The following is a 50,309-nucleotide window of genomic DNA, read 5'->3' on the forward strand; positions in this document are numbered from 1 at the left end:
GGGGGATGGCCTTGATGATCTCGCCGCCGGCGCTGGGCCGGACGGAGGCGATGTTGCCGATCTGCAGGATCTGCGCGCGGGAGACCTCGTCGCCGGTCTCGGCGGCGATGACCTGTTCGACGGGGTGGTCGAGGTAGGTCTCCAGCAGGACCTCGCCGCCTTCGGGGAAGGTCAGGCCGGCGCAGGCGAGGGCGTCCTCGGTGCCGTCGCCGTTGTCCTCGAAGTAGGCCAGGAAGGCGTCGGGGTCGGGCCGTACGCTGGCCCGGTACTTCTGGGCGAACACGGTCTGGACGAGGTCCGCGCAGACCGTCCAGTCCGGGGTGCCGCGCTCGGACAGTGTGATTCTCATGGTGGTACACACCCCCTGGGTGGACGGGGGAACTCAGCCGGCGGTCACGGCGGTGCGGCGCGCCACGGGCAGGGCTCGCACGGCGAGTTCCGCGGCCTTCAGGCCGCTGAGGATCGAGGTCTCGGCGAGGATGCCGGGGGCGGCGACGCTGTCCCCGATCAGGTAGACGCCGTCGCCGCGGTCGACGGCCGGCCGGTCCCGCCAGGTCGTGCCGGGCAGGTCGAGGGCGCCGGTGCGGCCGCGGGAGATGCCCTCGCGGCGCCACAGCAGCCGGTCGCGCCAGCCCGGTGTCGTCAGGTCGTAGAGCTTCTCCAGCCGTTCGATGGCGCCGGCCTTGTTCTCGCCGGGCCGCAGGGGCATGGCGCCCTGGAAGAGGGCCTCGCCCTGGGGGGCGAGGGAGGGGTCGTGGTCGGAGTACTGGGAGGTGAAGCCGCCCTCGTCCATGTCGAAGGAGACGTTGCCGTCCTTGCCGGAGCGGGTGACGGCCAGGTCGAGCAGGGCGGCGGTGCCGCTGGGCCAGTCCAGGGCGGGCTCGCCGAGCAGGCCGCGGGCGGCGGCCAGTGAGGTCGCCACGATCACCGGCCCGTCGGTGGGCAGTTCGGTCAGGCGTGAGCCCGTCTCGATGGTGACGCCGTGGCGGCGCGCGACGCGGGCCATGCGGTCGACCAGGGTGCCCCAGCCGCCGATGAAGTAGCGGCTGGGCAGGGGGAACTTGGGGGTTCCCACGCGCAGCAGCCGTTCCCACACGAAGGCCGCCGACAGCCGGCCCGGGTCGCCGTCGAAGAGGATGGGGCCGAGGAAGCCGAGGGCCTCGCCGACGGTCTCCTGGGGGAAGTGCTCGCTCGCCCAGTCCTGGAAGGAGCGGTCGACGGGCACCGGCCGGTCGCGGTTCAGCAGCGTCATGCGCATGTAGCCGGGCGGCAGGGTCATCCGCAGCCGGCCCCGGTGACGAAAGCGCATCCGGGTCCACTCGTGGAAGGACAGCCGCACGTAGTGGCCGGCCACGCCGCGCTGGATGAGCCACTGCCAGGCGTCGCCGTTGTTCATGATGGTGTGCGGGCCGTCGTTGGTGACGTACGGCCCGTCCGAGGAGCGGGCGCGGCCTCCCAGGTGGGAGTGGGCCTCGTGGAGGCTGACGCGGGCGCCCTGCTCGGCGGCGGCGATCGCCGCGGTCAGCCCGGCCAGCCCGCCGCCGATGATGGTGATGTGGGTGGGCATTGTGCTCTTCACTCGCCTTCGCGTGCGCGGGCGTTCAGCGGTTGAGGGTGGCCATGGCGCCGGCCGGGTAGCGGTCGCCGGCGGCGACGCCGTGGGGGGCGATCTCGTCGAGGGCCGCGAGGTCGTCGGCGCTCAGGCTCACGCCGGAGGCGGCGGTGTTCTCCTCGAGGTAGGCCACGCGCTTGGTGCCGGGGATGGCGACAACGTCGTCGCCCTGGGCGAGGACCCAGGCCAGGGCGAGCTGGCCGGTGGTGATGCCCTTGGCCCCGGCCAGGGCGTCGAGGCGCTCGACGACGGTGAGGTTGGCCTTGAGGTTGTCCGCCTGGAAGCGGGGCACGATCCGGCGGAAGTCGTTCTCGGCCAGGTGGTCGAGGCTGCGGATGCGGCCGGTGAGCAGGCCGCGGCCGAGCGGGCTGTAGGCGACGAAGCCGATGCCCAGGTCGCGGCAGGCGGCCAGCACGCCGTTGGTCTCCACGTCGCGGGTGGCCAGCGAGTACTCGGTCTGCACGGCGGTCAGGGGGTGCACGGCGTGGGCGCGGCGGATGGTGGCGGCGGAGGCCTCGCTGATGCCGAGGTGGCGTACCTTGCCGGCGGTGACCAGGTCGGCGAGGGCGCCGAAGGTCTCCTCGACGGGGATGTCGGGGTCGACGCGGTGGAGGTAGTACAGGTCGATCCGGTCGGTGCCCAGCCGGCGCAGGCTGCCTTCGATGCAGGCCCTGATGTAGTCGGGGCGGCCGTTGATGCGGCCGGTGATGGCTCCTTCGGGGCTGACCTCGTTGCCGGCCTTGGAGGAGACGGTCACCTCGTCGCGTCGTCCGGCGATGACCCGGGCGACGAATTCCTCGTTGGTGTGCGGGCCGTAGAAGTCGGCGGTGTCGAGCAGGGTGATGCCGAGGTCGAGGGCCCGGTGGGCGGTGCGCAGGGCCTCGGCGTCGTCGGCCTGGCCGTAGGCGAAGGTCATGCCCATGCATCCGAGGCCCTGCTCGGACACCATCAGCCCCTGGCTTCCGAGTTTTCGTTGCCGCATCGATCGGTTCCTTCCCCGGACAGTTGCTCTAGCAGTGATATGGAAATTAGCAGTGGCAGATCCAGTGGGGGTCCAGTGGTGCCGGAGGCCCGGTGGAGTGCCGGCGGTGCACGGCTCAGAGGGGGGCGGGTGCGCGGGTCAGGAGCGCACGATCTCGCCGGTGACGGAGGTCCACACGTGTCCTGGGCCGGCGCTGGGGTCGTCGGCGAGGGCCGTCCACGGGTCGGTGCCGAACACCGCGGCCGCCTCGGCGCGCAGCCAGGCGTCGAAGGCGTCCGGGCAGTCGCGCAGCCGGCGGGCGGCCGCCGCCGGGTCGCGGGACTCGATCTGGACCACGACGACCTGCTGCCCGTCGAGTTCCTGGACGGTGAAGGACTCGCGCTGGACGCCGGCGCGGGCGCGGGAGGCCTCGTAGGCGCGCAGCCGGGGGCCGGCGAGTTCGGCCTGTACGCCGGCCCACCGCTGGGCCTGCGGGCCGGGCAGGGGCAGCAGCGTCGTGGCGGTGCGGGCGGACCTGCGTGCCGAGGCGCGGGCGGAGGAGCGGGCGGCCGGGGCCAGCCGGCGCATGCCGAGGACCTCCAGCATGTTGGACTCCACGCCGATGCCCCAGCGTTCGGCGATCAGGCCGTTGTCCAGCAGGCGCCACACCACGACGCCCTTGAACTCGATGTAGCGGCCGGTCGGTGCGATGCCGAGGAAGTCGCCGAGGTGGGTGCCGCGCCAGGTGTTGTGGATGACCACGTGGTCGGCGTGGGCGCTGATGTCCTCGATGGTCACGTGCAGGTCGGGGAAGCCCTCGCGCAGGCCGGCGATGGTGTACTTCACGCCCTCCGGGCCTTCCGGGGCGCCGGGCAGCGGCTGGTGGTCGATCATGTCCGGGCTGTAGATCTCGTCGACGAGGGAGAAGTCGCCCTTGTTGACGAACTCGTCGAAGACCGAGCGGATCGTCCTCTTGTTCCGCTCCTCCACGCTCTCGCCGGTGAGCACCGTCGTTCGAGTCGGCACGTTGCGTCCTTCGGGTCGGCGCCCGGGCGGGCGCGGTTTCGGGCAGGGCTACGGGGGGGTGTGCGGGTGGTGTGCGCTCACTTGCCGGGGAAGGGGGCTTCCCAGGTCAGGGTGAGGCCCGCGTAGAGGTAGCGGCTGGCCTCGATGGCGAGGAGCAGCACGGTGTGGCCGGGCCGGATGCGTCCCTCGGTCCAGCCGGCGTCCAGGGCCAGCGGCACCGCGGCGGAGCCGGTGGCGCCGACGTCGGTGAGGTTCTCCACGATGGTCTTGCCGAGCAGCGCCTGGTCCTGGTCGGACAGTCCGGCGGTGCCGTACTCACTGGCGAAGTACTCGGCGTTGCCCTCGGGCAGCACGCAGGCGTCGATGCCGTCCAGGGTCAGGCCGGAGCGCCGGAGCATGTCGTGGATGCCCTCGACGAAGACGCGGGGGCCGAAGGAGGCGGTGCCGGGGATGTCGAGGCGGATGTCCATCAGGCGCTTGCGGCGCTGCTGTTCGGCCAGGGGGGCGTCGGTGCCGCCGCCGGTGATGAGCATGCCGGGCTTGCGGGTGCCGCCCATGGAGCGGGTGGCGAACACCTGCCGGCTGCCCTCGTGCGCGGAGCCGGCCTCGCCCGCGCGCAGCACCATGGCGCCCGCGCCGTCGCCGAAGGTGTAGACGGTCAGCCGGTCCCGCATGCGCACGCTGTGCGGGTCCTTGCCGAGGAAGACCGGCGCGAGCAGCGGGGAGACGGCCTCGGCGCCGATCACCAGGGCGGTGCGGTAGGTGCCGTCGGCCAGCTGGCGGCGGGCGATGTCCAGGGCCTGGACGGCGCCGACGCAGCCGGCCCGCACCTCGATCACCGCGCAGCTGTCCAGGCCGAGCTGTTCCTGGACGTAGGTGGCGGCGACGGGCAGGAGGTAGTCGGGGCTCGCGGTGGACATCACGATCAGGTCGATCTCGGACGCCTCGACGCCGGCCCGCTGGAGGGCCTGGCGGGCCGCGGCGGTGGCCATCTGTGAGGTGCTGACGCGGTGTTCGCCGGTGGCCGGGTCGATCATCCAGTGCCGGCGGCGGACCTGGATGCCTTCCAGCACGTCGTCGGGCAGCGGGCCGCACAGCGCGGCGAGGGCGTCGTTGTCCAGCGGGTCGCCCGGCAGGTGACCGCCCGTGGCGAGGATCGACACGTGGCGGTCGGCGGGAGAGGGGGCTGAGGAAGGCATGGTCAGTTCTCCGTTGCGGGGCGCGTGGTCGGATCTCCGTGGCGGGGCGGGGCCGCCGCCGCCTCCCGGCGGCGGGGGCGGGGGCGGGGGGTGGGGGGTGGGGGTCAGTTGTCGGGGGGGGGGCGGAGGAGGAGGCTGATGTGGGTGCCGCCGAGGGAGGAGCTGTTGACGAGGACGGGTCCGGGGTCCAGGCCGCGGGTCCATCCGGTCACCGCGAGCACGGCGGACAGCTGGGCGCCGGCGCCGACGGGTTCGCCGACGATGTGCTTGGGGGTGTGGACGGGCAGGTCGCGCGGTCCGGCCAGCCGGTCGGTGGCCAGGGCCTCGGGGGCGTCCGCCCGCTTGAGGCCGGCCGCGTTGGCCCACACGCCGGCCAGTTCGCCGGGGCGTGTCCGGGCGAGGTCGAGGGCCTGGCGCATGGCGCGTTCCAGGCCCTCGCCCTGCGGGTCCCAGCGGCCGATGCCCTGGGCGTCGCAGGCGGTGCCGTGTCCGGCGATCTCTCCCCACACCCGGGCGCCGCGTGCCCGTGCGGTCGATTCCCGTTCGAGGACGAGGGTGATGCCCGCCTCGGCGAGGGTGTATCCGGGGTCGTCGAACAGGGGCAGGCGCCGGTAGGCGTCGAGGACGCCGGGTGAGAGGTCCTCCACCGCGGGGCACAGCACCGCCTCCGCCCGGTGCTGGAGCAGCAGGTCGTGGGCGACGGTCAGGGCGGAGGCGCCGGCCGCGTGGCCGGTGGTCACCGTGGAGGTGGGGCCCTTGGCGCCGACGTGCATGGCCACCTGGCCGGCGGCGGCGTTGAAGACGGTGTTGGGGAAGATCGCCGGGCTGCCGTGGGCGGGGCAGCCGGCGAGGACGGGCAGCAGGAACTCCTCGATGCTGCGCATGGGGCCGAGGCCGGTGCCCAGCACCACGCCGACGCGTTCGTCGGCGGTGCGCCCGGCGTGTTCCAGGGCGGCGCGGCTGGTGGCGACGGCGAGCTGGCCGAGGCGGTCCATGCGGCGCCGGTCGCGGGGGCTGATGTGGGTGTCGGGGTCGAAGCGGGCGCGTGCGACGCGCAGTCCGTCCTCCTCCTCGCCCAGGGCGCGGCCCTCGCCGTAGGCCTGCCACAGTGCCTCGGTGCCTTCGCCCGCCGCTGTGATCGCGGCGAACCCGGTGATCACGACCTTGTCGGGGGCGGGGTGCCCGGTGGTGGGGCGCCGGTGGGCGGGGGCGCCGAAGGCGACGCAGGCGTTGGCGCCGGCGAAGGCGAAGTTGTTGGTCAGGGCGGTGGCGAGGTCCATGGGGCGTGCGGTGTTGGGCACGGCGTCCAGGCCGCATTTGGGGTCGGCGCCGGTGAAGTTGGCGGTGGGCGGGGCGGTCTGCTCCACCAGGGCCTGCACGGTGACGATGGCCTCGACCGCGCCGGCCGCCCCGAGCAGGTGGCCGACCATCGACTTGGAGCTGCTGAGGGCGGTCTTGCCGGCGGCGTCGCCGAGCGCGGCCCGGACGGCGTTGGACTCCGCCGAGTCGTTCTTGGGGGTGCCGGTGCCGTGGCCGTTGATGTAGCCGACGTCCTCGGGTGTGATGCCGGCGTCCTGGAGGGCGGAGCGGATGGCGCGGGCCGCGCCCTCGCCGCCGGGGTGGGGGGCGGTGGCGTGGTAGCCGTCGGCGGACAGGCCGTAGCCGAGGACCTCGGCGAGGACGGGGGCGCCGGCGGCGCGGGCCACCTGTTCCTCGGCCAGCACCAGCATGCCGGCGCCTTCGCCCAGGGAGAGGCCGTCGCGGTCCTTGGAGTAGGGCGCGGCCGGTTTGGTGGACAGCGACTGCAGGCTGGTGAAGCCGGCGAAGGCGGTCTCGGTGAAGGCGTCGCTGCCGCCGACCAGCATCGCGTCGGCGCGTCCGGCGGCTATCGACTCCAGGGCGTGGGCGATGGCGTGGGCGCCGGAGGCGCAGGCGGTGTTGACCGACAGGGAGGGTCCCTTGAGGCCGAAGGCGCCGCTGAGGGCTTCGGCGATGGCCTGCGGCGGGACGAGCAGGTAGTGCCGGCCGTCGGCTGGGCCGGAGTGGCCCTCGCGGGTGCGGCGTGCGAGTTTCTCGGCGCTGCGCAGGCCGCCGTTGCAGGAGCCGAAGGCCACCCCCCAGCGTTCGGCGGGCACCTGGGTGAGGCCGGCCTGGCGCAGGGCCTCCTCGGCGGCGACGAGGGCGAAGTCCACGGCGGGTTCGCGTGTCTGTCCGTCGAAGGCGGCGAGGTAGTCGTAGGCGGGCAGGCGGCTGTCGCGGACCTCGCCGCCGATCGTGGTGCCGTAGCCGTCCATCGGCAGGTGCTGGACGGGGGTGATGGCCGCCTTGCCCGCCTTCACGCCCTCCCACAGGGCGGTGACCGTGTCGCCGTGGGCGGTCACGGCGCCCACGCCGCAGACCACGACCCTGCGCCGAGCGCTGTGATCGCTCATGTCCGCGCTCCTTTCGGGTGTTTCCGTCATGACGTGCGCTCCAGGGCGATGGCCACGGCTTGTCCTTCCAGGCCGCGGGCGAGGGCCAGCGCGTTGTGGGGCCGGGTCTCGCGCGGGGTGAGCGGGACGTAGTCCAGGTCGCAGTCGGCCGCGGGGTGGTACAGGTTCTGGGTGGCCGGGACGATGCCGGAGTCCAGGGTGAGGGCCGCCACCGCCGCGTTGAGGGCGCCGGCGCCGCCGACCAGGTGTCCGGTCTGCGGTTTGACGCTGCTGATCTGCGCCGACTTGGCGGTGGTGCCGAGCGCGTCGTGCAGGGCGACGGTCTCGCTGGCGTCGCCCTGGACGGTGGCGCAGCCGTGGGCGGCGATGTAGCTGCCGTCGGGGAAGGTGCCGCCGGCGTCGGTCAGGGCGCGGCCGATGGCTCGGGCCAGGCCGCGGGCGCGGGGCTGGGGGCTGGGCGGGCGTACGCAGTCGTTGCCGGAGCCGAAGCCGGTGATCTCGGCGTAGCAGTGGGCGCCGCGGGCGAGGGCGTGTTCGCGTTCCTCCAGGACGAGCAGGGCCGCGCCCTCGCCGAAGACGGAGCCGCTGCGGTCGCGGTCGAAGGGGCGGAAGGCCTCGGCGCCGCGGTCGGTGTGGGGGCTGAGGACGCCCAGTCCGTCCATCTTGGACATCGCCCACCAGCCGGTGGCGTCGTCGTAGCCGCCGGCCACGGCCACGTCGGCCTCGCCGCGGCGCACGGTGCGCATGGCGCGGCCGACGGCCATGGCGCCGGAGTCGGCGGTGCCGGCGAAGTAGGCGTTGGCGCCGCGGATGCCGAACTTCTCGGAGATGTGGAAGGCGGCGGCGGGCTGGAGTCCTTCGACGAAGAACAGCGGGGCGACGACCGAGCGTGCGCTCTGGCCGAGCTTGCGCAGGTCGGGGGTGCCGTCGGGGGCGCGCACGGCCTGGAGCTGGTCGATCAGCTCGTCCATGCGGGGCATTTCCTTGTTGCTGCCCAGGAACAGGCCGGTGCGGTGGCCGTGGTCGCTCGCGTGGTCGAGTCCGGCGTCGCGCAGGGCGAGGGTGGCGCCGGCGAGGGCGAGCTGGTCGCCGCGGCACAGCATGCGCAGGGTGCGCCGGCCGGCCCACTGGGCGGGGTCGAAGTCGTGGATCTCGGCGCCGATGCGGGTGCGCAGGGGCGAGGGGTCGTAGGAGCGCAGGGGGCCGATGCCGGTGCGGCCGGCGAGCAGGTTCTGCCAGGTGGGGGCGGCGCCCTGTCCGATGGCGGTCATCAGGCCGATGCCGGTGACCATCACGCGTCGCCTGTCGTCGCTCATGAGGTGCCCTCCCGGGGCTCGTCGTCGCGGGCGAGGACCAGGGCGCGCGCGGTGGCGACCACCCGGTCCGCGACGCGGGCGGCGGCCCGTACCTCGGTGGTGTCCTTGCTCGTCGCGGTCACCTCGACGCTGATGCGGACCTGGTCGCCGGGGGCGACGAAGTGTTTGAAGCGCACGCCCCTGACCGACACCAGGCGCCGGTGCGTGCCGTGGGCGGTGGTGCGGGCGAGGGCGGCCATGCTCTCCAGCAGCAGCACGCCCGGCAGGACGGGGTGGCGCGGGAAGTGGTGGTCGAAGACGGGCCAGGTGGCGGGCACGTTGCGCACGGCCACCGCCCGGCGGCCCGGCTCCCATTCCAGCAGCCGGTCCAGGCCGGCCGGCAGGACGGGGGGGCGGGTGGTGTGGACGGCCTGGGTGGTCATGCGTCCTCCCGTACGGCGCCCACGACGATGCTGGTGTTGCTGCCGCCGAAGGCGAACGCGTTGATCAGGGCCGCGCCGACGGGCATGGGGCGCGCGGTGTGCGGCACGTAGTCCAGGTCGAGACCGCGGTCGGGGCGGTCGAGGTTGGTGGTGGGCGGGACCAGCGAGTGGCGCATCGCGCCGATCGCGGCGAGCACTCCCAGGCCCAGGCTGGCGGAGGTCAGGTGCCCGGCCATCGACTTGGGGGCGCTGACGACGAGGCGTTCGGCGTCGGCGCCGAAGACCTTCTTGATGGCGACGGTCTCGGAGCGGTCGTTGCCGTGGGTGCTGGTGCCGTGGGCGACGACGTAGTCGATGTCGCCGGTGGCCAGGCCGGCGTCGGCGAGGGCGCCCTCCATGGCCTGGATCGCGCCGGAGCCGTCGGGCGGCGAGTCGGTGATGCGCCAGGCGTTGAGGGTGGAGCCGTAGCCGAGGACTTCGGCCAGGACGGTGGCGCCGCGGGCGCGGGCGGTGTCCATGTTCTCCAGGACGACGGCGACGGCGCCCTCGCCGACCACGAAGCCGGAGCGGTCCGCGTCGAAGGGCCGCGAGGCGTGTCCGGGATCATCGTTGTGACGGTCCGTCAGGGCGCCCAGGAGGCTGAAGCCGAGGACGTCCAGCCAGGTGGTCAGCGAGTCGTAGCCGCCGGCGACCATGACCTGGGCGTCGCCTTCCTGGATGGCGCGGAAGGCCTCGCCGATGGCGTGTCCGGAGCCGGAGCAGGCGGTGCTGATGCCCATCATCGGGCCGGTGGCGCCGATCATGCGGCTCATGGCGGCCAGCGGGACGTTCTGGTCGTCGGTCAGGGTGACGCCCGGCGGCCGGCACACGAACGCCTCGGGGTTGCCGGTGGTGGCGCGCAGCCGGCCGATGTCCAGCAGGACCTGCAGGTCGGGCCGGCCGACGCTGGCGCCCATGGCGACGCCGCGGTCGCCGGGGCCGTACACGTCCTCGGGCAGGGTGTCGAGGCCGGCCTTGCGGACCGCTTCCCAGGCGGCGGCGACGCCGAACTGGCCGACGCGGGAGAGGTGTTTGCGGCCGACCCTGGCGGGGATGGCGGTGGCCGGGTCGAAGTCCTCGACCATGGCGGCGATGCGGACGGGGAAGCCGTCGGTGTCGAAGGTGGTCAGCCGGCCCACGCCGTTGCGTCCGGTGGCCAGGCCCTCCCAGGTGGTGTCGGCGTCGTTGCCCAGCGGGGTGACCGCGCCCACCGCGGTGATCGCTACGCGTGTCATCCCACCGGCCCTCCGCCCTGCAACTGGTGTGCCATGCGCCGGGTGGCGGCCGGGTCGTCGAGGCGTTCGGCGTCGATGAGGGCGCACAGGATGCCCTGGGCCGTCAGGACCCGCTCGCCGCCTGCGCGCACGGTGCCGTCCAGGATGGCGGCCTCCTCGGTCATGGACTCGATCGTGGCTTCCATGTGCAGTACTTCGCCGGGTGCCACGGCCCGGTGCTGGGTGGCCTCGCCGACCGCGAGGAGCGCGGCGCGCAGCCGGTGGTCGGTGCTGATCATGATCAGCCAGGTCGCCGCCTGGCACAGGGCCTCCAGGGCCAGCCCGAAGGGCAGGGCGGGGCCGTGTGCGGTGGTCTGCCAGTACGTCTCGTCGGCGGCGGTGACCTTGCGGGCGGTGATGTGCTCGCCCGGTGTCAGCGTCTCGATCCGGTCGATCAGATGGAATCGCATCGTCGTGTTCGCCCTCGTCTGCTTGGCGGCGGTCAGGGACGGCCAACGCCGAGCTGGGCGGTGAAGCCGCCGTCGACGGTGAGCAGTTCGCCGGTGATGTAGCCGGAGTCGGGGCCGGCCAGGAAGACGGCGGCGGCGGCGACCTGGTCGGTCGTGGCGAACCGGCGCAGCGGGATCTGCCGCTTGATGCTCTTGCCGCCGTCGCGCTGGAAGACCTCCTCGACCAGTTCGGTCGGGGTGAACCCGGCCAGCACCGCGTTGACCCGGACGCCGAAGCGGGCGAGTTCGACGGCGGCGCAGCGGGTGAAGGAGTTGAGCGCGCCCTTGGAGGCGGAGTAGTTGGACTGGCCGATCCAGCCGCGTTCGCCCATGGCGGAGGAGATGTTGACGACCGTCGCCTCGCCCTGGGTCATGAACTGTTCCATCACGGCGTGCGTGCAGTGGTAGGCGCCGCCGAAGTTGACCTTCATGACGTCGAGCCAGGCGTCGGCGGGCGAGTCGTAGATCAGTCCGTCGTCGCTGACGCCGGCGTTGTTGACGAGGATGTTCAGCGGGCCGAGGCGGTCGGTGGCCTCGGCGGCCAGGCGCTGCGCCTGCCCGGGTTCGGCGACGTCGGCGCCGATCGCGACGGCCCGGCCGCCCGCCGCCTCGATCTCCTTGACCACCGCGAGCGCGTCGTCCTGGCGGGAGCGGTAGTTGACGGCGACGGCCGCCCCCTGCTCGGCCAGGGCCAGGGCGATGGCCCGGCCGATGCCGCGTGAGGCACCGGTGACCAGGGCGGTGCGGTCCTTCAGCTTCATCTGTCTCTTCCCGTTTCTGCTCCGAGAGGGGCGGCCTGTCGTGTGCGGGGCGGGCCGGGCCGGCCGGTGCCCGGGGCGTCGTCGGCCCGGGCACCGGCCGTGGCCGGGGGGTGGCCGCTCAGGCGTCCTGGGAGGCGTGCGCCCGCTCGGTCAGCAGGTCGGTGAGGTTCTGGACGGTGAACAGGCCCAGGACGCCCTCGGCGGTCAGGGGCTCGGCGAGCCGGCTGCGGTCGAACTGGGGCAGCACGCTCTCCAGGTGGGTCAGGCCCCGGTCGTTGACGACCTCGTTCTCGTCGCCGAACTCCTCGTCGGGGATGCCGCCCTGGAGCAGGTCGGCGATGTCGGAGATGGTGATCTTGACCTTGGTGGCGCGTTCCAGGCGGAACAGGATGTCGAGCAGGTCGATCGACTCGGCTCCGAGCTCGCCGAGCAGGGTGGCCTCGGGGACGGCCTCGGACTCGTCGATGCCCAGGGCGTCGGCGACGGCCGCCTGCACCGCGGACAGGTAGTCGGTCGTGGTGGGGATCAGGGTTTCGGACACCGTTGTTGCCTTTCGGGTGGGTTTTCGCTGGTCGCCCCGGGGCCCCTGGGGCCCGGGGGTCGTCGCTGGCCGCTCGTCCGGGCGCCTTGCCGGGCTAGGCGGCCACCGCCGCGCCGGCGGACTCCTCGGCGAGGTCGCGCAGGAGGGTGGTGATGCGGCGGGCGTCGTTGGTGCTGCGGACCGGCGCGTCGGGGGCGGTGCGCTTGGCGAAGCCGCTCAGCACCCGGCCCGGGCCGACCTCCAGGTAGCCGTCCACGCCGAGCGCGGCGGCCGTGGCCAGCACCTCCACCCAGCGCACGGGGCCCGCCAGCTGGCGGCGCAGCAGGTCGCGGGCCTGGGCGCCGCCGGTGACCGGGGTGCCGGTCACCGAGCTGATCACCGGCAGGCGGGGGGTGCGGAAGTCGACGCGTTCGAGTTCGGCGGCGAACTCGTCCTCGATGACCCGCATCAGGGAGCAGTGGAAGGGCGCGGACACCTTCAGCGCGACGGTGCGTTCGGCGCCGGCGGCGCCGGCCAGCCGGAGCGCTTCGGCGACCGCGGCGCTGTGCCCGGAGATCACCGTCTGGCCCGCCTCGTTGTAGTTGGCGACCTCGACCACGCCGTGGCCGGCGGCGTCCGCGCAGATCTCCTCGATGCGGGCGGGAGCCAGGCCCATGACCGCGGCCATCGCGCCGCCGGCCCGCTCGGAGACGGCGGCCATCAGCTCGCCGCGGCGCGCGACCAGGCGCAGCGCGTCACCGGCGTCCAGGACGCCGGCCGCCACCAGGGCGGTGTACTCCCCCAGGCTGTGGCCGGCCACGACGCCGGGTACGAAGCCGGCCTCGACGCGCAGGATCTCGTGGACGGCGAGGCTGGTGGCCACGATGGCCGGCTGGGCGATCTCGGTCGGCTCCAGGGCGGACTCGGGTGCGGTGGTGCACAGTTCGCTCAGCGCCAGGCCGGTGGCCTCCTCGGCGCGGGCCAGGACGCGTCCCGCCGTGCGGGGGTGCTCGCGCAGCAGGTGCCCGGCCATGCCCGCACGCTGCGATCCCTGTCCGGGAAACATGGTGAATCGGTTCTCGCTCATCCCCGCTCCTGCCTCACTCATCGTGATCCGGGTCGCCGAGCCGTCGGCGAGGGTCCTCGACCCGGTGAATCTCGCACCCCGCTCTGGCGCATTCCTTGAATGTGTCTCGACTGCCGCTGTGCCGGGCCGGCCCCGGCGCCCGGGCACGGCCCGGCGGCTCCGGGCCGGCCGGCGGCTTCAGGCCGCGTGGGTGCGGCGCGGGCCGGCCCAGCGGGTGCCGTAGGCGACCTGGTCCTTCTCGGCGGCCTGGAACGCCTTGGTGTTCCAGTTCTTGCGCATGAACGCCTCCCGCGCCCTGATCAGCAGCGGGTTCTCGACCGCGCCCATCTTGCCGATCCACCAGGCCACGCGCTGCAGTCCCGCGGTGCGCCGGCGGCGCTCGTCCTCGTAGCGGCGCAGGGCGGCGACCGGGTCGCTGCCGCCGCGCTCGAGGTGCTCGGCCAGCACCAGGGCGTCCTCCAGTGCCTGGCAGGCGCCCTGGCCGATGTTGAAGGTGATGGGGTGCGCGGCGTCGCCGAGCAGGGTGACGCGGCCCTTGCCCCAGGCCCGTTCGGGTTTGCGGCCCTCGACGTCGCCGCGCAGGATCCACTCCTCGGGGGTGGCGCGCAGGATGTCGGCCACCGGCCCGGCCCATCCCCGGTGGCGGCCCAGCAGCATCTCCCGCACACCGGCCCCGTCGCGCCCGCCCGGTGCGCCGTTGGCCACGCTCATCCAGTGCACCAGGCCGGGGGCGACGTCGTAGTACGTGAAGCGGGTGCCGGGGCCGAAGACGGCGTTGAAGGTGCCCGGCGGGATGTCGGCGTGCTCCATCGGGGCCCGGCCGCGCCAGGCGATGTAGCCGCTGAAGATGTTGCGGGCGGGCCCGAACAGGTGGTCGCGGACGGCGCCGTGGATGCCGTCGGCGCCGATCAGCAGGTCACCGCGCTCGGACCCGCCGTCGGCGAAGCGGACGGTGACACCGTCGCTGTCCTGGTCGAAGGAGACGACCTCGGCGCCGGTGCGCAGCGGTGAGCCCTCGAGGGCGTCGCGCAGCACGCCGTGCAGGACGGACCGTTCCACGGCGATGGTCGGCGCGCCGTAGCGCTCGACGAAGTCGCCGACGGGCCAGGCGCCCAGGACGTCGCCGCGCCAGGTGGTGAAGTGGGCGGTCTGCTGGACGGGGGCGACCTCGAGGACCTTGTCGGCCAGGCCCAGGTGGGCCAGGGCCAGGACGCCGTTGGTCCAGATGTGCAGTCCCGCGCCGCCGTCGCGCAGGGAGTCGGCGCGTTCGAGGACGACGGGCTCGAAGCCCTTGTGCTGCAGGGCGAGGGCCGCGGCCAGGCCGCCGATCCCTCCGCCGGCGATGAGTATGCGACGGGCTCGTCCAAAGGCCATGTGTCTCGGTCCCCTCGTGCAGTCCTGGCGCAGAAGTGCCGCGTGAAGTCCCGGACGGGACCGCGGAGTTGTCGACGCTAGCATTTCGAGCGACGACATCTATAGTGTCGAAAAGATACCTAGCATCGCTATATCCCGGATCGGACCGACGAAGGTGGTTGAGTTGGAAGCGCTTCTGACAACGCTGGCCGTGGTGGCCACCATGGCCAATGCGGTGGTCTACGGAACGGATGTCTTCTCCGCGGTGGTGCAGCGGCCCGCCATGGCCCACGTCGACGACGTGGTGCTGACCAGTGCGATGGGCCAGACCCACCGCTTCGGGGACCGCAGGATGCCGGTGCCGGGCGTGTTCGGCCTGGTGGCGACCGTGGCCACGGCCGCCGTCGCCGGCTTCGGCGGCAAGGCCGCCCCGGCCCTGGCCGCCGGGGTGGCGGCCCTGGCGCTGGTGGTGTGGCTGGCGGTCTACAACAAGGTCAGCGCGCCGGTGAACAAGCAGCTCACGGGCGCGGCGCTGGACTGCCGCACCGCCCCGGACGCGCGGGCGCTGCAGCGCACCTGGGACAGCGTCATCAACGCCCGCGTACTGCTTCAGGCGGTGGCACTGGGCGGGATGTGCGTGGCGCTGGTGACCAGCTGAGCCCCGGCTCGGCCCGCCCGGCGCGGCGGGGTCCGGCACACGGCGCCGGACCCCGCCGCGCCGTGTGCCGCCCCTGGCGGAATCGTCCGCCGGTCCACCGGGGCACGAGGCGCGGCCGGGGGCCGAGGCGGGCTGCGGCAGGAATCCGCCGCGATTCCGGCCGCGTTCCGGAATTCTTCCGGCCGTCTCCCAGCCGCATTCCTGGCGCGCTCGAGCGGAACTGTCCTTTTCCGCGGAGGGCGCCTTTTTCCGGCAGCGGCGCGGCCGAATCGGGGCGTGCCCCCGCGACCGCGCTCCGGGGGTGCGGGGCGGGCGCGGTGCGGGGGTGCGGGGCGGGCGTGGTGCGGGGTGCAGGGCGGGCGCGGTCCGGGGGTGCAGGGCGGGCGTGGTGCGGGGTGCAGGGCGGGCGCGCTCCGGGGGTGCCGGGCGGGCGTGGTGCGGGGGCGTGCTCCGGCCGTGGTTCGGAGGCGCGGGGCGGGCGGTGGGTGCTTCCCGGCCGCGTCGTGGGGTTGTGCGCCGCTGGTGCGGTGCCGGTGGGGTGCCTCGTGTGCGGGGGCGGGGTGGTGCGGCGGGCGGGTCACGCCGTACCGGCGGGGGCGCGGGGCGGGCGTGCTGCGGGGGCGCGGGCGGGCGGTGGGTGCCTCCCGGCCGCGCCGTGGGGCTGTGCACCGCCGGTGTGCCGGTGGGGTGCCTCGTGTGCGGGGGCGGGGTGGGTCACGCCGCGTCGGCGGCCGGGCGGGCGGTGTGCCGGGCGAGGCGGCGGCGGGCCGGACGGCCGTCGGTGGTGCGGGGGACGCGGTCCAGGGCGTGCAGGTGGCGGATCTGCTCGGCGGGGCCCAGCAGGGTGTTGGCGCGTGCGGTGATGTCGTCGAGCACCGCCGGGGTGTCCGGTGCGCCGTCCGGGGTGGGGTGCAGGACGACGCCCGCCCAGACCACCGCGCCGTGCGCCGCGTCGGGCCACTCGGTCACCACGCAGTCCGCCACCCGCGGGTCGGAGCGCAGCACCCGTTCCACCATGCCGGGCACGACGACGGCGTCTCCGCTGCGGAAGACGGCGGCGGGCCGGGCGACCAGGTGGAGCCGGTCGTCGAGGTCGAGGTAGCCGACGTCGCCCGTGGCCAGCCATCCGCCGGCCGGCCGGGACGGCACCTGCGGCCCCCTGATCTCCACCTCGCCGCCCGACCAGGCCCGCACCGGCTCCCGGCTGACGGGGTGGACCACGCGGCACTCCGTCCCCGGCAGCGAGGCCCCCACCGCGCCCAGCACCGGCTGCGTGGCGGGCCCCTGGACGTGGGAGAGGACGGACAGCCCGCCCACCCCGTAGCCCTGGAGCACCGGAACGCGCAGGGCGTGCCGCAGCCGGCGGGCCGTCTCCGCCTTCAGGGCGCCGTCCGCGCACAGCACCGCCCGCAGGTGGCCGCCGGGCAGCGGGGCGCGGTGCCCGGCGAAGGACTCGTCCTCGGCCAGCCGTGTGAGCCGCGCCGAGGGCCCGAAGTAGTGCGTGGCCCGCCGGCTGCGGCACTGGACCATGCCGGCGCACGGATCGGGGTCGGCCACCAGCACCTGCTCGGCCCCGGCGTGCACGGCGGCGCCCAGCAGCGACGGGTGGCGGGCGGGCAGGTGGTCCACCACGACACTGCCGGCGTCCAGCGCGCAGGCGACGCTGATCTGCGCCGCGTTCGCCAGCAGGTTGCGGTGGGTCAGGGCCAGCACCCGCGCGCCCGTGGCCGGATGCGGCACCAGCTGCACGCACGCCACGGTGCCGGCGTCGGTCACCGGGCTGCGGAACGGGGTGGCGGGCGCCTCTCCCACGGCGGCCGCCCACGGCACCGCCACCACACCGGCGGGCAGGGCCGGGAGCGCGGCGTCCGGTGTGCCGGCCGGTTCCAGCACGACGACGGTGTGCAGGCGCCCGCCCGCCGCCCGGAACAGGCCGGCCAGGTCCGCGGGGACGAAGGCGATCTCGGCGTTCACCGCCGCGCACAGCTCCCGTACGGCCGCGGCGCCCGCCGCCGGGTCGAGCAGGGCGAGCGGGCGGCCGCTGCGCACCGCGCCGAAGTACACGGCGGCGACGTCGGGATGGGGCGCGCAGACGACGACGGCCCCGCCGCCCGGCCGGCGCACGGCGCGGGCGACGGTGTGCGCGACGCGGTCGGCGGTGCGGTCGAGCCCGGCGTAGGTGCACGTGCCGGCCGCGGTGGTGACGGCCGGCCGGTCACCCCCGCGCGAAGCGGCCCGTCGCAACAGCCCGTCCAAAGGAGTGTCCAGATACGTCACCACCGCCATGTCGTCCTCCTGACAGCGCGTCGGCCGGGATGATCCCCCGACTGTCGTGCGCCGGGCTCGAGAGGCCGTCGACGGGCGCTGGACGGGCGGCGGGCCGCCTATCCGGCGGTGCCCGCCGGGGCGGCTGCCAGGGGGGCGGGCAGCGCGATGCGCCGCGGCGCCGAACGGCTCCAGGGGAAGCCCTGGTTGAGGTGGAGGACCTGCTCGGCCTCCTCGCCCTCCTCGGCCGGCACGGCGACCCCGACCAGCACGCCCGGCACCGGCTCCAGTTCGACGAACCGCCACGCCCGTGCGGTGTCGTCGGGCGGCGGGGTGAAGGCGCGTACGCCCCGCTCGTCGTCCATGGTGAAGACGAAACTGTCGAACGGGATGCCCAGGCCGAGGCCGCGCGCCTTGGCGTAGGCCTCCTTCAGCACCCATACGCGCAGGGCGCGCCGGTCGCGTTCGCCCGGGGTGCCGGCCCGTTCGGCCCAGGCGCGTTCCTCGGGTGTGACGGCGTTCAGGACGGTGGCGATCGCGTGCTCGTCGCGGTCCTCGATGCGTTCGACGTCGACGCCGACCCGGGCCCGGCGCACGATGGCGAGGGCGTTGTAGCCGCCGGCGTGCGAGAGGTTGAAGTCCAGGGCCCTGCCGCCGCTGCCCGGCTGGTCGGTCGTGGGCCGCAGGAAGGGACGGCCGCGCACGGAACGCCAGATGACCAGTTCGGCCTCGGCCGTGCCCGCCTCCAGCGCCAGGGCGCGCCGCACGAGGGTGTGCGCCACCAGGTAGTGCATGCGGTCGTGTTCGAACAGGAACCGGCCGGCGGTGCGCTGTTCCTGCGCGTCCAGCCAGTGCTCGCCCAGCAGTTGCGCCGTCTCGGGGGCCAGGCCGTCGTTGGGGCACAGCCACAGGGTGACGTGTGCCGGCCCCGGCCGCACGGCTCCGTCCCCGGCCGCGCCGGGCGCCCGCGGCGCCGGGGAGGCCGGTGGTGCCGTCACGGCCGTCCTTCCCGCCGCTCGCCGGCCGCCCGGACGGCACCGGCGGCGGCTGTGCCGGCGGTGGCGGCTGTGTCGGTGCCGGCTCTGCCGGTGGTGTGGGCGGTGGCGGCGGTGTCGGTGGCGGTGGTGTGGGGTGGCGGGGCGGCGGGCAGTTCGAGGACCGGTGCGCCGTCGTCGCCGGGGATTGTGGCCAGTACGTCGGCGCCGGCCAGCCACAGGCGGGTCAGCTGCTCGAAGTGCCGTCCCTGCCACAGGGCGCCCAGGTAGGCCGACGTCTCGGCGAGCTCGCCCAGCAGCAGCGGGTCGCCGGGGGCGGCGCGCAGGTCCGCCGTGCGCACCCCGTGCGCTGTGGTGCCGGCCGCGAACGCGGACAGGGTGTCGGCGAGCCGGTCGGTGCGGTCGGCCACCAGGGCCAGGCGGCAGGGCTGGGCGGCCCGGCCCAGCCGCAGTTCCCGCGCCACGGCGGCCGGACCGGGCGGGCGGGCGCCGCCCGCCGGGCCGGCCGCGGCCAGGAGGTCCGCGAGCTGGGCGGCGGCGGCCGCCAGGTGTGCGGGGGTGGGAGCGGACAGCAGCACCAGGCCGGGCGCCGCGGCATCGTCGGCCGAGGGCGCGGCGGGCGCGGCGGGGGGTGGTTCCTGGAGGACCACGACGGCGTGCTCGGCGCCCGGCTCGTACACCCCGGCCAGCGCGGTGCGGGGCGGGGCCGCACCGTCCGCCGAGGCGGCGGGCCGCCACGCGCGGGGCTCCGGCCGCCCGGGCGAGGGCAGCAGGGTGGCGTACTTCAGTTGCAGCAGGGCGCGCAGGAACGCGGCCGCTCCCCCGACGGCCCCGGCCGCCTGCCCCGTCTCCTTCAGGCCCACCGCCGCCTGCGGGATGCCGGCCGCGCGCACGGCCCGCCGGCGCAGCCTCTCGCCGAGGCCGGGCTGCGGCCCGCGTCCCGGATGCGCCGCCGCGTCGGCGAGGACGACCGCGTGGACGGCGTCCGCGCAACGCCGGGCGTCGGCCAGCGGTTTGAGCAGGACGGCGGCCGCACCGGTGCCGCCCGGCCCCGGCCCGGCGGCGGCGACCAGGGCGGCCGCGCACTCGCCCGCCCGCAGCGCGGCCAAGCCCAGGTGCAGGGCGGTCAGGAACGAGGACGGGCCGGTGTCGACGTGCCGGCTCGGGCCGCGCAGGTCGAACAGGTGCGACAGCCGGGCCGCGGCGCTGCCGGTGTCCTGCGGCGCGGTACTGCCGGGGTGCGGGCCGGTGTCCGGCGGGCGGCCGGCCCCGGTGAGCGCCGTGAACACACCGACGCAGCGCCGCTGCCCGTCGGGTCCGTGCAGCCCGTCGAGGCGGACACCCGCGTAGCCGGCGCTCTGCAGCACCCGCCGGGCGGTGTCCAGCAGCAGCCGCTCCCCCGGGCCGATGAACGCCGCTTGCGTGTCCGTCAGGCCCAGGGCGGCCGCGTCGAAGCGGTCCGGGCCGTCACGGTCCGCGGCGTGGGAGGCGCTCTCCCCGGTCAGTTCCGTGCGCCACAGCGCGGCGAGATCACCGGTGTGCGGCATGCGGGCCTGGACGCCGATCACGGCGCACGGCGCGGGGGTGGGCCCGGGCGCCGGCCGCTCGGGGCCGGGGCGGGCCGCCGCTGCCGGGGCGGGGGGTACGGCGTCCTTCCCGGCCGGCGGCACAGGCACCGGCACCGGGGCCGGGGCGGCCGACAGCAGGGCCAGGGTGTGGCGCCGTTCGAGGGTGCCGTCCTTGAAACGTGTGAGGATCTCCCGCTTGTCCATGGGCTCTGGGTCCTGCGCTCACACCGGCCCGGCGCCGAGCAGTGCGGCCGCCTCGTCGACGCTGAGCAGGTCGTCGCGGACCGCGTCCAGCAGGGACTCCAGGTCGATGGCGCCGGTGTCCGTGTCGCGGGGCGGGCGGGCCGCGGGCCCGGTCCGCGGGGGTGCCGGCGCTGCGGCACCGGCTGCGCCCGTCTGCGCGCCGATGTGCTTGGCGAGCGAGGCGAGGGTGGGGTGCCGGTAGAGCACGGCGGGCGTCTCCGCGAGCTCCCACGCGCGGTTGACGTCCGCGACGAACTGCGCCGCGAGCAGGGAGTCCACGCCGAGCACGGTGAAGTCGCTGCCGGTGTCCAGGGCGTCCGGCGCGCAGCCCAGGATCCGGGCGAGCTGCTCCCGCAGCCGCCCGACGACGCCCGCGTCGTCGCCCTCCCCCGGTCCGGCGGCGCCGATCTGCGCGGCGACGTGCGCGGCCAGGTCCCTCGGTGTCGGGAAGGTGTACAGGGCGCCCGGGGGGACGGCGGTGCCGTAGCGGGCGTTGAGCGTGTCGAGGAACTCCATGCTGCGCAGGGAGTCCAGTCCCAGCAGCGGGAAGGTCTGCCCGGCGTCGACGGCCCCGGCCCGCACGCCCACGAGGGTGGCCAGCATCGTGGTCAGTTCGCCGAGCACGTCGGCGGTGGGCTGCGGCGGGACGGGCCGTCCCGGCAGGTGTGCGGCGGCAGTCATGGTGGCGTCTCCAGAGGTCGTCGTCCCGGGGCCGTGTGCGCATTGTGCAGACGGCCGGACGGCACGCACATCGCCGCACGGGGTGAGGCGCCCCCGCCGTCTCACTCCCGCGAGCGATTCCCCCTCGCCGGGCGCGCGGGACGCCGTAGCCCCCTCGCGGGGCCCGCCCCGGCGCGGCGACGGCCCTGCCCCCCCCTCTCCCCCGCGGCCCGCCCGGCGACCGCGCCGGCCGGTCCCACCGGGGCGGGCGGCAGCACTGCCGACGGCTCGGCTGCCGCCGGGACCCGGGCTGCCGGGGCGCTGCCAAGAGCCCTGCTGCCGCCGGGACCAGGCTGCCGCCGGGCGGGACCAGGCTGCCAAGAGCTGGCTGCCACCGGGGCCAGGCTGCCGGTGGGGGGACTGCCAAGAGCTCGGCTGCCGGGCGGGACCAGGCTGCCGGTGGAGGCAATGGCAGCGGCTGGGCTGCCAGGCGGGGCCGGGCTGCCGGTCGGGGGCACTGGCAGGGGCTCGGCTGCCGGGGTGCTCTACGCCGGGGTTGCGCCCATGGCCGTATCCGGGGCCGGGGCGGGGGTGGGCAGCAGCGTCAGGTGTCCGGTGCCCGCCGGCCGGCGCCGGGACGCCGGCCGCGGTGTCCGCGGCGCGGCGGGGCCGGGCACGGCGGCGAGCGGGGCGGGCCGTGCGGCGGCCGGCGGGCGGGGGCGCCGGCGGTGCGCGGCCAGGATCTCCCCCAGTGCCTCGCCGAAACGGTCCGTGTCGTGCGGTGTGTTGTCGTGGCGGACCGAGGCGCGCACGGTCGTGGCGGCGGCCCCGGGGGGCCGGAACAGCGGGGTCTGCTGGGCGACCGTCTTCCACACCACGATCCCGCGCTCGGCGAGCTGCCGCCGGATGTCGGCGGCCGTCAGGCCGTCGTGCCGGAAGGCGACGATGCCCGACTGGATCCGCCCGGGCGCGACCGGTTCGGTGCCGGGTGCCGCCTCGACGGCGGCGCGCAGCGCGTCGGTGAGGCCGTGGACGTCCCCGGCCGCCGCGGCGTGTTCGGCCAGGGCGGCGTGCAGTCCCGCGACGGCCGGCGCGGCAGGCGCCGGGGCCTGGGCGCCGGGCGCGGTGAGCGCGTCGCGCATCCTCGGCGCGGTGCAGGCGAATCCGATGGACTCCGGTCCGCCCAGGAACCGCCAGCCGTCCCCGGTCAGCAGGTGGCAGCCGGTGCGGGCGGCGTCCACGGGCAGCTGGCCGACGGCGTAGGAGGCGTCGACGGCGTACAGGCAGCGGTGGGGGGCGAGGATGCGGCCGATGTCCTCCACCGGGTTGACGATGCCGCAGACCGCCGGGACGTACGTCACCGAGACCAGGGCGACGTCGTCGGCGATGTTGCGGGCCATCCACTCCAGGTCCAGGTCGCCGTCGGGGCGCAGCGGAACGACTTCGAGGGTGCAGCGGGTGCGGTCGCGCAGGGCGTACAGGGCGGTGAGGTGGGCGGCGCTCTCGTAGGGGGTGGTCCACACGCGGTCGCCGGGGCCCAGCGGCAGGCGGCCGGCGTGGGCGGTGAACGCCTCGGCGGCGCCGCGGTGGAGGGTGATGCCGCCGGCCGGTGCGCCCAGCAGGGCGGCGAGGTGTTCGTGCGTGGCGCGGCGCAGTCCGCCGTCGAGGCGCTCCTCGAGTTCGAGGTCGCCGTAGCGGTCCTCGTGGCGGGCCCATCGGGTCACGGTGTCGCGGGCGGTGCCGGGCATGCGGCCCAGTCCGGCCGGGTTCAGGTGGATCATGCGGGGCCTCCCCCCGTACGGCGTCGGCAAGCAGTTGCCGTGGGTGTGGCAATACGTTGCCAAGGTGTGCGGCGGGTGGCAACGCCGGCTCCAGCGGCGCTCCAGCGGCACCTGTCCGGCCAGGCACTCTCGTTCCGGCCGTGCGGGGCGGGCGGGCGGGCTGCGGTGGTTTCCGGGGGCGGCGGGTGCGGGCGCCGTGCGCCGCGCGGTGGCAGGGGGCGGCCGTCGCCTCCAGTGCCGCTCGACCGCTTCGAGACGGATTCTCAGGAGGGGGTTGCCAGTGTGTTGGCACATTCTTGCCAAGCCGGAAGGCGCTGTCTAAGGAGCGAGTGCTGATGTCGATCTCCGGCCTCATCGAGCAGCAGGCCCAGGCCCGGCCGGGTGCCACCGCGGTCCTCTACCCCGGCGACGGCGGCGGTGACGCGTGCCTGACGTACGGGGAGTTGAGCGCCGCGGCGAACCGTCTCGCCGCTCATCTGCGGGCCCGCGGTGTGGGCCGCGGGGACCGGGTGGTGACGTCGCTGGGGCCGGGGCCGCGGATGGTGACCGCGTTCCTGGCGATCGTGCGGGCCGGTGCGGTGTGTGTCCCCCTCGATCCGGTCGCCCCTGACCGGTGGCGCCGGTCGGTCGTGCGGGACAGCGCGGCCCGTGCCGTGCTGGCCGAGGCCGGCGGCGGCGCGTCGTACGCGGGCTCGGGCGTGACGGTGGTGGCCCTGGACGCGGAGGCCGGTGAGATCGCCGCGCGCCCCGCCGTGCTGCCCGCCCGGGTGCCGGGCCCCGAGGATGCCGCCTACGTCTGTTACACCGCCGGCACCACCGGTCCGGCCAAGGGTGTCGTCGTGCCGCACCGGGCCGTGCTGGACCTCGTGCGTACGGCGGGCGGGCTGGGGCTGGGCGCCGGTGACACGGTGGCCCAGGTGGCCGGGCCCGCGTGCGACGCGGTCATGTTCGAGGTGTGGGCGGCGCTGGCCGCCGGGGCCCGCCTGGTGGGCCTGGCGCCGGGGACGGTCTCGCGGCCGGGCCGGTTCGCCGAGGCGGTGCGTGCGCACGGCGTCTCGGTGGTCCTGCTGCCGACCGCGCTGTTCGACCGGATCGCCCGGGAACGGCCGGCCGCCCTCGCCCCGCTGCGGGTGGTGCTGTTCGGCGGCCAGGCGTGTGATGCCCGTGCGGTGCGGGCGGTGTGCGAGGCGGGGCCGCCGCAGCGGCTGCTGCACGTGTACGGGGCGACGGAGGCGGCCACGCTGGCCGTGTGGCACGAGGTCACCGCTCCCCCCGAGGGGGACGGTGCGGTTCCGCTGGGCCGCCCGGCCGGGGCGGGCATCGCGGTGGTGGAGGGCGGTGACGGTGCCCCGGCCGGACCGGGCGGCATCGGGGAGCTGCTGCTGGGCGGGCCGGGGGTGGCCGCCGGTTACCTGGACCGGCCCGCACTGCAGGCGCGGCACTTCGTCGAGGACCGCTTCACCGGCGACGGCGGTGTTCTGTACCGCACCGGTGACCTGGTGCGGCTGCGTGAGGACGGTCTGCTGGAGTTCGTGGGCCGGATCGCGGACCGGGTGCGGGTGAACGGCCTGTGCGTGGACCTCGGCGCGGTCGAGGCGGCGGTGCGCGCGCATCCGGCGGTGTCCGCCGCCGCGGTGTCCCTGCACGCGTCACGGGACGGGGAACGGCACCTGGTCGCGCACGTGGTCCCGGCACGGCCCGCCCCACGGGCGGCGGCCCCCGCCCCCGCCTCCACCTCCGCCTCCGCCTCCGTCTCCGTCTCCGTCTCCGGGCATCCCGCCCCACCGGCCACGGTCTTGGACACGCGCCGGGACGGGGGGCTGGGGGTCGCGCTGAGCGGTCATCTGCGGCGGCTGCTGCCCGCGCACATGGTTCCTGCGGCGCTGGTGTGCGTGGACGCGCTGCCGCTGAACGCCCACGGCAGGACCGACCGCAGGGCGCTGCCCGCACCCGCCGGGTCCGTGCTGCGCCGGCGGGCGGGCACCCCGCCGGGCACTCCGGTCCAGGAGATCGTGCGTGACCTGTTCGCGGAGGTGCTGGAGCTGGCGCGGCACCAGGTCCCCGCGGACGGTGACTTCTTCGCGCTCGGCGGTCACCGGGCCGCCGCCGCCCGGCTGCTGGCGCGGGTCCGCGAGACGCTGGACGCCGATCCTGGCCCGCGGGCGCTGTGCGAGGCGCCGACACCGGCCGCGCTGGCCGCGCTGGTGGGCGATGTGCGTGCCGTGCGGTCCGGGCCCTGCTCGGCGGGCCCGGACAGCGCGGTGCTGGCGCTGCGGCTGCGCGGGCCGGTGGACATGCGGGCCCTGCAGGAGGCCCTTGCGGACCTCGGGCGGCGGCACGAGGTGCTGCGCAACTCGGCGCTGGGCTCGGCCGGGACCCGGCTGCACGTGCTGGCCGCCGAGGACCACCGTCTCGACCTCGCCCTGCCCGCCGACGCGGTCGACGCGTGGTCCCGGCTGCCGCTGGCCGCCGAGCTCGCCCGGGCCTACGGGGCACGCGTCACCGGCGCCGCCCCGCACCGCGGCCCGGCGGGGCTGGACGCCGCGCCGCGGGCGTTCACCGGCGACCGGGAGGCCACCGCCCCGCCGGGTGCCGCGCGCGACGGCCGGTATCCCTCGTACGGCGTCCTGCAGGACGGGCTGGACGCCGCCCTGCACGAGCGGCTGGCCCGGTTCGCCGCCCGGCACGGCAGCACGCTGTTCATGGTGGTGCACGCCGCGCTCGCCGCCGTGCTGGCCCGGGCGGGCGCGGCCGGCGAGGTCACCGTGGCCGCGCCGGTCCCGGCTCGTGACAGCGCCGACCTGCGCGGCGCGGTGGGCCCCTACGGGCGGGTGCTGGCCCTGACGGTGGACACCTCGGACGATCCCGCGTTCGCCGAGCTGCTGCGCCGGGTGAAGGAGGCGGATCTCGCCGCCTACCGGGACGGCGGGGCGCCGCTGGCCCGGCCGGGCACCGGCTGTGCCCTGAGCGTGGTGCAGGAGGCGGCGGGGGCGTTCACGGCGGCCGGGCTCACCGTGCAGGCCGAGCAGGGCGTGGTGCCGGTGCCGGCCGCGGACGTGGCCTGGACGCTGACCGAGCGGCAGACGCCGCAGGGCGCGGCGGCGGGCATCGGTGTCACGGCCGCCTACCGGCACGAGACGGTCGGTGAGGAGGGCGCGGTGTCGCTCACCGCCCGGCTCACGGCCGTGCTGCAGGCCGTCCTGGACGCCCCGTGGACGGCGCTGAGCCGGCTGCCGCTGCCCGGTGACGGGCACGGTGCGGCAGGGGTGTGGGCGGGTGCGGACGTGGCGCTGCCGGTGCGGGCGGTGGCCGAGCTGTTCGCCGAGCAGGCCGCGCGGGCCCCGCGGGCGCTCGCCCTGGCCTCGGTGACCTACGCCGAACTCGACGCGCGTTCGGACCTGTTGGCGCACGCGTTGATCGAGCACCGGGCGGGCCCGGGGGCTTCGGTGCTGACCGCGCTGTCCTCTCCCGTCGCTTTCGCGGTGGCCGCGCTCGCCGTGGCCAAGACGGGAGCCGCGCTGTGGGCGGTGGACCCGGCGGCCGGCCTTCCGGGGCAGGTGCGGCCGGTGGTGCTGCTGCTGGACGAGACGGCCGACCTGCTGCTGCCCGCGGTGCCGGGCGCGGTGCGCCTGGTCCGTGACGAGGCCGCCGACCGGCTGGTGCCGGCCGGGCGCTGGCCGGTCGGTGACGCGGAGCGGACCCGGCCGCTGACCGCGGACGATCCGGTGCTGCTGGTGCCCGGTGAGGACGGCACGGTGGTGATCGGCGCGTCGGCGGTGGCCGCGGCGGCCGCGGCCGGCCCGGCGGGTGCCGCGTGGCTGGTGCGCGGCTATCCGGACGAGGACGCGGTGCTCGGTCTGCTGGGCGCTCTGGTCCGTGGTGCCCGGGTGCACGTCCCGGACGGCGCCGTCAGCCAGGCCGTGCCGCACGAGGTGCTGGGCTGGCTGCGCCGCCAGGACGCGCGGCTGGTGCTGGGCGGCGCCGACGACCTGCTGGGCGCGCTGTCGGCGCTGGCCCGCACCGAGCGGACGGAGCTGACCCTGAGCGGCGGCTGGGCGGAGGGCCGGCTCGTCGTCGAGCAGCGCGCCGACGGCACCGTGCGGCCCGCTCCCGGTTACCGCGCCTACGTCCTGGACGGGCGGATGCGGCCGGTGGAGCCGGGCGCGAGGGGCAGCTTGTACATCGCGGGGGCGGGCGTGGCCCAGGGGTACGCGGGCCGGACGGCGGCCTCCGGTGAGCGGTTCCTGCCCGATCCGTTCGCCCCGCCGGGCGAGGGCACCGCCCGTATGTGGCGCACCGGCCGTGCCGCCCGTCTGCTCGACGGCGGGGACCTGCGGGTCTGGGACCGGCCGGCCGGTGACGACCCGTTCGCGGACGTGTCGGCCACGTTCGTGGTGCTCGCCGACGGCACCGGCCACCGTGCCCTGTGGCCGGCGGCGGCCCGGGTGCCCGAGGGCTGGCGGGCGACGCATCCCGAGGACCTGTACGAGCTGTGTCTGGACCACATCGACGACCATCTGAACGACGCCTTCTGACAAGAGCCCTCCCCCGCTTTGGGCCGGTCCCGGGGCGGGTGCGGGTGTGTCAGAGGCGGCCGTCGGGCCGGGCCGGGGCGGGGCGGGCGGCCGCGGACGCGGCGGGGCGGGCGGCGGCGTCGGCCAGGGCCTCGGCCAGGACGCGCCAGATGTCGGCCGCCAGGTCGATGTTGGCGTCCGCCTGGGCCTGTTCGGCCAGCGCCCGCAGTCCCTGGACGCCGTCCTCGTCGCCGCGCAGGATGCGCAGCCGGTGGCGCAGGACGTCCAGGCGGATGCGGTCGCGGTAGGTCATGCGGGGTTCTTCCAGGGCGAGTTCGCCGAGCAGGAGGCGGGCGTCGTCGTAGCGGGCGGTGTGGAAGGCGAGGTCGGCCTTGAGTGCGGTCAGCTCCTGGCGCAGGCCGGGTGTGGCCACGAAGGCCAGGGCGGGTTCCGCGGCGCTCACGCACCGCTGGGCGGCCTGCGGGTCGGGGAGCGGTTTTTGCAGGTACAGGCGGCCCGCGGCGAGCCGCAGCCGCACCCACAGCACCAGGTCCTCGCTGCCGCCGAACCGCTCGAGGGCCTGTTCGAAGCAGGTCTGGGCGACGTCGACCTCGCCCTGGCGCAGGCGGACGGCGGCCGCGGTCCACATCGCTTCCGCCCACAGGGTGTCGGAGCGGCCCTCGACCAGGGCGAGGAGCTGGTCGCTGTGCGTGCGGGCGTCGGGTATCCGGCCGGCTTCGGCCTCCACCGAGACCAGGGCGAGCAGGACGGCGATGCGGTCGGCCACGCCCAGGCCGTCGTCCTGGGCCAGGTGGTGGGCGGCGTGCGCGGCGTCGAGGGCGGCGCCGATCTCGCCCAGTGAGCGCAGGCAGCGGGCGAGGCGGGTCAGTCCGCGCACCCGCAGTTCGCTCAGCCCGACCTCGTCGCCGAGGCGGACCAGGTCCTCCAGGTGGGCGCGTTCGCCGGTGTGGTCGCCCTCGATCCTGCGCCGGCGGGCCAGTTGCCACAGGGCCTGCCAGCGCAGCACGGGCACCTCGTGGCTCTCGGCGGCCAGTGCCTCGCGCAGGGTGTCCAGGGCGTCGTCGCTCCCGGTGGAGGCGACCAGGGACAGTGCGTGGGCGAGGGAGGCGTCCGCCCGCTCCTCGAAGTCGGCCGGCTGCAGGCCGAGCCGGCCGGCGAGGTAGGTCACGGCGCGGTCGGTGGGCTGGCGGGCCCCGGACTCCAGGCGGGAGAGGTATCCCGTGGACATGCCGTCGCCGGCCAGGGCGGACTGGGACAGGCCGCGGGCCTGGCGCAGTTTCCTCAGGCGGCGGCCGAACGCGGGCTGCTGCAGCATGTGACCCTTCCCCTGTGCCTGGCGGCCGGTCGGCCGCGAAGCGGATCGGCGGTCCTACTCGAAGCAGCGACGAGCGTAGGGGCCGGGCAAGCGCCGGGCAATGTTTTGCCAGGCGGTGTGCCCTGGCCCTCGTCGGGGTCTCACGCGGCTCTCACGTCGCGCTCGAGCGGTTCTCCAGCGGCTGTGCGGCGGGGTGCGAACGGATCCGGGCAGGATCTCCAGTGCCGGGCGCACCGTGCCTGGCACCGGGCCTCTCACCCACGGGAGTCGATCATGCAACGTCCGGTTCCTGCTTGCCGTGCGGTGCGCCGGGGCGGGGCCGGCCGGCCGGGACCGGTGCGGTGTGCACCGTCGGACGACGACGTCGGCTGGCCGAGACGAGCACCGGCGGCCCGCATGCAGCGCCGCCGGCCCGCCTGAAGCACCCGCCGGCCCGCCCTCGCGGGGGCGGGCCGGCGGGTGACGGCGTGTCAGGGGGTGCGGCGGGCGCAGGGCCGGCGCATCAGTGCCGGGGCACGCCGGGGGCGGGGTGCGGGGCGCGGCGTACGCCGGTTTCGAAGGCGTAGATGGCGGCGTGGACGCGGTTGCGCAGGCGCAGCTTGTGCAGCATGTTCTGCACGTGGGTCTTGACGGTGTGCTGGGAGAGGCTGAGGGTCTGGGCGATCTCCCCGTTGGACAGGCCCCTGGCCAGCAGGTGGAGTACCTCGGCCTCGCGCTGGGTCAGTTCGTCGGGGCGCACGGGTGACAGGGGCGGCGGCGGCCCGTGGGGCGGGGCGGGGGCGAAGGCGTAGCCGGCCGCGGCGAGGATGACGGCGGCGGCGAGCTGTCCGGCGCTCGCGGTGCCGGGCAGTTCGCCGTGGACGCCGGCCGGTGCCCGGGCCGGTGGTGCGGCGCCGAGCACGACCGTCTTGACGTCGTCGCCGGCCGCCCGGGCGAGCATGTGGTGCTGGTCGGCGCTGAGCGGGCCGTGGACGACCAGGACGTGGGGGCGCGGGCCGTGCAGGGCGGTGGCCAGGTGCGGTCCGGGGGTGCTTTCGCCGGTGACGCGGATGCCGGGGTGTCCGCTCAGCAGGGTGGTGATGCCGACGCGGGCCAGCGGGTCGGTGGCGACGACGTGGACCCGTACCGGGTGCTCGGGGCCGCCGGCCGGCCGCGGCTGCGGCCGGACCGGGGCCGGGGCCGGGGCGGGCAGGACGTGCAGGGTGGCGTGACGTTCCTCCATCGGTGCCTCCTCGCCCGCCGGCGTGCCGGTGCGCGGTCGGGTCGGTGCGGTGGCGTCATGGCCGGTCAGGCGGCGAACAGGTCGAACGTGGAGGTGCGCCGCGGGCCGGCCAGCACGTCCAGCTGCGGGTCGACGGAGAGCATGGCCTGGTGCATGCGCTGCAGTTGCGGTGACGGCTCGACGCCGAGTTCGTCGATGAGCCGCATCCGCAGCCTGCGGTAGACCTCGAGTGCGGTCGCCTGCCGGCCCGAGCGGTAGAGCGCCACCATGACCTGTGAGTGCAGTCCTTCGTGGTGGGGGTGGCGTGCGGTCAGTTCGGTGAGTTCGGCGATCAGTTCGGCGTGCCGGCCCAGGCGCAGGTCGGCGTCGAGGCGCCGTTCGACGGTGGCGAGCCGGCTCTCCTGCAGCCGCATGACCTCGATGTCGAGGACGGGGCCCACCCGGACGTCGACCAGGGGGGCGCCGCTCCACAGGTCCAGTGCGGCGCGGAAGCGGGCGGCGGACGTCTTGTTGTCGCCGGCCTCGAAGGCGCTCTGCCCCTCGCGGGCGAGTTTTTCGTACTGGTGTACGTCGACGCAGTCGTCGTCGACCTGGAGCAGATAGCCTCCGTGCCGGGTGGCCAGGATGTCCTTGGCGCCCGCGGTGGAGCCGGGGCCCATGGCCGTGCCCAGGCGTCTGCGCAGCTGGAGTATGTAGGTCTGCAGGGTCGTCAGGGCGCTCGGTGGGGGTTCGGTGCCCCAGAGTTCCTCCATGAGCGTGGGGACGGGCATGACCCGGCCCGGGTAGAGCGCCAGCAGCGACAGGATCTGCCGCGGTTTACCGGCCGTCGGAACAATCGATCCCCCGTTGACCTCGGCACTCAACGGACCCAGAATTTGAATCTTCATGGTGGCCTCCGCACCTCGTCGAGTTCCTTGTCCAGTTCCTTTCGGTGGCCAGAAATCTCCGCCGCTGTGCACGCTAGCGGCCGGTGGGCCCCTCGAGGGATTTCCTGTACCGGATCTCTAGCGGAATTCCACGTGCGGTATTGCGCGGGCCGTTTTTTCGTCTCGAGAACACGTGTACCGGCGCTGGAGTGAGGAACGGGTTCCGCTCCGGTGGCGCTGCTCATGGCGGGTGTTTCCGCAGTTCACGGGCATGGTCACCGGGGGCGGGGAGAAAGGGGGGAGGGTGGTGGAATTCCGCGCGCCGGCGGCCTGCGGAAAAAGAGGGGGGGCGGAGGATGTGCCGGCGCGGGCGGACAAAAAAGGGGGGGCGGCCCGGCGTCCCGGCATCCCTGGCGGGGCGGGGTGAAGGGGCCGTCAGCGGACCGGGAGGGGGCGTGCGGCGGTGAGTGCGGGTGCGGCCGGCGCCATGGTCTCGGGGGCGGAGGTCAGGACGGACTGGCGCAGCCGGCGCAGCCGCGGGGAGGGTTCCATGCCCAGGTCGCGTCCGAGGGTGGTGTGCAGCCGCTGGTAGGCGGCCAGGGCCTCGCCGCGCCGGCCGCTGTGGTGCAGGGCGAGGATGAACTGGGCGTGCAGGTTCTCGTGGGCGGGGTGGCGGCTGGTCAGGACGGTGAGTTCGGCGAGGACTTCGCGGTGGCGTCCCAGGCGCAGGTCGGCCTCGATGCGCTGGTCCAGGGCGCACAGCCGGCTCTCGGCCAGGCGTCTGGCCTCCATGGTGAGCTGGGGGCCGGCGGGTACGTCGGCGAAGGCGTCGCCGGTCCACAGCTCCAGGGCGGCGCCGAGGGTGCGGGAGGCGCCGGCGAAGTCGCCGGCGTCCATGGCCCGGTAGCCCTGGCCGGCCAGGTGCTCGAAGTCGCGTACGTCGCTGGTGCCGCCGGCGCGGGCCAGCAGGTAGCCGCCCGGTGTGGTCGCCAGCAGGTCCTTGGGGCTGCGGGCCTCGGGCCGTGCGGTGTCCGCGCCGGGCCGGTCCTCGCGGGCGAGGGCGGCGGCGATGAGGTCGCGCAGCTGCAGGACGTAGGTCTGCAGGGTGGTGCGCGCGCTGCGCGGCGGGGTGTGCGGCCAGAGTTCCTCGATGAGCGCGCCGACCGGTACGACCCGGTCCGCGTGCAGGGCGAGCAGGGCCAGGACCTGCCGTGGTTTGGGTGCGGTGGGGGCGACGGACACCCCGTTGTGCCGCACGTCCAGTGCGCCCAGTACGTCGATGTCCACGCCGTCTCCCTTGTCCGCGTGCGCCGCCGGCCCCTCCACGATTTAAAAACAGCACGTACGGTATGTCAATGCGGGGCCGGGGCTCCCCCGCCGTCGCGGGGCGGGATTGGCCGGAAAGCGGAGGCACCGCCCTCCCCTTCGGGGGAGAAACTCCTGTTCGAGGCGGGCCACGTGGGCGGTCGCAGGCGGGGGCGGGGTGAGCGTGAGGCCGCTCACCCCGCCCGGTTGTCCTGATCACCCCGGAAAGGATCACCCGTAAACAGACCTTACGGTCTGGTAGGGGTGTTACTGGGGTGGGTTGCCGTGCTTGCGGGAGGGCAGGTCGGCGTGCTTGGTCTGCAGCATCGCCAGGGAGCGGACGAGGACCTCGCGGGTCTCGGCGGGGTCGATGACGTCGTCGACGAGGCCGCGTTCGGCCGCGTAGTAGGGGTGCATCAGCTCGGCCTTGTACTCCTTGACCATGCGCGCCCGCATGGCCTCGGGGTCCTCGGCGCCGGCGATCTGGCGGCGGAAGATGACGCCCGCGGCGCCCTCGGCGCCCATCACGGCGATCTCGTTGGTCGGCCAGGCGTAGGTCAGGTCGGCTCCGATGGACTGCGAGTCCATGACGATGTAGGCGCCGCCGTAGGCCTTGCGCAGGATCAGCGAGATCCGCGGCACGGTGGCGTTGCAGTAGGCGTAGAGCAGTTTGGCGCCGTGGCGGATGATGCCGCCGTGCTCCTGGTCGACGCCGGGCAGGAAGCCGGGCACGTCCAGGAGGGTGACGATCGGGATGTTGAAGGCGTCGCACATCTGCACGAAGCGGGCGGCCTTCTCCGACGCCTCGATGTCCAGGACACCGGCCAGGGCCTGCGGCTGGTTGGCGACGATGCCGACGACCTGGCCGTCCAGGCGGGCCAGCGCGCAGATGATGTTGCGGGCCCAGCGCTCGTGGACCTCGAGGTACTCGCCGTCGTCGACGATCTCCTCGATCACCTTGGCCATGTCGTAGGGCCGGTTGCCGTCGGCGGGGACGAGGTCGAGCAGGGCCTCGCCGCGCCGGTCGGCGGGGTCGGCGCAGGCGGTGTGCGGGGGGTTCTCGCGGTTGTTCTGCGGGAGCAGGGAGAGGAGGTAGCGGACCTCGGCGAGGCAGGTCTCCTCGTCGTCGTAGGCGAAGTGGGCGACCCCGGAGGTCTCGGCGTGCACGTCGGCGCCGCCCAGGCCGTTCTGGGTGATCTCCTCGCCGGTGACCGCCTTGACGACGTCCGGGCCGGTGATGAACATCTGCGAGGTGTCGCGGACCATGAACACGAAGTCCGTCAGTGCCGGGCTGTAGGCGGCGCCGCCCGCGCACGGGCCGAGCATCACCGAGATCTGCGGGATGACCCCCGAGGCCCTGGTGTTGCGCTGGAAGATGCCGCCGTAGCCGGCCAGCGCGCTCACGCCCTCCTGGATGCGGGCGCCGGCGCCGTCGTTGAGGGAGACCAGCGGGGCACCGGCCGCGATGGCCATGTCCATGATCTTGTGGATCTTCGTGGCGTGGGCCTCGCCCAGCGCGCCGCCGAAGATGCGGAAGTCGTGCGCGTACACGAAGACCGTGCGGCCCTCCACCGTGCCCCAGCCGGTGATCACACCGTCCGTGTACGGCTTCTTCGCCTCCAGCCCGAACCCGGTCGCCCGGTGCCGGCGCAGCTGCTCGACCTCCCGGAAGGAGCCCGCGTCCAGCAGCAGCCCGATGCGCTCCCGGGCGGTCAGCTTGCCCTTGGCGTGCTGCGCCGCCGTGGCCTTCTCGCCCGGCCCGGCCGCCGCCTGGGCGCGGATGCCGTGCAGTTCCGCGAGTCGGCCGCGGGCGTCTGCCGGGGCGGTGGGGGCCGGTGCGGCAGCAGTGGTCGTCGACATGTCGTCAGTTCCTTTCTGGAATCCGGCCGGGTGTCACTGCCAGCTGCGCGATCCCCGGTGGCCGCTGGGGCGCCGGCTCCACCGGGCCCGTCCGGCCGGCCGGTGGCCGGTGTCGGTGGCCGCCCGCTGCTGGAGCGCGAGCAGCAGGACGGCGGTGAGCGCGGCCAGTTCCTCGTCGCTGGCCCGGCCGCGTTCGATGCGCAGGGCCGGGTGTGCGTCGGTGTCGTCCATGGGTGTCCTCCAGCCTTTCGGGCCACCGTCCGCCACGCCGCTCAAGAGGTGCTCTCGGCCCGCTCGAGGACCGCCGGCCCGGCCGTCATCCGCTGCGGGCCCGCACCGCCTCGAGGGCGCCGGCCAGGGCGCGGGCGGTGGCGGTGCTGTCGCCGGTCCCGGTCATGACCACGAGCGGGCCCTGGCCGCTCGTCGCGGCCATCCGGCGGGCCAGGGCGTAGGCGGCCGGGGCCGCCGGGCCGCAGCCGCACACCACCAGCCGCCGCGGCGGGCCCAGCAGGTCGCGCAGGGCGGGCGGGGCGACGTCGTGGGGGCCGCTGACACCGAGGGCGACGATCCTCTCCGGTCCCTCGTAGGTGCGGGCCAGTGCCTGGTGGATGCGGGGGGTTGTGCCGGGGACCTGGACGAGGCAGACGACGGCCGCGTGGGGCCGGCCGGGCCGCAGCACCGTCAGTCCCGGCCGCCGGCCGGCCGGCTGCGGGCGGGCGATGCGGGGCACCTGCGCGGCGGGCAGCAGCTCCAGTACGTCGGCGACGCGGGCGGGACGGCCGTGGTCGTCGTGGTGGTCGGGCAGGCAGCGCAGCAGGTGCAGGCACTGCGACAGGGTCGCGGAGGCGTCGGTGTCGTCCAGGCGGGCCCGGTCGTACAGGGCGGTGAGCACCAGGGCGCCCTCGGTGTCGTAGTGGGCGCCGAGGGTGACGGGCACGGTGGTGTCGCCGCCGGCGCTGTGCACCGCGCTCATGCCGATGCCCTGCGCGGCGAGTTCGGCCCGCAGGTGCTCGGGCAGGCGGGGGTGGCTGTCGAAACGGACGGTGGTCTGGGCCGGGTCGCCCTCGCGGCCGCTCCAGCGCCGGGCCCGGTCGCCGGAGACCCAGGCGTAGCCGGTCATCTCCAGGGCGGCGTCGCGGGCGCCGAGCAGCAGCTCGGTCAGCGGCCGGGCGGGGTCGACGGTGACGGTCATCGGCAGGGCGTTGCCCAGCAGTCCGGGGACCGAGGCGGCGTAGCGCATCGCCAGGTCCCGGCCGGACAGGTGCACGCCGAAAGCGACCGGCAGCGGCCCCGCCGCGCCCGCCGCCCGGTACAGCAGCAGGGACCACACCACGTGCAGGGCGCTGCTCTCGCCCGCTCCGCGCTGCGCGGCCCAGGCCCGCAGCCGTGCGGTCTGGGGCGGGCGCAGGCGGCGCTGGATGCGGCCCACGCCGCCGGTGCGGGACGCGCGGGCGGCGGGCCGGCCCGGGCTGACGGCGGCGTGGGGCGGCGGGGCGGCAGCCGTGACGTAGGCGCGGGCGGCGGCGGTGTCCTGGCCGGACAGCCAGGCGGCGTGGTCGCGGACGTCGGGGCGGCGTTCGCCGCCGGGCAGGGTGCCGCCGCAGAGGTAGGAGCGGTAGAACTCGGTGACGAGCAGGCGGGCGCCGCGCTCGTCGAGCAGGGCCCGGTGGTAGGTGACCAGCACCCGGGTCGGCGTCTCGTCGCGGGCGCCCGGCCCGGCCGGCGGTCCTTCCAGCAGGTCCACCCGCAGCAGCGGGGGCCGGTACAGGTCGAAGCCGCGGTCGCGTTCGCGGCGCAGCAGTTCGCTGAAGCGGACGGTGCCGCGCAGGTGCCGCACGACGTCGACGGTGACCTGCTCGTGCAGGACGAGCCGGGCGGTGCCCGTCCAGTCGAACGACGAGCGCAGCACCGCCTCCCGCTCGGCGAGCGACTGCCAGGCATCGGTGAACCGGGTGACCTCCAGCGGCCCCAGCCAGTCCCAGAACAGCTGCTCCACGTACCGGCCGCCGCCGGCGGGGCCGGTCACGGCCGCGAGCAGCACCTCACGCTGATGCCCCGTCACCGGCACGGTCCGCGTCCCCGGAGCGGCCAGCAGATCGGCCAGCAGGTCCGCAGCGAGCCGGCCCCCCGGGTCCGCCGGGTCCGCCGGGTCCCCCGGGTCCGCCGGGTACGCCGGGTGCGGCGGGTACGCCGGGTGCGGCGGGTCCGCCGGGTGCGGCGGGTGCGGCGGGTGCGGCGGGTGCGGTGGGGTGATGCGCAGGAGGTGCCGGCCGTGGGGGCCGTCGTCCAGCTCGACGCGGAGGGCCGGGTCGCGTTCGGTGATCCGGGCGGCGACCGCGGCGGCCTCGGCGGCGGTGCGCGGCCCGCACAGCTCGAAGACGAGCGGCGCCCCGGCGGATGCCGGGAGCGGCTCGTGGACGACGGCGTGGACGGCGCCCGCGGGCGCGTGGTCGCTGCTCATCCGCTGCCCCGCGCGCCGGCCCGCCCTGCCCCCGCCGGGCGGACCGGCCCCCTGCCCTGCTGTTCACCTCGTGTGTGCACCGCTTCGTCTCCTCGCCGGGCGTGAGCGGCCCGCTCATCTGCCGCCGGACACGGACCACGGCCCCTGCCCCTGCGGCCCCTGCGGCTGGCCCTGCGCATGCCCCTGCCCTTGCGCATGCGCCTGCCGGCGCCTCTGCCCCTCCTGCTTCGGCTCCGGCTCCGGCTTCGGCTTCGGCTTCGGCTGGTGGCGGTGTGCCTCGCTGACCAGGAACCGGTCCTGCACCACGTGCGTGGCGAAGGACCATGCGCCGTGCTCGTCGCCGTCGAGCGCGGCACCGTCCTCGGCGTCGAAGGTGAAGCCGAAGGCGGTGAACCGCCGGCGCAGGCCCTGTCCGAGGGCCTTGGTGTAGGCCTCCTTCAGCGTCCACAGCCGCAGGAGCCGGCCGGCGCGTTCGCTCTCGGGCAGGGCGGCGAGCCGTTCGGCCTCCTGGGGTGTGCACATCTGCTCGCGCAGGGCGGGCCAGGGCACCGGCCGGTCCACGGGTTCGGCGTCCACGCCGACGGGGCCGTCGCGGCTGACGGCGACGGTGATCAGCTCGCCGGTGTGGGCCAGGCTGACGTGGACGTCGGTGTCCAGTCCGCGCAGCAGCGGCCGGCCGCCCAGCCGGTAGGCGAGGTCGAGGCGGTCGGCGGGCACCTGGAGCGCCGCGGCCGCGGTGTGCTTGAGGACCAGGCGGGAGACGGCGAACGCCAGCCGGCCGGCCGCCTCGGGGTGCTGCCGGTAGCGCGGCCAGTCACGGCCGAGGAGGGTGCGCAGCGCGGGGTCGAGCAGGGCGGGGGTCAGCCACTGGCCCCACGTCGTGTGGACCACCGCCCGGCCGGTCTGCTCGACCCGGTCCTGCACCGGCTCCCACGGCCCCTGCGGACCGGGCACGTGGCAGGGCGGCATCCCCCGTGCCACCCCGGACCCGCCACCCGCCCACCCAGGGCCCGGGCCCGGGCCTGGGCCGGAGCCAGAACCGGGGCCGGGGCCGGGGCCGGGGCCGGGGTTGGAGCCGAACCCAGGACCGGGGTCGAGGCCGGGGGCGGGGTTGGAGCCGAAACCGGGGCCGGGGTTGGAACCGGAGCCGGAGCCGAGGTTGGAGCCGGGGCCAGGGGCGGAACCGGAGCCGGGACCGGGGCCGGGGCCGGGGCCGAGGTCAACACCGGAGCCGGGACCGGGGCCGGGGCCGGGGCCGAGGTCAACACCGGAGCCGGAATCGCGGCCGGGGCCAGGGCCGGGGCGGGGGCGGGGGGCGGTCACCACAGGGCCTTGGTGGCGTACACGTCGCAGTCGACGCCGCGGCGGGTGCGGGTGCGCAGTTCGTCGAACAGGCCGGTGTGCACGTCCGGCAGCGGGCCGGGCAGCGGTGTGCCGAGGCGTTCGGTGATCCGGGTCAGGGCGAGCAGTGCCCAGTGGGGCCGGCCCAGGAACCGCAGCCGGGCTTGGGCTGCCGCTTCGTGCACGCCGAGGACGGCGGCGGCTGTCAGCAGCAGGGCGTGGCGGTCGGCCAGCGCGCGGGCGGCCGGGTCGGCCGGGCCGGCCGCGGCGGGCCGGGCGGGGGTGGTGCAGGCCTGGTGCAGTAGCCGCTGTTCGGTCGCCAGGCGCCGGGCGGTGCGGGTGAGGGCGGCGGTGACCGGATCCGCACCACCGTTGTCGTGGTGGGGGTGGGGGTGGGCGGCGGCGGGCAGGGCGGCGGCGACGGCGCCGTGGCGGTCGGCGGGTGCGGGCAGGGTGAGGGGGGCGGGGTCGTGCAGGTGGAAGAGGGTGCCCGGCTGCGGGGTGTGCCGGGCGGGGTCGGTGAGGTGGGCCAGTGATCCGGCCAGCCGTGTCTGGCAGGCGGCGGCCGCCGTGGTGCCTGCCGCCGCCCGGTCCGCGCCGATCTTGTCCAGGAGCCTTGTTGCGGTGCTGCCGGCCGGGGGTGCGCATTCGCCGAGGACGAGCCGGAGGTCTTCGAGGACCTCGCCGGCCAGCAGCGGCACGAGGTATCCGGCGGCGTCGGCCAGGCCCGGCCCGGCCGGGGCGTCACCGGCGCCGGCGGGGTGCGGGGCGGCTGCCCGCAGGGCCAGCGCGGTCAGCGTTTCGCAGGCCAGCAGGTCGGTGAAGGCGGCGGCGAGGACGGGCTGCCACTGGGCGGCCGCGGGGCCGTGCGGGGGCAGGGCGTCGACGGCGCGGGCGGCCAGGCGCAGGACGCTGCCGGCCGCGGCGCACAGCCCGGCCGTTTCCTGCAGGCCGGCGGCCGGCCCCGCTGCGGGGCCCGCGGGCTCGGGGCCCCAGGCGTGTCCGAGGGCCAGGTCGCGGCGGAAGAGGGGGCGCAGCAGCCGGGCGTGCTGGTCGGCGCCGTGCGCCCGGGCGGGCCGGACGGCGTCGAGGGCGCCGGCCGGCGGGGCGGGCGGGGTGCGGTGCGCCCGGTGGTGCAGGGCGGGCCATCCGTAGGGGTTGGCCGGGTCGGCGGGGTCGCCCAGCAGGGCGTCCAGGTGCAGCGCGTCCAGGGCCACGTGGACGGTGGGGGGCAGGTCGGCGTAGGCGCGGGCGAGCCGGGGCGGGCCGGGGGCCGGCTGCCGGGTGGCGGCGCGTGGGCCGGGGCGGGTGCCGGGCAGGGACAGGGCCATCGCCGGCCTCCTGGTGTTCCTCGTCGCGGTCGTCGCGGTCGCGGTGTTCGGTGGTGTGGTCATCGCAGTCGTCGTACGGCGCTCTCGGCGTGCCATCTGGCCAGCGTCAGTGTTTCGGTGCTCGCCCGGCCCAGCGCCGCGCGGACGTGCCGGCGGGTGTCGGCGAGCCGGACGGCGGAGGCACCGGCGGTGGCGCCGGCGGTGGTGGCGGCGGTGGCGGCGGCGGTGGCGGGGGTGGTGGTTGCGGCGGTGGCGGGCTGGGGGTGCAGCAGGACGCGGTGGGCGGAGACGGCCCGTACGCCGCCGTCCTCGGGCTGCAGGGACCACTCCCCGCTGTGGGCGGCGATCGCGCCGGGGGTCGTGGTGTGCCGGTGAATGATCCGTGCGGCGTGCGGGAAGCACAGCCGGACCAGGTGGGTGGTGAGGGTGCGGCCGGTTTCGGTGGCGCAGGTGTCGAGGGCGGCGAACTGGATGCCGGGCTGGTCCTCGCGTACCTCGGCCCGTTCGACGTGCGGCAGGAGGCGGGGCCAGTCCTCGATGCGGTAGAGGAAGTCGTAGACGACTTCGGCGGGGCCGCGGATGTGGAGGCTGTCCTCGAAGGACAGCAGCAGTTCGTCGAGCTGCTGCCAGGATTCGGCGCCGGCGCGTACCCGTTCCGTCTCGGCCCGGGTGTCCGGCGGGAGGGTGCCGGTGCCGGCGGGGGGCGGCCGGTGCTGCAGGGTCAGCAGGCATTGTTCGCGGCCCTGGGGGCGGACGGTCCAGGTGCCGTGCAGGGGGGCGCCGGGCAGGAGCGTCTCGTGCTGTTCGAAGTCGATGCTCAGCGCGGCGGGCCGCAGCAGGCGCCGGGCGAGGGTGGAGCGCACGTGGCCGTCGCGCAGGTCCCACAACCGCAGGTGTTCGTGGGTGGCGTCGCCGGGTGCGGGGGCGAGGTCCATCCGTTCGACGTGCAGGTGCCCGGCCAGCAGCAGCGGCCAGCTGGGGGCGTCGGCCAGCAGGCCGTAGACGACGTGGGCGGGTGCGGCCACGGGCACCGTGTGCTGGACGGGGTGCGCTTGCTGCCACACCATGCGTCATCCCCTCCTGGCAGGTTTGTTGCCACCGTGCACGCACCGGCTGGAGGGGCGCTCGATCCGCGCCGGAGGAGCGCCGCGCGGCGTTCTGTCGCCTCTCAGCCCACGGCAGCGGGCGGCACGGGGGCGGGGCGGGCGGGCACCGGATCGGGCCCGGACATCAGGATGGAACGCTGGAGCTTGCTCAGCGCGGCCGACGGCTCCAGGCCCAGGGTGCGCACCAGGGTGGCGCGCAGCCGCTGGTAGGCGTCGAGTGCCTCGCCGCGGCGGCCGGAGCGGTACAGGGCCAGCATGTACTGGCCGTACAGGCTCTCGTGGGTGGGGTAGCGGCTGACCAGCACGGTCAGCTCGGCGAGCAGTTCACGGTGCCGGCCCAGGCGCAGGTCGGCCTCGATGCGCTGGTCCAGCGCGCACAGCCGGCTCTCCTCCAGGCGTTTGGCCTGCGTGGCGAGGTGGCATCCGGTGTGGACGTCGGTGAGGGCGGGGCCGGACCACAGGGCGAGCGCCTCACGCAGCAGGCGGGCGGCCCGGGGCGGGTCGTCGGCGTCCATGGCCCGGTAGCCGGCCCCCGCGAGCCGCTCGAACTCCCGCACGTCGCTGACACCGTCCCCGGCCTTGAGGAGATAACCGCCGGGCACGGTCAGCAGCACGTCCTTGGCCGAACGCGGCTCGGCCGGCCCGCCGCCGTGCTGCAGCGCGGCGGTGATCAGCTCCCGCAGCTGCAGGATGTAGGTCTGCAGCGTCGGACGCGCACTGCGGGGCGGCGCACTCCCCCACAGCTCCTCGGCCAGCACACCCACCGGCACGACCTGGCCGGCGTTCAGAGCGAGCAGGGCCAGCACCTGACGGGGTTTGGGAGCCGTCGGCGTGATCGAGACGCCCTTCTCCCGCACGGCGAGTGTGCCCAGTACGTCGATGTCCACGCCGTCTCCCCCACTCGCCCTGGCCGCCTTCTGGAGCGGTTCCCTAGCATCACCCCATTAAAAAACAGCACATGCGGTTTGTCAATGTGCGAGAAAGCGGCCCACCCGGAGTCGACCGGGACACGAGCGGGACTGCACCCCCTCACCGAGCAATGCGCACGGACGAGGAGATAAGGGACACCGGTGCCGGGTGGGGCCCGGTGGCCCCTCACCGGCCACACCCGGTTAACCAACCGGGTGCGCTGTTTACTGGATGTTCGCTGCAGACCCGCCCCCGACGGACCAGACGCGGCACGCCCCGGGGACGCGGAGGACACCGTGCCGCCCGGGGATACGGGCGGGCACAGCGCCCCTGGCCGGGGAAGAGTGCGGGCGCAGCGCCCCGCCGGGCCTCCCCGGCGGGCGCAGCGCCCCTGCCGGGGAGGCGAGAGACGCCGCGCCTGCCGGGGGCACGGGGGGGGCGCGGTGCCGCCCGGGGGCCGGGGGCGCGGTGGCCGCCCGGGGATACCGGGACGGAGGGACACCGCGCGCCCGCCGGGGACACGGGGGGCCGCCTGGGGGCCGGGGGCGCGGTGGCCGCCCGGGGGACGAGGGGTGCGGCGCCTGCCGGGGATGCGGAAGTGGGGGGACGCGGCGCCTGCCGGGGGCGGGAGGGGGGTGCCGCCCGGGGGTGCGGGGGTGGGGGTGGGCCCCGGTGCCGGGGCGGGTGCGTTATCCGGGGGGTGAGGGGGTGGGAGCGGGTCCGGGGAGTGTGGGGGCGGGAGCGGGTCCGGGCAGTGTGGGGGTGGGAGCGGGTCCGGGGGGTGCGGCGAGGGGCGGCAGGAGCAGGCTCCAGAACTGGTCCAGACGCTCGCCCGACAGCCAGGTGCCGTCCGCGGCGCCGAGCGCCTCGAAGCCGGCGGTCGCGGCCGCGATCACCGTGGTGGCGGCGTCCGGCGAGACGTCCCGGGCCAGCTGCCCCGCCCGCTGCGCCTTGAGCACGAACTGGCGCACCCGCCCGTGCCACCAGCCCAGCAGCTCGGCCCCGTTCTTGCGCGAGGGGTCGGCACTGAGGCGGAAACCGGCCCGCACCACCGGATCCCGGACCACCGCGTCCAGCAGGGCCGCCGAGGCGTCGACCAGCGACTGCAGCGGGGACCCGGCAGCGGCGGCGCAGCGCTCGGCCAGCTCCCGCACCGCACGCGCGGCATCCTCCTCCACGGCCCGGGCCAGGTCGTCCTTGCTGGCGAAGTGGAAGTGCAGCGCCCCGGAACTCACCCCGGCCCGACGGCTGATCGCGGTCAGCGAGGCCAGCGCGTACCCGTCGGCGGCGAACACCTCGGCCGCCGCCAGGACCAGGGCCCGGCGCGTGCGCGCCGACCGCTCCTGCTTGACCATCACGTCCCTCCTCATGGCACAGCGGAACAGGAATGGATCACTCCCCCCGGCCGCGCGGCCCGCGGCGTTCCCGTTCCCGGGACAATAGCAAACCGCATGATCGGTCTGTTTACCAGGTTGTCGACACGACCGCGCGGAGGAAGAGCCCCGGCCGGGGCCCGGGCCGGACACCGGGACACACCGGCAGGCAGACGCGGCCCGCCCCCGGACGGGGCCGCTCCGCCCCCGGCCGGAGACAGCAGGGGCCGGCGGGGAGGCGGGACCCGGGCACGGTCCGGACGGCGCGCGGGAGACCGGCGAAACAGCTCTTTCAGTATGTTCCGGCGGGGCGGCGGGCCGGCCGGCGCCCGCAGCACCGCGCCGGCACGGACCGGACCGTCCGGCGGCACCGACGCACCGCGGAGCGGTGCGGGACGGCACGGGAAGAAGCGGAGGAAGAAACTATCCGGCTGGTTTTGTTCGGCCGTCCTGTCCGGCGGGATACCAGGGACCGCACCCGGCCGGGACGGCGCGGCCGGACAGGACGTGGCGGAGAGCTGCACCGCAGAGAGCGGGGCCCGGGACACACGGCGGGAACTGCGGCGAGGACCTTTGAGCGCTGCCGGCAGAGGGCTGCGCCGGGAGCCGGGAGACCGCGTCGGGGGCCCGGGGGCTGCGATGTGAGCAGGGGGCTGGGGTTGCGTCGGGGGCGGGAGGCTGCGCGGGGTGTGCGCCCCCGGGGTGTGTGCCCCGGGGGGCGGGGTCAGGCTTCGGTGGGCACGAGCTCTGCCTGGCGGGCCCGTTCGACTTCCTCAATGACCCGCAGGCCCCGGTCGGCGGCCGTGTCCAGCCTGATCAGGGCCGCGGGTGTGGCGATGGCGGGGAGGATGTGGTTGAACAGGGTCATCACCCGCTCACCGAGGTCGGTCATGTCGGAGACGGCTTCGGAGAAGATCTGTGTGCCGAGCCAGGCCCCCAGGAAGACTTCCGCGGTCTGCGCGGGGTTCACGTGGGGCAGTACCTCGCCGCGGTCCTTGGCCGCCTCCAGGTATCCCCGGGACAGGTCGATCCAGGCCGGCCAGGCGCTGCCGAACAGCCGCCGGCTCTCCAGGTCCGCGGACAGGCGTATGCCGGCCAGGAGCACGGCGTCCCGGGGGATCTGGTGGGCCAGCGTCATGCCCGCGTCCACCCACTCCTGGAGCTTCAGCTCACGCGGCACCCAGTAGTCGGTGGTGAGCTGGGAGTCGATCACCCCGCGGGCCAGGGCCTGCTTGGAGTCGAAGTGGAAGTACAGCGCCCCCTTCGTCACACCGGCCCGCTCGAGGATCTCCGCGATGGTCGCCGCGGCGTAGCCCCGCTCGGCGAAGACCTCCGCCGCGGCCCTGATAACAGCACGACGGGTCCGTACTGCACGTTCCTGGCGTGCCATGGGGCGCTCCTCGAGGAGGATTAAATACCGAACGTTACGTACCTTACCTTCCCGACAGTGTCTGCCCCGGGGCCGGGCGGGTAATCACCGCCCGGCCCGCCCGGACCCGGCGCACCGGATCCACCGGCGCACCCGGCGCCGCCCCGCACACCCCCCGGGGGGTGTGCGGGTGCGGCGGCGGCGTGCATCCGTGGGCGGGCGGCGCCAGGCGGGCCGGCGGTGCGCCCGGGGGGGGCGGACGGTCCGGGTGCGGGCGGGTGTTCGGCGGGTTTCACCAGGCGGTGCGGCCGCCGTCGACGGCCAGGGTGGTTCCGGTGACGAAACTCGCCCGGTCGCTGCACAGCCAGGCCGCCGCCTCGGCCACCTCCCTGGGGTCGGCGGCCCGGGCCTGGGGGGCCGAGGCGCAGGAGCGGGTGCGTGCGGCCGGGTCGGCGGCGAACCACGCGTCGATCATCTCGGAGCGGGTCAGTCCCGGGGCGATCGCGTTGACGCGTATGCCGTGCGCCGCGTATTCCACGGCGGCGGCCTTGGTCAGGCCGATCACGGCGTGTTTGGAGGCGATGTACGGGGCGGCCACCGAGGAGGCCACCAGCCCCCCGACGCTGCTGGTGTTGACGATCGCTCCCGAGCCGGCCGCCAGCATGGCGGGGATCTCCTGGCGCAGGCAGTTCCACACGCCGCGCACGTTGGTGTCCATGACCGTCTCGTAGGCCGCGTCCTCCGTCAGGTGCAGGGGCTTCTTCTCCACCGCGGCGCCGGCGTTGTTGAAGGCGGCGTCCAGACGGCCGTAGCGGTCGACGGCGTGTTCCACGGCATGGCGGACCTGCTCGGCATCACGTACGTCGGCGGCCCGGAACACCGCCCGGTGACCGTCCTTCACCAGCTGCGCGGCCAGGGCACGCAGCCGGCTCTCCCGGCGGGCGACCAGGACGACCGCGGCCCCCTGCTCGGCGAACACCCGGGCCGCGGCCGCCCCGATACCGCTGCCGGCCCCGGTGATGAGCGCGACCCTCCCCGCCAGCGGACCCCCCCGGACACCGGTCACGACAGCACCTCTCTCACCGACACAACCGACACAACCGGCACGGGCAGCGCGGGCGGCGCGGGCGGCGCGGGCGGCACGGGCGGCGCGGCGGGCGCGGGCGGCCGGGCCGCACCGGCGCAGACAGCCGGCCCACGGCCGGCGGCAGAAGCGGCAGCGGCGGTACCGGCGTGGGGAGCGGCAGCGGCAGGGGCGGCGGGAGCAGCACTACCGGCGGCAGGAACGCCGGCGGCGGTGCCGGCGTGGGGAGCGGCGGCGGGCAGGGGGTTGGCGGCGGCCGGGGGGCCGGCGGCGGGAGCCAGGGTGGGCGGGGTGAGGGTGGTGGACGGGGCGGGGGTGGTGGGGGGCCACAGGGTGCCGGCGGCGGACTCGCGGGCGACGGCGCGCAGCATCGTGTCGTCGATGTCGGTGAGTCGGTCCGCCAGGTACCTGACGCCGGCCTCGCGCATCAGGCGCCGCTGGAAGCCGTGGGCGAAGCGGGAGGGGCGGCCGATGAAGGCGACACCGAGGTCCCGGGCCCGTTCGGCGACGCCGGCCACGTCGTCGATGAAGAGGACCTGGTCGAAGCCGAGATGGAAGACGTCCCGGGTGATCTCCTCGATCCCGGGGCGGAAGGCGTCGGTGCAGATGTAGCGGGGGCCGGTGAAGTACGGTGCCCACCTGCCCAGATGGCGCTCGAAGTGAGCGTAATCCAGGCCGCCGTAGCACACGATGTCCAGCCCGGCGGCGCGCAGCCGCCGCAGCAGGGCGAGCGCCCCGTGCATCACCCGCACCGGATGCGTCCTGACATAGCGTTCGCGTTCACGGAAGTAGGCGTCGATCACCTCCTTCGGGTCCTGCCCGCACCGGGCAGCGTCGAGGAAGACGCGGGCGGCCTCGTGCCGGGGCCGGGAGAAGACCGCACGCTCGAAGTCGGCCGTGTAGGCGACCTGGTGGCGCACGGCGAGTCGGTGGATGACCGGACTGAAGGTGTCGTTGAGCAGGACGCCGTCGATGTCCACGGCGGCCAGCCGAAGGCCGTGCAGCGAAACAGCAGACATGAGAAGGGTCTCTTTTCTGGACGCGGGATACCTCAGGACACAGGTCTCAGCAGCACCGGAAGCGCGGTGTGGCCGCTGGAGATGAACGACTCCAGCCGGCCCAGCCGGTCCGGCTCCACAGCCAGCCGGGCCCGGGGGAAACGGTCGAAGAACGCCGGCAGCGCGGTCAGCGCCTCACACATCGCCAGCGGACGGCCCAGACAGTGATGGACACCGTGCCCGAAAGCCAGATGATCCCGGCGCGTGGGCCGGGTGACGTCGAACGTGTCCGCGTCCGCGCCGTGCGTGCCCGCATCACCGCCCGCCGCCACCAGCGACAGCACGATCGGCTCCCCCGCCGCGATGACCGTGCCGTCCAGATCGATGTCCTCAACCGCGAACCGCAGCAGGACCGTCGCCACCGGCGCCATCAGCCGCAGCGTCTCGTCCACCGCCGCCTCCCACGGCACCGCCCCCTGCCGCAGCAGACGCAGCTGACCGGGACGCGCCAGCAGCGCACACACCGCATGGTCGAGGAGATTGACCGTCGTCTCGTGCCCCGCCCCCAGAATCAGATGCAGGGTGTCCACCAGCTCCTGCTCCGACAGCCCCTGCCCGTCCTCGTCCCGCATCGCGATCAGCGCACTGGTCAGATCCGCCGCCGGCACCGCACGCTTACGCGCCACCAGCGCATCCAGCAGCCCATACAGCTCCGCCCGGTTCACCCGCGCCGCCTCGGCATCCGTCGACGTCGTGAACAGCACATCCACCACCCGGTGGAACGCCTCACTCTCCCCGCCGTCCAGACCCAGCATCTCCGCGATCACCCGGATCGGCAGCTCATACGCGAACGCCCGCCGCACATCCACCACCTCACCCGCCCCGGCCCGCTCCAGCCCGTCCAGCAGCGAAGCGGTGATCTCACCGACCCGCGGAGCCAGCTGCGCCACCCGCCGCGCCGTGAACACCCCCGCCACCAGCCGCCGCAACCGCGTGTGCTCCACACCATGCGCCGTGAGCATGCTGCGCACCGACACCCACATCGCCAACGGCCACGACTCGTCCACCACCCCCTCCCGCCACGCCGGCCAGTGCCGGTAGGCATCCTTCGACACCCGCGGATCCGCCAGCACCCGCCGGATCAGATCGAACCGGTTCACCGACCACGCCACCACACCCCCCGGCAACACCACCCGCACCACCGGCCCCGCCGCACGTAACCGCGCCGCCTCCCCATACAGATCCCGCCCGAACGGATCCAACACCACAGGACACCCCATCCCACCCACGAACTGCCTCCCAACCACTCGAACCAACACACACGGAACAACAACCCACCACCCCACAAACCCCTGCAGGGCAACGGACCAACGGACCCACAAACCCAACAGGCCCACAGACCCAACGGACTTACAGACCCAGCGGACTTACGTGCCCAGCGGACTTACGGGGACTGACGGACCCAACGGACTTACAGACGCCGGATCCAGCAGACTTACCGGTCCAGCAGACTCACGGACTCACGGATCCAACGGACGGACTTACGGGCCCAGCGGGCCTACGGGCCTACGAGTCCTGCGTCTTGCAGATACAGCGGAGCCGGCGGGCCCTGAGGCCGGACGGGCCGTGCAAACCCATCGGCCCCACAGGCCTTACGGTCCTGCGGAGCAGAGCCTCACCGGTCTTACAGGTCTTGCGCCTTGCACACCTTGCAGATACAGCGGAGCCGACGAGCCCTCAGGCCGGACGGGCCGTGCGGACAGCGCGGGCAGTGCGGAGCTTGCGGGCCGGCACGTCGTGCACCGTGCAGGTAGCACGAACCGTGCAAACCCATCGGTCCCACAAGCCTTACGGTCCTGCGGGTCTGAGCCTCACCGGTCTTACAGGTCTTGCGCCTTGCACATCTTGCAGATACAGCGGAGCCGACGAGCCCTCAGGCCGGACGGGCCGTGCGGGGCCTGCAGGTCGCGCGGGGCCTGCAGGTCGTGCACCGTGCAGGTAACACTTACCGTGCGAACCCATCAGCCCACAGGCCTCACCGGCCCTGCAGGCCTGAGCCCTACCAGTCCTGCAGGACCTGCAGGACTTACGGGTCCAGCGGGTCTTGCGGGTCCAGCGGGTCTTGCGGGTCGCGCGGCCGAGGCCGCACGGGCCGTGCGGGCCCAACCGACCCACACGTGCACGGGCCTTGCCGGCCTGAGCCCTACCGGTCCTGCGAGTCCTGCGGTCCTGCGGTCCTGCGGTCCTGCGGGTTTGAGCCCTACCGGTCTTGCGGGTCTTGCGGGTCTTACTGGTCCTGCGGGTCCAGCTGGTTTGCGGGTGGCGCGGCCGAGGTCGCACGGGCCGTGCGGGCCCAACCGACCCACACGTGCACGGGCCTTGCCGGCCTGAGCCCTACCGGTCCTGCGGGTCTTGCGGGTCCAGCTGGTTTTGCGGGTCGCGCGGGCGAGGTCGCACGGGCCGTGCGGGCCCAGCCGGCCAACACGTGCACGGGCCTTGCGGTCCTGAAGGGCCGTGCCGGGCCGGCGGTCCTGCACATCTCGGGTACAGGACCCGCCGGACCGGCACGGCCCGTACGGCCCGCCGGACGGGCACAGGCCGCACGGCCCGTACGGCCCGCTGAACCCGCTGGATCTGCACGCACGGCCTGTCCCGGCAGGCCTGCGAGCCCGGCCGGCCGAACATGCCCACGGATCCAGCGCGTCCAGCGGGCCCGCACGCCCCACAGGTCCTGCACGCTCCACCAGCGTTGCGCTCTTGCACACCCACGAGCCTCGCCGGGCCCATGGGCCCGGCAGCCGGAACCGGCTTACGGACCTCACGGGTCTCACCTTGCCAAGCCAAGCCGGACGGAGCAGACCCGGCCCACGGGCCCTTACGGACCCAGCCCGCCCCGCTCACCCAGCCGTCCTCCCAGACCGTGCGGGCCCAGCCGAACAGCCGCACCGCGAACCCACAGAGGCAGCAGACCGCCCACCACCCTCCCCCACCAGACCCGGCCCACCAGCCGGACCAGCCGGCCCAGCAGCCGCACCAGCCACCAGAGCCCGCCCGCCAGACCCCCAGAACCAGCCACACCGCAACAGCACCACCCCCGACCAACAGCACACCCAGCCGGCCCCGCACACCAGCACAACAACGCCGGACCAGACAACCACCCCACCAGCCCGACCACCAGACCCAAAAAACCCACCCCACCCCACACGACCGCCAGACCCCCACCCGCCAGAACCAGCCGACCGGACCAGCCGACCCCAGCGGGCCAGCCGACCCCGGCGGACCAGCCGACCCCACGGACCAGCAGACCTGCGGACCGCACGTGCTCCGCCGGCCAGGCACACGGCCGGGCCGGTCCACGGAGCATAAACGAAAAAACCGCGAGCTAGGTTTGTTTCGAGTTCATCCCGTACTCACCCGCCGGCAGCCCGACGGTGACGATCCGGCCCTTCCTGTGCAGAGACGGCACCGATCATGGAGAAACCCCGCCCGACCGCACCACCCAAACCGGAATGTTTCGTTCGATGCGATCCGACACTTGCCCAATCCTTTACCTCTAAGGCCCATCCAACAAAACCGGTAGGTCCGTATCTTACGGAGCGTCGTCGTCGAACACGGTTCCAAGACGGGGGTTAGAAATGAGCCTGCACACCGCCGCACACGACACCGCACCGCCCGCCCTCCCGGCCACCCCGGCCCCGCCGGAAGTGACAGCCCTGCCACGGCTGACCACCACCGTCCCCAAGGAATACGTCCACCGCGCCAGCCTCGCCGAAGTCTTCCTCACCGGCTGCACCGCCCACAGCCCCGAACGCTTCACCCTCACCGGCCAATGGCCCCGCACCCACGCCCTGTTCACCAACCCCGCCGGCACACACCACGACCCCCTCCAAGTCGCAGAAACCTTCCGCCAGGCCGGCATGTTCCTCGCCCACGCAGAACTCGGCGTCCCCCTCGGCCACCGCTTGATCATGTGGGACCTCACCCACACCACCCACCCCCGCCACCTACGCATCACCTCCCGCCCCACCGACTTCACCCTCCACGCCCACTGCACCGACATCACCTGGCGCCGCAACACCGCCACCCACCTGCGCATCCACCTCACCCTCCACCGCGACAACCACCCCATCGCCCACGGCGCCGGCACCTTCTCCACCATCCCCCCCGCCGTCTACCAACGCCTCCGCGCCCACACACCCCCCACCACCCCCCACACCCCCACCCCCCGCAACCCCCTCCCCCCCACCACCGTCGGCCGCACCCACCCCACCGACGTCGTCCTCACCCCCACCACCACCCCCCACACCTGGCTCCTCACCCCCGACCACACCCACCCCATCCTCTTCGACCACACCGACGACCACCTCCCCGGCATGGTCCTCCTCGAAGCAGCCCACCAAGCCACCACCACCACCCACCCCCACCTCACCCCCACCCACACCACCACCCACTTCCACCACTACGCCGAACACCACCACCCCACCCACATCCACCTCACCACCACCACCCACCCCCACCACACCACCCTCCACATCACCGGCCACCAAAACCACAAAACCATCTTCACCACCACCACCACCGCCCCCACCACACCCACCACCTAACCCACCACC

At 75.2% G+C, this 50,309-nt stretch carries 38 protein-coding genes (1 of these 38 cut by a window edge); 3 read left to right on the plus strand and 35 right to left on the minus strand.

Translation table 11 applies throughout. The features are described 5' to 3' along the window. The 14 genes from ACGF3H_RS29825 to ACGF3H_RS29890 all read right to left on the minus strand — a co-directional run. A protein-coding gene (locus tag ACGF3H_RS29825) for a thermostable hemolysin (RefSeq protein ID WP_362500582.1) crosses the window boundary here: on the minus strand, positions 1 to 349 show its 5' portion. Its footprint begins 305 nt before the window's first position; the window shows 349 of its 654 coding nt (coding positions 1-349); it begins with the start codon at positions 347 to 349; its stop codon lies off the left edge, out of view. Positions 350 to 382: 33 nt separating this feature from the next. Further along, positions 383 to 1,567, minus strand: coding sequence for an FAD-dependent oxidoreductase (locus tag ACGF3H_RS29830; protein ID WP_362500581.1), 1,185 nt, complete (start codon positions 1,565 to 1,567; stop codon positions 383 to 385). A gap of 34 nt (positions 1,568 to 1,601) precedes the next feature. Continuing rightward, entirely contained in the window at positions 1,602 to 2,594 is a 993-nt protein-coding gene (locus tag ACGF3H_RS29835; RefSeq protein WP_362500580.1) for an aldo/keto reductase, read from the minus strand. Positions 2,595 to 2,732: 138 nt separating this feature from the next. Beyond that, on the minus strand, positions 2,733 to 3,599 hold the full coding sequence (locus ACGF3H_RS29840; RefSeq protein WP_362500579.1) for an ester cyclase: 867 nt from the start codon (positions 3,597 to 3,599) through the stop codon (positions 2,733 to 2,735). Positions 3,600 to 3,676: 77 nt separating this feature from the next. Continuing rightward, entirely contained in the window at positions 3,677 to 4,798 is a 1,122-nt protein-coding gene (locus ACGF3H_RS29845; RefSeq protein ID WP_362500578.1) for a 3-oxoacyl-[acyl-carrier-protein] synthase III C-terminal domain-containing protein, read from the minus strand. Positions 4,799 to 4,902: 104 nt separating this feature from the next. Next, positions 4,903 to 7,230, minus strand: a complete 2,328-nt coding sequence (locus ACGF3H_RS29850) for a beta-ketoacyl synthase N-terminal-like domain-containing protein (protein ID WP_393816560.1) — start codon at positions 7,228 to 7,230, stop codon at positions 4,903 to 4,905. 26 nt (positions 7,231 to 7,256) lie between these two features. After that, positions 7,257 to 8,546: a beta-ketoacyl-[acyl-carrier-protein] synthase family protein gene (locus ACGF3H_RS29855; RefSeq protein ID WP_362500595.1), complete on the minus strand. Its 1,290-nt coding sequence runs from the start codon at positions 8,544 to 8,546 to the stop codon at positions 7,257 to 7,259. Continuing rightward, entirely contained in the window at positions 8,543 to 8,968 is a 426-nt protein-coding gene (locus tag ACGF3H_RS29860; protein ID WP_362500594.1) for a hydroxymyristoyl-ACP dehydratase, read from the minus strand. Before ACGF3H_RS29860 ends, ACGF3H_RS29855 begins: the two co-directional genes overlap by 4 nt. Next, positions 8,965 to 10,242 (minus strand): beta-ketoacyl-[acyl-carrier-protein] synthase family protein, encoded by a 1,278-nt coding sequence (locus ACGF3H_RS29865; RefSeq protein WP_362500593.1) that lies wholly within the window; start codon positions 10,240 to 10,242, stop codon positions 8,965 to 8,967. The genes ACGF3H_RS29860 and ACGF3H_RS29865 overlap by 4 nt, the downstream gene beginning before the upstream one ends. Continuing rightward, a complete protein-coding gene (locus tag ACGF3H_RS29870; protein ID WP_362500592.1) occupies positions 10,239 to 10,691 on the minus strand; it encodes a 3-hydroxylacyl-ACP dehydratase in 453 nt (150 codons plus the stop codon). Before ACGF3H_RS29870 ends, ACGF3H_RS29865 begins: the two co-directional genes overlap by 4 nt. Before the next feature lie 32 nt (positions 10,692 to 10,723). Then, the gene (locus ACGF3H_RS29875) at positions 10,724 to 11,491 is read right to left on the minus strand and encodes a 3-oxoacyl-ACP reductase family protein (protein WP_362500591.1); all 768 of its coding nucleotides are present in this window, start codon (positions 11,489 to 11,491) and stop codon (positions 10,724 to 10,726) included. Between the two features lie 118 nt (positions 11,492 to 11,609). Then, positions 11,610 to 12,032 (minus strand): acyl carrier protein, encoded by a 423-nt coding sequence (locus ACGF3H_RS29880; protein ID WP_362500590.1) that lies wholly within the window; start codon positions 12,030 to 12,032, stop codon positions 11,610 to 11,612. A gap of 94 nt (positions 12,033 to 12,126) precedes the next feature. Next, positions 12,127 to 13,098, minus strand: a complete 972-nt coding sequence (gene fabD / locus ACGF3H_RS29885; protein ID WP_362500589.1) for an ACP S-malonyltransferase — start codon at positions 13,096 to 13,098, stop codon at positions 12,127 to 12,129. Positions 13,099 to 13,275: 177 nt separating this feature from the next. Then, positions 13,276 to 14,472 (minus strand): FAD-dependent monooxygenase, encoded by a 1,197-nt coding sequence (locus ACGF3H_RS29890; RefSeq protein ID WP_362500588.1) that lies wholly within the window; start codon positions 14,470 to 14,472, stop codon positions 13,276 to 13,278. A 154-nt stretch (positions 14,473 to 14,626) separates the two neighbouring features. Between ACGF3H_RS29890 and ACGF3H_RS29895 the strand changes: the two genes are divergently transcribed. Continuing rightward, complete coding sequence (locus tag ACGF3H_RS29895; RefSeq protein WP_393587887.1) at positions 14,627 to 15,109, plus strand: DUF1772 domain-containing protein; 483 nt, start codon at positions 14,627 to 14,629, stop codon at positions 15,107 to 15,109. A 714-nt stretch (positions 15,110 to 15,823) separates the two neighbouring features. Here the strand turns inward: ACGF3H_RS29895 and ACGF3H_RS29900 are convergent. The 5 genes from ACGF3H_RS29900 to ACGF3H_RS29920 all read right to left on the minus strand — a co-directional run bounded on the left by ACGF3H_RS29900 (position 15,824) and on the right by ACGF3H_RS29920 (position 22,621). Continuing rightward, on the minus strand, positions 15,824 to 17,395 hold the full coding sequence (locus ACGF3H_RS29900) for a class I adenylate-forming enzyme family protein (protein WP_362500421.1): 1,572 nt from the start codon (positions 17,393 to 17,395) through the stop codon (positions 15,824 to 15,826). A 98-nt stretch (positions 17,396 to 17,493) separates the two neighbouring features. Then, a complete protein-coding gene (locus ACGF3H_RS29905; RefSeq protein ID WP_393587890.1) occupies positions 17,494 to 18,372 on the minus strand; it encodes a 4'-phosphopantetheinyl transferase family protein in 879 nt (292 codons plus the stop codon). Further along, positions 18,369 to 20,141 carry a beta-ketoacyl synthase N-terminal-like domain-containing protein gene (locus ACGF3H_RS29910; RefSeq protein WP_362500423.1) on the minus strand — a complete coding sequence of 591 codons (1,773 nt, stop codon included), beginning with the start codon at positions 20,139 to 20,141 and terminating at the stop codon, positions 18,369 to 18,371. The genes ACGF3H_RS29905 and ACGF3H_RS29910 overlap by 4 nt, the downstream gene beginning before the upstream one ends. 18 nt (positions 20,142 to 20,159) lie before the next feature. Beyond that, positions 20,160 to 20,861 carry a phosphopantetheine-binding protein gene (locus ACGF3H_RS29915; RefSeq protein WP_362500424.1) on the minus strand — a complete coding sequence of 234 codons (702 nt, stop codon included), beginning with the start codon at positions 20,859 to 20,861 and terminating at the stop codon, positions 20,160 to 20,162. 524 nt (positions 20,862 to 21,385) lie between these two features. Beyond that, the gene (locus ACGF3H_RS29920; protein WP_362500425.1) at positions 21,386 to 22,621 is read right to left on the minus strand and encodes an aminotransferase class V-fold PLP-dependent enzyme; all 1,236 of its coding nucleotides are present in this window, start codon (positions 22,619 to 22,621) and stop codon (positions 21,386 to 21,388) included. A 335-nt stretch (positions 22,622 to 22,956) separates the two neighbouring features. Between ACGF3H_RS29920 and ACGF3H_RS29925 the strand changes: the two genes are divergently transcribed. Further along, positions 22,957 to 27,156 carry an amino acid adenylation domain-containing protein gene (locus ACGF3H_RS29925; protein ID WP_362500426.1) on the plus strand — a complete coding sequence of 1,400 codons (4,200 nt, stop codon included), beginning with the start codon at positions 22,957 to 22,959 and terminating at the stop codon, positions 27,154 to 27,156. A 49-nt stretch (positions 27,157 to 27,205) separates the two neighbouring features. Here ACGF3H_RS29925 and ACGF3H_RS29930 read toward each other — a convergent pair whose 3' ends face one another. The 16 genes from ACGF3H_RS29930 to ACGF3H_RS30005 form a co-directional block, all read right to left on the minus strand. Next, a complete protein-coding gene (locus ACGF3H_RS29930) occupies positions 27,206 to 28,471 on the minus strand; it encodes a helix-turn-helix transcriptional regulator (protein WP_362500427.1) in 1,266 nt (421 codons plus the stop codon). 502 nt (positions 28,472 to 28,973) lie between these two features. Then, positions 28,974 to 29,693 carry a response regulator transcription factor gene (locus ACGF3H_RS29935; protein WP_362500428.1) on the minus strand — a complete coding sequence of 240 codons (720 nt, stop codon included), beginning with the start codon at positions 29,691 to 29,693 and terminating at the stop codon, positions 28,974 to 28,976. Positions 29,694 to 29,758: 65 nt separating this feature from the next. Beyond that, positions 29,759 to 30,580, minus strand: a complete 822-nt coding sequence (locus ACGF3H_RS29940; protein ID WP_362500429.1) for an AfsR/SARP family transcriptional regulator — start codon at positions 30,578 to 30,580, stop codon at positions 29,759 to 29,761. A 414-nt stretch (positions 30,581 to 30,994) separates the two neighbouring features. Beyond that, complete coding sequence (locus tag ACGF3H_RS29945; protein WP_362500430.1) at positions 30,995 to 31,846, minus strand: AfsR/SARP family transcriptional regulator; 852 nt, start codon at positions 31,844 to 31,846, stop codon at positions 30,995 to 30,997. Between the two features lie 285 nt (positions 31,847 to 32,131). Beyond that, positions 32,132 to 33,724 (minus strand): acyl-CoA carboxylase subunit beta, encoded by a 1,593-nt coding sequence (locus ACGF3H_RS29950; RefSeq protein WP_362500431.1) that lies wholly within the window; start codon positions 33,722 to 33,724, stop codon positions 32,132 to 32,134. Positions 33,725 to 33,757: 33 nt separating this feature from the next. Beyond that, positions 33,758 to 33,955 (minus strand): acyl-CoA carboxylase epsilon subunit, encoded by a 198-nt coding sequence (locus ACGF3H_RS29955; RefSeq protein WP_362500432.1) that lies wholly within the window; start codon positions 33,953 to 33,955, stop codon positions 33,758 to 33,760. Positions 33,956 to 34,040: 85 nt separating this feature from the next. After that, a complete protein-coding gene (locus ACGF3H_RS29960; RefSeq protein ID WP_362500433.1) occupies positions 34,041 to 36,185 on the minus strand; it encodes a condensation domain-containing protein in 2,145 nt (714 codons plus the stop codon). Positions 36,186 to 36,299: 114 nt separating this feature from the next. Next, positions 36,300 to 37,139 carry a 4'-phosphopantetheinyl transferase superfamily protein gene (locus ACGF3H_RS29965; protein WP_362500434.1) on the minus strand — a complete coding sequence of 280 codons (840 nt, stop codon included), beginning with the start codon at positions 37,137 to 37,139 and terminating at the stop codon, positions 36,300 to 36,302. Between the two features lie 365 nt (positions 37,140 to 37,504). Next, positions 37,505 to 38,920, minus strand: coding sequence for a hypothetical protein (locus ACGF3H_RS29970; RefSeq protein WP_362500435.1), 1,416 nt, complete (start codon positions 38,918 to 38,920; stop codon positions 37,505 to 37,507). Continuing rightward, positions 38,917 to 39,924 (minus strand): SRPBCC family protein, encoded by a 1,008-nt coding sequence (locus ACGF3H_RS29975; protein WP_362500436.1) that lies wholly within the window; start codon positions 39,922 to 39,924, stop codon positions 38,917 to 38,919. The genes ACGF3H_RS29970 and ACGF3H_RS29975 overlap by 4 nt, the downstream gene beginning before the upstream one ends. Positions 39,925 to 40,025: 101 nt before the next feature. Next, entirely contained in the window at positions 40,026 to 40,850 is an 825-nt protein-coding gene (locus ACGF3H_RS29980; RefSeq protein ID WP_362500437.1) for an AfsR/SARP family transcriptional regulator, read from the minus strand. Positions 40,851 to 41,561: 711 nt separating this feature from the next. Continuing rightward, the gene (locus ACGF3H_RS29985) at positions 41,562 to 42,227 is read right to left on the minus strand and encodes a ScbR family autoregulator-binding transcription factor (protein WP_362500438.1); all 666 of its coding nucleotides are present in this window, start codon (positions 42,225 to 42,227) and stop codon (positions 41,562 to 41,564) included. Positions 42,228 to 42,969: 742 nt separating this feature from the next. Continuing rightward, a complete protein-coding gene (locus ACGF3H_RS29990; RefSeq protein ID WP_362500439.1) occupies positions 42,970 to 43,635 on the minus strand; it encodes a ScbR family autoregulator-binding transcription factor in 666 nt (221 codons plus the stop codon). A gap of 271 nt (positions 43,636 to 43,906) precedes the next feature. After that, a complete protein-coding gene (locus ACGF3H_RS29995; RefSeq protein WP_362500622.1) occupies positions 43,907 to 44,680 on the minus strand; it encodes a glucose 1-dehydrogenase in 774 nt (257 codons plus the stop codon). Beyond that, positions 44,677 to 45,717, minus strand: a complete 1,041-nt coding sequence (locus tag ACGF3H_RS30000; RefSeq protein WP_362500620.1) for a hypothetical protein — start codon at positions 45,715 to 45,717, stop codon at positions 44,677 to 44,679. Before ACGF3H_RS30000 ends, ACGF3H_RS29995 begins: the two co-directional genes overlap by 4 nt. 32 nt (positions 45,718 to 45,749) lie before the next feature. Beyond that, positions 45,750 to 46,961 carry a cytochrome P450 gene (locus ACGF3H_RS30005; protein WP_362500618.1) on the minus strand — a complete coding sequence of 404 codons (1,212 nt, stop codon included), beginning with the start codon at positions 46,959 to 46,961 and terminating at the stop codon, positions 45,750 to 45,752. 2,370 nt (positions 46,962 to 49,331) lie between these two features. Between ACGF3H_RS30005 and ACGF3H_RS30010 the strand changes: the two genes are divergently transcribed. After that, entirely contained in the window at positions 49,332 to 50,300 is a 969-nt protein-coding gene (locus ACGF3H_RS30010) for a ScbA/BarX family gamma-butyrolactone biosynthesis protein (RefSeq protein WP_362500616.1), read from the plus strand. Positions 50,301 to 50,309 lie beyond the last annotated feature (9 nt).

It is taken from the genome of Streptomyces sp. NPDC048185, from assembly GCF_043202495.1.
Lineage (GTDB): Bacteria > Actinomycetota > Actinomycetes > Streptomycetales > Streptomycetaceae > Streptomyces.

What these genes read in the sequence shown, in the direction of transcription:
- ACGF3H_RS29830 (WP_362500581.1), bottom strand. Translation starts at nt 1,567, where the DNA reads ATGCCCACCCACATCACCATCATCGGCGGCGGGCTGGCCGGGCTGACC.
- ACGF3H_RS29835 (WP_362500580.1), bottom strand. Translation starts at nt 2,594, where the DNA reads ATGCGGCAACGAAAACTCGGAAGCCAGGGGCTGATGGTGTCCGAGCAG.
- ACGF3H_RS29845 (WP_362500578.1), bottom strand. Translation starts at nt 4,798, where the DNA reads ATGCCTTCCTCAGCCCCCTCTCCCGCCGACCGCCACGTGTCGATCCTC.
- ACGF3H_RS29850 (WP_393816560.1), bottom strand. Translation starts at nt 7,230, where the DNA reads ATGAGCGATCACAGCGCTCGGCGCAGGGTCGTGGTCTGCGGCGTGGGC.
- ACGF3H_RS29855 (WP_362500595.1), bottom strand. Translation starts at nt 8,546, where the DNA reads ATGAGCGACGACAGGCGACGCGTGATGGTCACCGGCATCGGCCTGATG.
- ACGF3H_RS29860 (WP_362500594.1), bottom strand. Translation starts at nt 8,968, where the DNA reads ATGACCACCCAGGCCGTCCACACCACCCGCCCCCCCGTCCTGCCGGCC.
- ACGF3H_RS29865 (WP_362500593.1), bottom strand. Translation starts at nt 10,242, where the DNA reads ATGACACGCGTAGCGATCACCGCGGTGGGCGCGGTCACCCCGCTGGGC.
- ACGF3H_RS29870 (WP_362500592.1), bottom strand. Translation starts at nt 10,691, where the DNA reads ATGCGATTCCATCTGATCGACCGGATCGAGACGCTGACACCGGGCGAG.
- ACGF3H_RS29875 (WP_362500591.1), bottom strand. Translation starts at nt 11,491, where the DNA reads ATGAAGCTGAAGGACCGCACCGCCCTGGTCACCGGTGCCTCACGCGGC.
- fabD (WP_362500589.1), bottom strand. Translation starts at nt 13,098, where the DNA reads ATGAGCGAGAACCGATTCACCATGTTTCCCGGACAGGGATCGCAGCGT.
- ACGF3H_RS29890 (WP_362500588.1), bottom strand. Translation starts at nt 14,472, where the DNA reads ATGGCCTTTGGACGAGCCCGTCGCATACTCATCGCCGGCGGAGGGATC.
- ACGF3H_RS29900 (WP_362500421.1), bottom strand. Translation starts at nt 17,395, where the DNA reads ATGGCGGTGGTGACGTATCTGGACACTCCTTTGGACGGGCTGTTGCGA.
- ACGF3H_RS29910 (WP_362500423.1), bottom strand. Translation starts at nt 20,141, where the DNA reads ATGGACAAGCGGGAGATCCTCACACGTTTCAAGGACGGCACCCTCGAA.
- ACGF3H_RS29915 (WP_362500424.1), bottom strand. Translation starts at nt 20,861, where the DNA reads ATGACTGCCGCCGCACACCTGCCGGGACGGCCCGTCCCGCCGCAGCCC.
- ACGF3H_RS29920 (WP_362500425.1), bottom strand. Translation starts at nt 22,621, where the DNA reads ATGATCCACCTGAACCCGGCCGGACTGGGCCGCATGCCCGGCACCGCC.
- ACGF3H_RS29925 (WP_362500426.1), top strand. Translation starts at nt 22,957, where the DNA reads ATGTCGATCTCCGGCCTCATCGAGCAGCAGGCCCAGGCCCGGCCGGGT.
- ACGF3H_RS29930 (WP_362500427.1), bottom strand. Translation starts at nt 28,471, where the DNA reads ATGCTGCAGCAGCCCGCGTTCGGCCGCCGCCTGAGGAAACTGCGCCAG.
- ACGF3H_RS29935 (WP_362500428.1), bottom strand. Translation starts at nt 29,693, where the DNA reads ATGGAGGAACGTCACGCCACCCTGCACGTCCTGCCCGCCCCGGCCCCG.
- ACGF3H_RS29940 (WP_362500429.1), bottom strand. Translation starts at nt 30,580, where the DNA reads ATGAAGATTCAAATTCTGGGTCCGTTGAGTGCCGAGGTCAACGGGGGA.
- ACGF3H_RS29950 (WP_362500431.1), bottom strand. Translation starts at nt 33,724, where the DNA reads ATGTCGACGACCACTGCTGCCGCACCGGCCCCCACCGCCCCGGCAGAC.
- ACGF3H_RS29955 (WP_362500432.1), bottom strand. Translation starts at nt 33,955, where the DNA reads ATGGACGACACCGACGCACACCCGGCCCTGCGCATCGAACGCGGCCGG.
- ACGF3H_RS29960 (WP_362500433.1), bottom strand. Translation starts at nt 36,185, where the DNA reads ATGAGCAGCGACCACGCGCCCGCGGGCGCCGTCCACGCCGTCGTCCAC.
- ACGF3H_RS29970 (WP_362500435.1), bottom strand. Translation starts at nt 38,920, where the DNA reads ATGACCACACCACCGAACACCGCGACCGCGACGACCGCGACGAGGAAC.
- ACGF3H_RS29975 (WP_362500436.1), bottom strand. Translation starts at nt 39,924, where the DNA reads ATGGTGTGGCAGCAAGCGCACCCCGTCCAGCACACGGTGCCCGTGGCC.
- ACGF3H_RS29985 (WP_362500438.1), bottom strand. Translation starts at nt 42,227, where the DNA reads ATGGTCAAGCAGGAGCGGTCGGCGCGCACGCGCCGGGCCCTGGTCCTG.
- ACGF3H_RS29990 (WP_362500439.1), bottom strand. Translation starts at nt 43,635, where the DNA reads ATGGCACGCCAGGAACGTGCAGTACGGACCCGTCGTGCTGTTATCAGG.
- ACGF3H_RS30000 (WP_362500620.1), bottom strand. Translation starts at nt 45,717, where the DNA reads ATGTCTGCTGTTTCGCTGCACGGCCTTCGGCTGGCCGCCGTGGACATC.
- ACGF3H_RS30010 (WP_362500616.1), top strand. Translation starts at nt 49,332, where the DNA reads ATGAGCCTGCACACCGCCGCACACGACACCGCACCGCCCGCCCTCCCG.